This is a genomic window from Nannocystis pusilla (assembly GCF_020073745.1).
GTDB classification, from domain to species: domain Bacteria; phylum Myxococcota_A; class Polyangia; order Nannocystales; family Nannocystaceae; genus Nannocystis; species Nannocystis radixulma.
In genome coordinates this window covers 1-57,671 of record NZ_JAIRAU010000041.1, presented here as the reverse complement: position 1 = coordinate 57,671, position 57,671 = coordinate 1, and the positions used below count along the sequence as shown (strand labels likewise).

General features: G+C 73.6%; 42 protein-coding genes and 1 tRNA gene (1 of these 43 running past the window's edge). 17 read left to right on the top strand and 26 right to left on the bottom strand.

The features are described 5' to 3' along the window. Positions 1-360, top strand: partial view of a PAS domain-containing sensor histidine kinase gene (locus tag K7C98_RS29305; protein ID WP_224195097.1) — the final stretch only. The gene continues 1,455 nt to the left of window position 1, outside the view; only the last 360 of its 1,815 coding nucleotides appear in the window; its start codon lies beyond the left edge, outside the window; the stop codon is at positions 358-360. A gap of 66 nt (positions 361-426) precedes the next feature. Continuing rightward, on the top strand, positions 427-2,229 hold the full coding sequence (locus tag K7C98_RS29300; protein ID WP_224195096.1) for a sensor histidine kinase: 1,803 nt from the start codon (positions 427-429) through the stop codon (positions 2,227-2,229). A gap of 41 nt (positions 2,230-2,270) precedes the next feature. Here the strand turns inward: K7C98_RS29300 and K7C98_RS29295 are convergent, their stop codons facing one another. From K7C98_RS29295 to K7C98_RS29285, 3 genes are all read right to left on the bottom strand, one after another. Next, positions 2,271-2,693, bottom strand: coding sequence for a c-type cytochrome (locus K7C98_RS29295; protein WP_224195095.1), 423 nt, complete (start codon positions 2,691-2,693; stop codon positions 2,271-2,273). Between the two features lie 107 nt (positions 2,694-2,800). Next, a complete protein-coding gene (gene arfB, locus K7C98_RS29290) occupies positions 2,801-3,232 on the bottom strand; it encodes an alternative ribosome rescue aminoacyl-tRNA hydrolase ArfB (RefSeq protein WP_224195094.1) in 432 nt (143 codons plus the stop codon). Positions 3,233-3,643: 411 nt separating this feature from the next. Next, positions 3,644-6,097, bottom strand: a complete 2,454-nt coding sequence (locus tag K7C98_RS29285) for a protein kinase domain-containing protein (RefSeq protein WP_224195093.1) — start codon at positions 6,095-6,097, stop codon at positions 3,644-3,646. A gap of 64 nt (positions 6,098-6,161) precedes the next feature. On the opposite strand from K7C98_RS29285, the gene K7C98_RS29280 reads away from it, so the two are divergent. Together K7C98_RS29280 and K7C98_RS29275 are read left to right on the top strand one after the other, a co-directional pair. Then, a complete protein-coding gene (locus K7C98_RS29280) occupies positions 6,162-6,776 on the top strand; it encodes an RNA polymerase sigma factor (RefSeq protein ID WP_224195092.1) in 615 nt (204 codons plus the stop codon). Positions 6,777-7,186: 410 nt separating this feature from the next. Beyond that, positions 7,187-7,642: a helix-turn-helix transcriptional regulator gene (locus tag K7C98_RS29275; protein WP_224195102.1), complete on the top strand. Its 456-nt coding sequence runs from the start codon at positions 7,187-7,189 to the stop codon at positions 7,640-7,642. 158 nt (positions 7,643-7,800) lie between these two features. Here K7C98_RS29275 and K7C98_RS29270 read toward each other — a convergent pair whose 3' ends face one another. Then, complete coding sequence (locus K7C98_RS29270) at positions 7,801-9,711, bottom strand: DNA gyrase/topoisomerase IV subunit B (RefSeq protein WP_224195091.1); 1,911 nt, start codon at positions 9,709-9,711, stop codon at positions 7,801-7,803. Positions 9,712-9,729: 18 nt separating this feature from the next. After that, positions 9,730-12,153, bottom strand: coding sequence for a DNA gyrase/topoisomerase IV subunit A (locus tag K7C98_RS29265; protein WP_224195090.1), 2,424 nt, complete (start codon positions 12,151-12,153; stop codon positions 9,730-9,732). 263 nt (positions 12,154-12,416) lie between these two features. On the opposite strand from K7C98_RS29265, the gene cysC reads away from it, so the two are divergent. From cysC to K7C98_RS29240, 5 genes are all read left to right on the top strand, one after another. Continuing rightward, entirely contained in the window at positions 12,417-13,190 is a 774-nt protein-coding gene (gene cysC / locus K7C98_RS29260) for an adenylyl-sulfate kinase (protein ID WP_224195089.1), read from the top strand. A 176-nt stretch (positions 13,191-13,366) separates the two neighbouring features. Next, positions 13,367-13,585, top strand: a complete 219-nt coding sequence (infA, locus tag K7C98_RS29255; protein WP_096334112.1) for a translation initiation factor IF-1 — start codon at positions 13,367-13,369, stop codon at positions 13,583-13,585. Between the two features lie 185 nt (positions 13,586-13,770). Then, a complete protein-coding gene (locus K7C98_RS29250) occupies positions 13,771-15,138 on the top strand; it encodes a DUF4215 domain-containing protein (protein ID WP_224195088.1) in 1,368 nt (455 codons plus the stop codon). Between the two features lie 121 nt (positions 15,139-15,259). Further along, positions 15,260-15,979 carry a TerB family tellurite resistance protein gene (locus K7C98_RS29245; protein ID WP_224195087.1) on the top strand — a complete coding sequence of 240 codons (720 nt, stop codon included), beginning with the start codon at positions 15,260-15,262 and terminating at the stop codon, positions 15,977-15,979. Positions 15,980-16,029: 50 nt separating this feature from the next. Next, positions 16,030-16,416 (top strand): hypothetical protein, encoded by a 387-nt coding sequence (locus tag K7C98_RS29240; protein ID WP_224195086.1) that lies wholly within the window; start codon positions 16,030-16,032, stop codon positions 16,414-16,416. 56 nt (positions 16,417-16,472) lie between these two features. Here K7C98_RS29240 and K7C98_RS29235 read toward each other — a convergent pair whose 3' ends face one another. The 3 genes from K7C98_RS29235 to K7C98_RS29225 all read right to left on the bottom strand — a co-directional run bounded on the left by K7C98_RS29235 (position 16,473) and on the right by K7C98_RS29225 (position 19,844). Beyond that, positions 16,473-17,528 (bottom strand): D-alanine--D-alanine ligase family protein, encoded by a 1,056-nt coding sequence (locus K7C98_RS29235; protein ID WP_224195085.1) that lies wholly within the window; start codon positions 17,526-17,528, stop codon positions 16,473-16,475. Positions 17,529-17,824: 296 nt separating this feature from the next. After that, complete coding sequence (gene dacB / locus K7C98_RS29230) at positions 17,825-19,402, bottom strand: D-alanyl-D-alanine carboxypeptidase/D-alanyl-D-alanine endopeptidase (RefSeq protein ID WP_224195084.1); 1,578 nt, start codon at positions 19,400-19,402, stop codon at positions 17,825-17,827. Positions 19,403-19,658: 256 nt separating this feature from the next. After that, positions 19,659-19,844, bottom strand: coding sequence for a hypothetical protein (locus K7C98_RS29225; protein WP_224195083.1), 186 nt, complete (start codon positions 19,842-19,844; stop codon positions 19,659-19,661). 237 nt (positions 19,845-20,081) lie between these two features. On the opposite strand from K7C98_RS29225, the gene serS reads away from it, so the two are divergent. The 4 genes from serS to K7C98_RS29205 all read left to right on the top strand — a co-directional run bounded on the left by serS (position 20,082) and on the right by K7C98_RS29205 (position 24,563). Continuing rightward, a complete protein-coding gene (gene serS, locus K7C98_RS29220; protein WP_224195082.1) occupies positions 20,082-21,455 on the top strand; it encodes a serine--tRNA ligase in 1,374 nt (457 codons plus the stop codon). 66 nt (positions 21,456-21,521) lie between these two features. Next, positions 21,522-22,538, top strand: coding sequence for a tryptophan--tRNA ligase (trpS, locus tag K7C98_RS29215; protein ID WP_224195081.1), 1,017 nt, complete (start codon positions 21,522-21,524; stop codon positions 22,536-22,538). Positions 22,539-22,726: 188 nt separating this feature from the next. Continuing rightward, a complete protein-coding gene (locus K7C98_RS29210) occupies positions 22,727-23,650 on the top strand; it encodes a GNAT family N-acetyltransferase (RefSeq protein ID WP_224195080.1) in 924 nt (307 codons plus the stop codon). A gap of 28 nt (positions 23,651-23,678) precedes the next feature. After that, a complete protein-coding gene (locus K7C98_RS29205) occupies positions 23,679-24,563 on the top strand; it encodes a hypothetical protein (RefSeq protein WP_224195079.1) in 885 nt (294 codons plus the stop codon). 158 nt (positions 24,564-24,721) lie between these two features. Here K7C98_RS29205 and K7C98_RS45085 read toward each other — a convergent pair whose 3' ends face one another. The 6 genes from K7C98_RS45085 to K7C98_RS29175 form a co-directional block, all read right to left on the bottom strand. After that, positions 24,722-26,443: a proton-conducting transporter membrane subunit gene (locus K7C98_RS45085; RefSeq protein ID WP_224195078.1), complete on the bottom strand. Its 1,722-nt coding sequence runs from the start codon at positions 26,441-26,443 to the stop codon at positions 24,722-24,724. An 83-nt stretch (positions 26,444-26,526) separates the two neighbouring features. Continuing rightward, complete coding sequence (locus K7C98_RS29195) at positions 26,527-28,029, bottom strand: hypothetical protein (RefSeq protein ID WP_224195077.1); 1,503 nt, start codon at positions 28,027-28,029, stop codon at positions 26,527-26,529. Continuing rightward, complete coding sequence (locus K7C98_RS29190; RefSeq protein ID WP_224195076.1) at positions 28,026-30,350, bottom strand: hypothetical protein; 2,325 nt, start codon at positions 30,348-30,350, stop codon at positions 28,026-28,028. Before K7C98_RS29190 ends, K7C98_RS29195 begins: the two co-directional genes overlap by 4 nt. Further along, positions 30,350-30,610 carry a hypothetical protein gene (locus K7C98_RS29185; protein WP_224195075.1) on the bottom strand — a complete coding sequence of 87 codons (261 nt, stop codon included), beginning with the start codon at positions 30,608-30,610 and terminating at the stop codon, positions 30,350-30,352. Before K7C98_RS29185 ends, K7C98_RS29190 begins: the two co-directional genes overlap by 1 nt. A gap of 8 nt (positions 30,611-30,618) precedes the next feature. Next, positions 30,619-31,110: a hypothetical protein gene (locus K7C98_RS29180; RefSeq protein WP_224195074.1), complete on the bottom strand. Its 492-nt coding sequence runs from the start codon at positions 31,108-31,110 to the stop codon at positions 30,619-30,621. Further along, complete coding sequence (locus tag K7C98_RS29175) at positions 31,107-32,969, bottom strand: GNAT family N-acetyltransferase (protein WP_224195073.1); 1,863 nt, start codon at positions 32,967-32,969, stop codon at positions 31,107-31,109. Before K7C98_RS29175 ends, K7C98_RS29180 begins: the two co-directional genes overlap by 4 nt. A 163-nt stretch (positions 32,970-33,132) precedes the next feature. Between K7C98_RS29175 and K7C98_RS29170 the strand changes: the two genes are divergently transcribed. From K7C98_RS29170 to K7C98_RS29155, 4 genes are all read left to right on the top strand, one after another. Next, the gene (locus tag K7C98_RS29170; RefSeq protein ID WP_224195072.1) at positions 33,133-33,474 is read left to right on the top strand and encodes a PilZ domain-containing protein; all 342 of its coding nucleotides are present in this window, start codon (positions 33,133-33,135) and stop codon (positions 33,472-33,474) included. A gap of 17 nt (positions 33,475-33,491) precedes the next feature. Then, positions 33,492-34,040 (top strand): DUF2058 family protein, encoded by a 549-nt coding sequence (locus K7C98_RS29165; protein ID WP_224195071.1) that lies wholly within the window; start codon positions 33,492-33,494, stop codon positions 34,038-34,040. A 67-nt stretch (positions 34,041-34,107) separates the two neighbouring features. Next, positions 34,108-34,184: transfer RNA gene (locus tag K7C98_RS29160), tRNA-His, on the top strand. 296 nt (positions 34,185-34,480) lie between these two features. Next, complete coding sequence (locus K7C98_RS29155; RefSeq protein ID WP_224195070.1) at positions 34,481-36,061, top strand: hypothetical protein; 1,581 nt, start codon at positions 34,481-34,483, stop codon at positions 36,059-36,061. 75 nt (positions 36,062-36,136) lie between these two features. On the opposite strand, the gene K7C98_RS29150 is transcribed toward K7C98_RS29155, so the two are convergent. The 12 genes from K7C98_RS29150 to K7C98_RS29095 all read right to left on the bottom strand — a co-directional run bounded on the left by K7C98_RS29150 (position 36,137) and on the right by K7C98_RS29095 (position 57,496). After that, positions 36,137-39,619, bottom strand: coding sequence for a TonB-dependent receptor (locus tag K7C98_RS29150; RefSeq protein WP_224195069.1), 3,483 nt, complete (start codon positions 39,617-39,619; stop codon positions 36,137-36,139). Between the two features lie 240 nt (positions 39,620-39,859). Then, positions 39,860-41,497 carry an acyl-CoA dehydrogenase family protein gene (locus tag K7C98_RS29145; protein WP_224195068.1) on the bottom strand — a complete coding sequence of 546 codons (1,638 nt, stop codon included), beginning with the start codon at positions 41,495-41,497 and terminating at the stop codon, positions 39,860-39,862. 64 nt (positions 41,498-41,561) lie between these two features. Then, entirely contained in the window at positions 41,562-43,886 is a 2,325-nt protein-coding gene (locus K7C98_RS29140; protein ID WP_224195067.1) for a heavy metal translocating P-type ATPase, read from the bottom strand. A 155-nt stretch (positions 43,887-44,041) separates the two neighbouring features. Then, the gene (gene ltrA / locus K7C98_RS29135; RefSeq protein ID WP_224195101.1) at positions 44,042-45,103 is read right to left on the bottom strand and encodes a group II intron reverse transcriptase/maturase; all 1,062 of its coding nucleotides are present in this window, start codon (positions 45,101-45,103) and stop codon (positions 44,042-44,044) included. After that, the gene (locus tag K7C98_RS29130; protein ID WP_224195066.1) at positions 45,104-45,418 is read right to left on the bottom strand and encodes a hypothetical protein; all 315 of its coding nucleotides are present in this window, start codon (positions 45,416-45,418) and stop codon (positions 45,104-45,106) included. It abuts the gene before it with no gap. A gap of 561 nt (positions 45,419-45,979) precedes the next feature. Then, positions 45,980-46,732, bottom strand: a complete 753-nt coding sequence (locus K7C98_RS29125) for a hypothetical protein (RefSeq protein WP_224195065.1) — start codon at positions 46,730-46,732, stop codon at positions 45,980-45,982. A gap of 310 nt (positions 46,733-47,042) precedes the next feature. Then, a complete protein-coding gene (locus K7C98_RS29120; protein ID WP_224195064.1) occupies positions 47,043-48,515 on the bottom strand; it encodes an alkaline phosphatase family protein in 1,473 nt (490 codons plus the stop codon). A 209-nt stretch (positions 48,516-48,724) separates the two neighbouring features. Then, positions 48,725-49,447, bottom strand: coding sequence for a 16S rRNA (uracil(1498)-N(3))-methyltransferase (locus tag K7C98_RS29115; protein ID WP_224195063.1), 723 nt, complete (start codon positions 49,445-49,447; stop codon positions 48,725-48,727). Continuing rightward, the gene (locus K7C98_RS29110) at positions 49,444-50,448 is read right to left on the bottom strand and encodes a hypothetical protein (RefSeq protein ID WP_224195062.1); all 1,005 of its coding nucleotides are present in this window, start codon (positions 50,446-50,448) and stop codon (positions 49,444-49,446) included. Before K7C98_RS29110 ends, K7C98_RS29115 begins: the two co-directional genes overlap by 4 nt. 12 nt (positions 50,449-50,460) lie before the next feature. Next, positions 50,461-52,575, bottom strand: a complete 2,115-nt coding sequence (locus tag K7C98_RS29105; RefSeq protein ID WP_224195061.1) for a sulfatase-like hydrolase/transferase — start codon at positions 52,573-52,575, stop codon at positions 50,461-50,463. A gap of 638 nt (positions 52,576-53,213) precedes the next feature. Then, positions 53,214-56,765 carry a hypothetical protein gene (locus tag K7C98_RS29100; RefSeq protein WP_224195060.1) on the bottom strand — a complete coding sequence of 1,184 codons (3,552 nt, stop codon included), beginning with the start codon at positions 56,763-56,765 and terminating at the stop codon, positions 53,214-53,216. A 59-nt stretch (positions 56,766-56,824) separates the two neighbouring features. Continuing rightward, on the bottom strand, positions 56,825-57,496 hold the full coding sequence (locus K7C98_RS29095) for a tetratricopeptide repeat protein (protein WP_224195059.1): 672 nt from the start codon (positions 57,494-57,496) through the stop codon (positions 56,825-56,827). Positions 57,497-57,671 lie beyond the last annotated feature (175 nt).

Sequence of the window (57,671 nt, the reverse complement as noted above, 5' to 3'; positions counted from 1 at the left end):
ACCGGCATCGGCATGAGCCAGAAGCAGCTCGCGCAGTTGTTCCAGGCCTTCACCCAGGGCGACAGCGCCACCTCGCGCAAGTTCGGGGGCACCGGCCTCGGTCTGGCGATCTCCAGGGCGTTCAGCGAGATGCTCGGCGGCACCATCGAGGTCTCGTCGCAGCTCGGCGTCGGATCGGCGTTCACCGTGCGTCTGCCGTACATGGACCCGCGCGAGCTGTCGTCCAGCCGCCGCGGCGCGCTGGCCGACGTCGTCGCTGCGGCGCGGGCCGCCGCGCTGCGTGCGGGCCTCGTCGACGCTGCGAACGCTGACCTGCCCGATCAGTCATCCCCTGAGAATCTGCCTACACGCCGGACTTGAACCCCCGCGACGCGATGATCGTGCGCTTGACCGGGCCCGTGGCCCTGGTAGGTTGATTTTGAGCCGATGACGTCGAGCACGCTCACGCGGCTCCGCCGCCTGTTCGAGGGCCCGCGGTTCGCCGACGAGGAGACGACCCGGGTCGCCGGCATCGTCCACCTCGCGCTCGTCGTCGCCTCGACGATCGGGCTGGTCGGCGTGCTCGTCCAGATCGTGCTGTTCACCGCCGGCGCCGCCCTCTCGCCGCTCGACCTGCTGTTCCCGGCGCTCAGCCTCGGCCTGCTCGCGCTGCTCCACCGCGGCTTCGTCTACACCGCCGGCTACGCGATCATCGTCCTCTCGTGGGGCACCATGGTCGCGCACTCCGCCTACACCGGCGGCCTGCGCAGCTCGGCGCTGGGCGGTCTGATCCTCGTCGTCATCGTCGGCATGCTGCTGTTCGGCCGGCGCACCTTGCTCGGCCTGCTCGGCCTCTGCTTCCTCGCGCTGCTCGGCCTCTACTTCGCCGAGGTCGGCGGCATGTTGCCGGCCAACGCGCTCGAGGAGAGCGGCCCGCGGGCCTACCTCTCGCGCATGCTCCACCTCGCCGCCGCCGGCGTGTTCCTCTCGCTCGCCGTCCACAGCCTGCAGAACGCGCTGGCCCGGGCGCGCGCCGGCGAGGTGCGGGCCGAGCAGATCCTCGGCGAGGCCGAGCGCGCGCGGCGGTACGCCGACAACATCCTCGCCTCGATGGCCGAGTCGCTGGTGGTCGTCGACGCCGAGGGTCGGATCCAGACCGTCAACCGCGCCACCCTGAAGCTGCTCGACGCCATGCCCGATCAATTGCTCGGCCGTCCGTTCAGCGTGGTGCTGCCCGAGGCCGACGCCCCGCTGCCGCACGAGCCGCAGCAGGGCCTCGTCGAGCGCGTCTATCGGGCCCCGGGCGGCCGCGAGATCCCCGTGCTCTACGCCCGCTCCCCGCTGCGGGGCGATCACGGCGAGCAGATCGGCGCCGTCTGCGTCGCCTCCGACATCACCCACCTCAAGCGCGCCGAGGGCTCGCTGCGCGAGGCCAAGCAGATGGCCGAGGAGGCCAACCAGGCCAAGAGCCGCTTCCTCGCCAACATGTCGCACGAGCTGCGGACCCCGCTCAACGCCGTCATCGGCTACGCCGAGATGCTGATGGAGGAGGCCGACGAGCGCGGCCTCGAGGGCTCGCTCGACGAGCTGCGCAAGATCCAGTTCGCCGGCAAGCACCTGCTCGGCCTGATCTCCGACATCCTCGACCTGTCGAAGATCGAGGCCGGCCGCATGGACGTGCACCTCGAGACCTTCGACGTCGCCGACATGGTCGAGACGGTGCTCGGCACGATCCGCCCGCTCGCCGACCGCGGCAACAACCGGCTCGTCGTCGTCTGCCCGTCCAGCATCGGCTTCATCCACGCCGACCTCACCAAGACGCGGCAGATCCTGCTCAACCTCCTCAGCAACGCGGTCAAGTTCACCGACCACGGCGAGATCCGCCTGACCGCCAGCAAGACCCTGCGTGACGGCACGCCCGCGGTGCAGTTCATCGTCGCCGACTCCGGCATCGGCATGACGCAGCAACAGCTCGGCAAGCTGTTCCAGGCGTTCTCGCAGGGCGACAGCACCACCTCGCGGCGCTTCGGCGGCACCGGCCTCGGCCTCGCCATCTCGAAGGCCTTCTGCGACATCCTCGGCGGCACCATCGAGGTCAAGTCGCAGCTCGGCATCGGCACGGTCTTCACCGTCCGCCTGCCCTACACCGACCCGCACGAGCTGTCGCTGTCACGCCGCTCGGGCAGCTTCTCGCGCACCGTCGCCGAGGCCGCGCGGGTCGCCGCGGCCCGGGCCGCCCTCAAGGCCTGAGCCGCCCAGGCCGAGCGGTCCGGCCCTCGCGTCAGCCCGACTCATGGCGACGGCGCCGCGCGGGCGTTCTCACCTGCTCGTTCAGACATGCCCTTCGAATCCTGTCCCGGAGCGCAGGCGCGGACGAGCCGGATCAGCTCGCCGACCAGCACCGGGCTGCCCTCGAGGTCCGGGTTGGCCTGCATGTGCGCCGACAGCCCCACGGCCGCGCCGCCGCCGACGATGACCCGGCGCAGGCGGTCGTCGTCGACGCTCGCCTGCCAGGCCGGGTCGCCGAAGTCGCGCGGGCGCGGCGACAGACCGCGACCGGCTGGGCCGTCGCCGCGCCCGTGCGGGCCGTGGCAGTTGGCGCAGCGGGTGTCGAAGATCTGCCGGGCCGCGCGGACCAGCTCGGGATCGCCGGGCTTCAGCTCGACCCGCGGCTCGCAGGCCGCGACCAGCGCCAGGCCGAGGAGCGCCCCCACTGCCGCGGCGCGGATCTTCGAGAGCGCATCTCGGTCACCATGGAAGCGACGACGGCCAGCGTGGCGGAGAGCGAGCGAGGGCCGCTCGACATGACCCGGTCGCGACACTAGCCCTCGTCGGACCATCGGCGGCCCGCCTTGGTGTCGCCGCGGCGCTGCTTGGCGGCGAGGCGGCGCTCGACCGAGCCACGGGTCGGCCGGGTCGGCCGGCGCGGCCGCGGCTGGCGCTGGGCCGCCTCGAGCAGCACCCGCAGCTTGGCCAGCGCGTCGTCGAGGTTGCGGCCCTGGTCGCGGGTGCGCTCCGACGTGATCACCAGCTCGTCGGAGCCGACCAGCCGCGTCTTCGCCAGCGCGCGCAGGCGGGCGCCTGTCTGTTCGGTCAGCCCCTCGATGCACGCGATCGCCACCCGCAGCTCGACCTTGGACGCGACCTTGTTGACGTTCTGCCCGCCGGGCCCGCCCGAACGCACGGCTCGCCAGCGCAGCGCCCACACGGGCACTCGCAGCGCAGGCTCGGCGATGAGCGGGCCCTCGATCACGGGCGGAGGGTGAACGATCCCCGGGCCGCGCGCAAGGCCCGGGCGTGGCCGCCCACGCGCGGCGTCGAGCCCGGCAGGTCGAGCGGCGGGCCTGCGAATGACATGCTCCTTCGGACATGTCCGAATCGCCATCTCACCGTCCTCTCCCACCGCGCTCCTCCTCGGCTCCGCGTCCGCCGACGCCCATCTGCACTCGCGCCGCTCCGCCCCGCCGCGTCCCAGGCAGCGCGAGGGCCCGCACAACCTCCCTGCGTCCGCCGCCGGACCGGCGGCGACAGCCCCCGCCCTCGCCCCGCGCACGCGGCCCCAGCGTCGCCTCACGGGCTCTCGCGCGACGCTTCGGCCCGCTCCCCGGCGCCCCATCGCAAGCTCCCTCGCCGTCCCACGGCGAAGCGAGCCCCGCCTCGCCAGTCACACCGCGACGCGCAGCTCTTCGGCCCGCTCACGCAGCGCCAGCGCCACCACCTCGGGCGCCAGCGCGGCCGCGGCGAGCAGGCACTCGGCGGCCTCGGCCCCGCGCCCTGCGGCCGCCAGCGCATCGCCGGCGCGGGCCAGCGCGTCGCGGCGGCCGACGACGTCCTCGATCGGCAGCAGCGCCGCCGCGTCGCGATAGAGCTCCGCGGCGCGGCGCAGCGCCAGCGCCTCGACCGCGTGCTGGGCCGCCACGCGCGTCATCTCGGCCGCGCGCACGCGGTCGCCGGCGGCGCGGAGGTGGTCGGCGATGAGCTCCGGCGCGGCCCCGGCGCGGCCCAGCAGCTGCTCGGCGATCTGGCCGTGGATCGCCCGCGCCTGCTCGTCGCCCACCCCGGCCAGCACCGCCAGGCGGATCCTGTCGTGATACGCCTCGACCAGCTCGCCGCGCGGCGACTTGCTGACGCGCACCAGGTGGGCCGCGCGCAGCTGCTGCAGCTCGCGCCGGCCGCCTCCCGACAGCGTCGACGCGACCTCGAGCTCGAGCGGGCGCCCGGCGACGATCACCGCCGCCAGCATCGCCCGGGCCGCCGACGGCAGGTGGCCGACCCGCTCGGCCACCATCGCCTCGAGGCGGACCGGACCGAGACCTGTCCTTCCGACCATGGTCGTTCGGACATGATGCGCCAGCTCGCGGACGAACAGCGGCACCCCGCCGGCCTCGCTGGCGATCGCCGCCGCGCGCTCGTGCAGCTCGCCGGCCTCGAGCTCGCACGGTCCGCGGCGCAGCAGCGCCTCGGCCAGCGTCGTCGCCTCGCTCGGGCGCAGCGGCTCGAGCCCGAGCTCGAGCACCGGCCGCGACGTCCGCAGGCGTTCGACCAGCGCCGTCAGCTCCGCGCTCGGCAGCGCCCCGCCGTCGCTGGCGGCCAGCACGACCAGGCAGCGCGGCGCGTCGGGCCCGCGCAGCAGCTCGACCAGCAGCGACGCGCTGTCACTGTCGCCCCACTGCACGTCGTCGATGGCGATGACCAGCGGGATCCGGTCGGCGATCCTTCGGAACATGTCGCGAAGGACAGCCGACGCGCGGGGCAGCGAGCCGGCGTCGACCTCGCCCGGCGGGCCGGGCGGGCACGCCTCGGCGATCGAGGCCACGCGGCGCAGCACCGGGAACAGCCGCGCCGCCGCGGCGATGTCGGCGGGCACGAGCGCGGCCAGCTCGCTCGGCGCCACCCCGAGCAGCAGCCCCGTCAGCGCGTCGATGACGCTGTCGAACGCGTTGAACGGCACCTGTTCGCGCTCGTAGCAGCGACCCGCGAGCACCACCGCCGGCGTCGACAGCCCGGCCGCGCCGGCCTGCGCCGCCTCGGAGAACGCCCGCAGCAGCGCCGACTTGCCGAGGCCCGATCGTCCGCGGACCAGCGTGATCACCGGGCCGTTGCGGCTCTCGAGCAGCGCGGCGCCGACGGCCGCGAACGGCACCTCGCGGCCGATGAGGCCGTTGGGCGTGGTCATGGGCGCGTGGACGCGGGCGATCGGCGGCGCGAGCGCTCGCAGCGGGGTCGCGTCGTCGGGCTCGCCGAGCAGCGCAGCGATCTCCGCTCCGCCCGCGCGACGACCCGGCTCTCGCTCCAGGAGCGCCGCGCACAGCGCTGCCAGCGGCGGCTCTGCCGCGGCTCCGAGCGCCGGCGGCGCCGCGCGTTCGCACTTGTCGCGCAGGACCTCGTGCATCGGACCTGCGAACGGCAGCTCGCCGGTCAGCGCCTCGAACAACATCACCCCGACCGCGTACCAGTCGCACGCCGGTGTCGGCGTCGCCCCGCGCAATTGCTCCGGGGCCATGTAGGCCGGGGTTCCGACCACCTCGGCGCCGCGCCCCGCCGCGAGCTCGTGGACCAGCCCGAAGTCGAGGATCACGACCCGGCCTTCGTGGGTCACGAGGACGTTGGACGGTTTGATGTCGCGGTGCAGCTTGCCCGCCGCGTGCAGGGCGTCGAGGCCCGCGGCCAGTTGCGCGAGTGACGCTCGCAGGCGTTCGGGGTGCTGGCGCACGAACGACAGGAAGTCGACCCCGTCGACCAATTCCATCGTCAAGAACGCCTGGTCGCCGCGGACCACGAGGTGGTGGAGCAGCGACAGGTTGGGGTGCGAGATGTCGGCGAGGGCCCGGAATTCGAGCTTGAAACGGTAGAGAGCGGCCGGTTCGAAGCCGCGGAGCACCTTCATCGCCACCGTCTCGCCGTCGCGTCCGACGGCCTCGAACACCGCACCCATCCCGCCGCGGCCGATCATTCGCCGCAGCGTGTAGCCCCCGAGCGTCGGAGCGCCGTCGAAGGTCCCGAACAGGCGCGCGCGGACGCTGGACTTGATCTGCTGGATCTCCAGACCAGGCGCGAACACGCGAGCGGCTTGGATCTGCTCGCCCAGCGTGTCTGCGCCCGACCTACCCTGCTGCACGGCCCACCTTACCACGGCTTGGTACTCGGGCGGCGGCGGTGATAGAAATGATCACGTAGGCCACGTGGCGACAGATTTCGAGCTCCTCGATTCCTGGCGGGCCGGCGACCGCGAGGCCGGCAACGCGCTCTTCGAGCGTCACTTCGACGCGGTCTGTCGTTTCTTCGCCAACAAGGTCACGCACGGCGTCGACGACCTGATCCAGAAGACGTTTCTCGGGTGCGTCGAGGCGCGCGACCGCTTCCAGAAGCAGTCCAGCTTTCGCACCTATTTGTTCGCGGTGGCCCACAACATCTTGCGGGCGCACTTTCGGGAGCGGCGCCGCGAGGGGCTCGCCTCCGATCTGAGCGAGACGTCGACCGACGACCTCACGCCGTCGCCGAGCGCCGTGTTCGCGGCGCACGAGGAGCAGCGGCTGTTGCTCGAGGCGCTGCGGCGGATCCCGCTCGATTACCAGCTGGTGCTCGAGCTCTATTACTGGGAAGACATGGCCGCGCCCGAGCTCGCGCAGGTGCTGGCGATCCCCGAGGGCACGGTGCGAAGCCGGCTGCGCCGCGCCAAGGAGGCGCTGGCCGACAAGATGAGCAGCCTGGCGCGGACCCCCGAGCTGCTGCGGGCGACCTTCAGCGATCTGGACGGGTGGGTCCGGTCGTTGCGGGCGCAACTGTCCGGCGAGTGACCCGGGCGAGTGACCGGCGGAGGTTTTCGGCCCGCGCTCCGGGCTCCGCCGAGGCGGGTTCACGAGGCATGTTGGAGGTGGCAGCTTCGCCTCGCACCTCCGCGTGGGAGCAGGTCCACGCGTGTTGGCGAGGCATTTCGGCCAGATCTTCATCGTGAGGCGTTTTCAGAAGAAAATGGGATCGACCCCTACGCGGGCTGCACTACCGGGACCGATCGACGGGGCAGCGGGCCCCAAGCGCTCACGGCCTTCGGGCCTGAACTCCATCACCTTCGAGTCACTCACGCGGAACTGGTATGCAGCTCGATAGCACCCATCAAAGCACTGTGGACACCGCCGCGCGCGGCGCTGCCAACTCATGGTCCAAAGGCCAACCCGAGGTCGACGCCAAGGAGACGCGGTCCGTGTCCATGGTCTCGGTCCTGACCGAGTTGGTCCACGGCTACCGCCGTCCGGCGGTCGTGCTCACCGAACAGGGGGCCATCCTCTGTATGAACGCCCCGGCGATGCGCGCCCTCGATCGCAAGCCGGGCGACCCGGAGCCGGCCGCCCCGGCTGACCCGAAGGACTGGCCGCGGCGCGCCACCATCCAGGCCGAGGGTCAGGTGTACACGCTGGCGATCCCCGACACCGCGATGGAGACCCAGAGCGCCGCCCCCGAGCCGCAGCTCCCCCCGCGCCTCGCCAAGATCGCCCGCCTCGTCATCTCTGGTTGCACCGACAAGCAGATCGCGACCCGCACCGGCCTCTCGTTCAGCACCGTGCGGACCTACGTGCGCCAGATCTACCGCCGGATCGGCGTTCACAGCCGCGTCGAGCTGGTCCACGCCACCAACCCGCACAGCATGACTCGCGGCCTCGACTGACCGGGCGCGGCCCCGCGGGCCCCGCGGTCGCCTGGCCGCCGCGGCTCGCGCCGCGCCGTTTGCGTGAGCGAAGAAGCAAGCACCAAGGAACAGGAACGGAAGGGCATGTCCCTCCGTTCCTGTTCTTTTTTGTCTGTCCCGAGGGACAGACCGAGGCGTCACACGTCGAGCGCGTCGGCCTCGGCCGCGCGGTCCATGATGAACGAGTAGCGCGCGCCGGCGTCCTTGCCCATCAGGCTGCTGATCGTCTGGTCGGTCTGGAGCTCGTCGCGGATCTTGACCTGGACCAGCGCCCGCTTCTTCGGGTCGAGCGTCGTGTCGCGCAGCGTCTCGGGCATCATCTCGCCGAGGCCCTTGAAGCGCTGGATCTCGGGCTTGCCGCGGCCCTTGTCGGCCAGGATCCGCTGCAGGTGGGCGTCGTCGGCGGCCCACAGCGTCTCCTTGCCGATGTCGACGCGGTAGAGCGGCGGCTGGGCCAGGTACACGTGGCCGCTGCGGATCAGCTCGCGCATGTGGCGGTAGAAGAACGTCAGCAGCAGCGTGGCGATGTGGTGGCCGTCGGAGTCGGCGTCCATCAGCAGGATAACCTTGGCGTAGCGCAGGTTCTCGAGGTTTACGTCCTTGCCGACGCCGCAGCCGAGCACCTTGACGATGTTGCCGAGCTCCTCGTTCTCCAGCACCTTTGCCAGGCTGGCCTGCTCGGTGTTCAGCACCTTGCCGCGCAGCGGCAGGATCGCCTGCGTCTTGCGGTTGCGGCCCATCTTGGCCGAGCCGCCTGCGGAGTCGCCCTCGACGATGAACAGCTCGCACTTGGCCGCGTCGCGCTCGGAGCAGTCGGCCAGCTTGCCCGGCAGGCCGAGGCGGACCCCGCCGGGCCCCTTGCGCGAGACCTGCTGGCTGGCCGCGCGTGAGGCCGCCCGGGCGCGCGCCGACGCGATCACGCGGGCGACGATCGCCTCGGCGGTGCTGCGGTTCTCGTGCAGCCACTGCTCGAGCGCCGCCCGGATCGCGCCCTCGACCTGGCCCGCGACCTCCGGGTTGTTGAGGCGGTTCTTGGTCTGGCTCTGGAACTGGGGCTCGAGCACGTAGGTGCTGAGGATCGCGACCATGCCCTCGCGGATGTCGTCGAGGCCGATGCTGAGGCCCTTGGGCTCGAGCTTGTGCGTCTGCATGTACGCGCGGATGCCCTTGCCGAGCGCCGCCCGCAGGCCCTGCTCGTGGGTGCCGCCGTCGGGCGTCGGCACGCCGTTGACGAACGAGTACATCGCGTCGTCGGTGCCCTCGGTCCACACGAACGCGACCTCGAGCTTCGGCTCGTCCGCGCGATCGAGGTAGAAGATGCCCGGGTGGATCGCCGGCTTGGCGCGCACCTCGACCAGGCGCTTCAGGTACTCGGAGATGCCGTCGGCGTGGTGGAAGGTCTCGGTCTTACCCGCCGCCTCGTCGACGAACGTGATCTTGAGCCCCTTGTGCAGGTAGCTCTTGGCCTCGAGGCGGTCGCGGATCACGACCGCGTCGAAGGCGGTGGCCTTGCCGAAGATCTGCGGATCGGGCCGCAGATACACCGTTGTGCCCGATCCGCGGGCGTTGCCGAGCTTGCGCAGCTTGCCGTCGACGACCCCGCGTTCGAACCCGATCTCCCACATCGTGCCGTCGCGCCAGACCTTGGCGACGAGCTGCTCGGACAGCGCGTTGGCGACCGCCGCGCCGACGCCGTGGAGGCCGCCGGAGTGCTTGTAGCTCTGGCCGTCGAACTTGCCGCCGGCCCCGAGCTTGGTAAACACCGCGACGATCGCGGGCACCTTGAGCTGCGGGTGGAGGTCGACCGGGATGCTGCGGCCGTTGTCGGTCACGCTGGCGCCCTTGCCGTCCTTGTCGAGCTTGACCTCGATCTGGGTCGCGTGGCCGTTGATGACCTCGTCGACCGCGTTGTCGAGGATCTCCCACAGCAAGTGGTGCAGGCCTTCCTTGCTGACGCCGCCGATGTACATGCCCGGGCGCTTGCGGACGTGGTCCACGCCCTCGAGCACCTGGATCGCCGACGCGTCGTAACTGGTTGCCTTGGCCATCGCTTACGTCCTCCCCCGCTACGCCTTCTTGGTCTGCTTCTTCGCCTTGTCGGCCTCGGCCGCCTCGAGGTCGGGCAGCGTCGGCTCGGGCAGGACGACCCGCTTGACCGCCCCGCGCTTCCACAGCTCGGCCCCCTTGCCGCCGCGCGCCGTCGCCTTGACCGCGCGGGGGCCGATCTTCATCGACCCGCCGGTGGCCTTCTCGACCTCGACCGTCGCGCTGCCCGGGAACGCCGCCGCGACCTCGTCGCCGTCGTCGAGCTTGATCAGGATGACGCCCAGACCTGGCCCGGAGAGCAGGCTGACCTCCTGCGCCGTCGAGCACAGCAGCCGCCCCGACCGCGTCAGCGCGCACACCTCGTCCTCGGCGTAGACCTTGAACACCGCGACGAACTCGTCGCCCTCGCGCAGCTTGCCGAACATGCGCCCGCGCGTGGTGCTGACCTCGCGGTGCGGCCACAGCGTGAAGCGCAGCGCCATGCCGGTGCGCGTCACCGCCAGCATGTGCGGGTACGGCTCCTCGTACTCCTCGCCGAGCTCGGGCTTCGGCATGCCGAACTCCGGCATCACCCGCGCGTCGGTGCCGACGGCCGCGACCAGGCGCTCGCCGTCCTTGAACTTGAACAGCTGCTGCACCGGCGTGCCGTGGCCGGTCGACTGCGGCACGTCGTTGATCCGCACGTTGTAGGCCGAGCCCTTGTTGGTCAGCAGGATCACCGACTCGGTCGTGCTGCCGCCGACCAGCGCCAGCGCCTCGTCGCCCTCGCGCATGCGCGTGCTGGCGAGGTTGATCGTCCGCTGGCGCTTGATCCACCCGTCGCGGGTGACCAGCACGATCGCGTCCTCCTTGACGATGAAGCTCTCGGCCGTGAACTCCTCGGTCACGTCCTCGTCGGAGATCTTGGTGCGACGCGGCTCGGCGAACTCCTCGGCCAGCGCCCTGAGCTCGCCCTCGATCTCGGCCCACAGCTTCTCCGGGCTCTTGAGGATCGCCTCGATCTTGCGCGCCGCCTTGCGCTTCTCCTCGAGCTCCTCGCGGATCTTCAGGATCTCGAGCTTGGCCAGGCGATAGAGCCGCGTCTCGAGGATCGCGTCGGCCTGGATGTCGTCGAGCTGGAACGCCTTCATCAGCTTCTGCGCCGCGTCGGCGCGGCCGTCGCTGCGGCGGATGATCTTGATCGCCTCGTCGAGCGCGTCGAAGATCTTCTCGAAGCCCTCGAGGATGTGGATCCGCTCGCGCAGCTTGCGGAGGTCGTACTCGAAGCGGCGGCGGACCGTCTCCTGGCGGTACAGCAGGAACTGCTCGAGGATCGCCGCCAGCCCCAGGCGATCGGGGCGGCCGACGTCGCTGCCGGCGATCGGCACCAGGCAGGTGAAGTCGTACTTCACCGTGACCTGCAAGCGCGTGTGCTTGAACAGGTACGCCATGATGAGCTCGGGCTCGGCGCCGGTCTTGCGGTTCAGCTCGAGCTCGATGTGGACGTCGCGCGTGCTCAGGTCCTGCACGCCGACCAGCTGCGGCAGCTTCTTGGCGGCGATGATGTCGCCGATCTCCTCCACCAGCGCCGACTTCTCGATCCCGTACGGCACCGAGGTGATGACGATGAACGTGGACTTGTCCTCCTCGCGGACCTTCCACTCGCCCTGCAGCTTGCACGAGCCCTTGCCGTCCTCGTACAGCCCGGCCAGCTCCTTGCGGGTGGCGACCAGGCGGCCGCCGGTCGGGAAGTCGGGGCCCTTGATCGCCTTGAGCGCGTCCTTGAGCGCCGCCTTGCGCCGCTTCTCCCGCGCGGCCTCGTCCTCGCGCGCCGGCGGCAGGTGGGGGATGAGCGCGATCGCGGCGCGCACCACCTCGCCGAGGTTGTGCGGCGGCACGTTGGTCGCCATGCCGACGGCGATGCCCGTGCTGCCGTTGACGAGCAGGTGCGGGAACCGGGCCGGCAGCGTGATCGGCTCCTTGCCGGTGCCGTCGTAGGTCGGCCGGAATTCGACTGTCTCTCGGGTCAGCTCGGACAGCAGCTCGGACGCGACCTTGGTCAGCCGCGCCTCCGTGTAGCGGTAGGCCGCGGGCGAGTCGCCGTCGATCGAGCCGAAGTTGCCCATGCCGTCGACCAGCGGCGCGCGCATCACCCAGTCCTGCGCCAGGCGGACCATCGCCTCGTAGACCGCCGTGTCGCCGTGCGGGTGGTACTTGCCGATCACGTCGCCGACGACCTTCGCGCTCTTGCGGTGGCGGGCGTCGTGCGTGAGGCCGAGGTCGGCGAACATCGTGTAGATGATGCGCCGCTGCACCGGCTTGAGCCCGTCGCGGACATCGGGCAGCGCGCGCGCCGTGATCACGCTGAGCGCGTAGTTGAGGTACTTGCGCCGCGCCTCCTCGGCGAGGTCACCCGGCGTGATCGGCAGCGGGCCGCCGCCCTCGTCGTCGTCGTGCGTGCGCACCACCTTGCGGCGGCCACGGCTGGAGGGCCCTTCTTCGTCAGACGTCCGGACAGTCATCCTGCGCTCCCGAGGTTGGCCGCGCGGAAAACTGCTCCTGCGCGGCCTGCGATGCCTGTCTTGCCCGCTTCCGGGCCTCCCAGGCGCGGCCGAAGGTTACCCGTGGGGCGATCCGCGTCAAGTTCCCCGGCCCGCGTCCTTCGGCGCCACCCGCGGCCGATCGGGCCTGGGCGAGGCCCCTCCGGTGTGTCATAAGTGCAATTCGCTTGAACCAGGTCGCGACCAACGTTCGCTGGCATCACGCCACCATCGGCCCCGAGGAGCGCGCACGGCGGCTCGGCCAGCGCGGCGTCGTCGTCTGGCTCACCGGCCTCTCGGGCGCCGGCAAGAGCACGATCGCCGCGCGGGTCGACGCCCTGCTCCACGCCCGCGGCCACCACAGCTACATCCTCGACGGCGACAACCTCCGCTTCGGCCTGTGCCGAGATCTCGGCTTCTCGCCGGAGGATCGGGCCGAAAACGTGCGGCGCCTCGGCGAGGCCGCGCGCCTCCTGCAGGACGCCGGCCTCATCGTCCTCGTGGCCGCGATCAGCCCCTACCGCGAAGATCGGGCCCGCGTGCGCGAGCGCTTGCCCCCCGGCGGCTTCCTCGAGGTGTTCGTCGACGCCCCGCTCGCGGTCTGTGAGTCTCGAGATCCCAAGGGCCTCTACCGCCGCGCGCGCGCCGGCGAGATCGCCGGCTTCAGCGGCATCGACGCCCCCTACGAGCCGCCGGAAGCGCCGGATCTGCGTCTGACCTTGGTTCCTCACGCTCCTGGCGGCGCGCCTTCTTCTGCCGCGGCATCTCTCGCCGCGACTCCTGCCGGCGCGACCGCGACTTCGACCTCGCCGACGATCGACGTCACGGCGGACGCCAGCGACGGCGCGTCGATCCTCCGGGATCGCAGCGTCGCTGCCGGCGCCACGGCGGACGACCACGCGGCGGCGATCGTCGGGTTGCTCGCGGCTCGCGGCCTGCTCACGCCGCCTGCGGCCACTTGAGCCCGGCCGCGGGCCGTGTTTGCGGCCGCGGCGACATCGCGCGCAAACGCACGCATCAGCCTCGTCGCACGCGCGTGACGACGCCGAGGGTCGGCTCCGTGCGTGACGGGGCTCCGCTGAAATCCGGCTTCCCCCCTGTTGCGCGTCACGGGTGAGCCCCATACTCTCCCCCGCGAATGAGTAAGGACGATCTAATCGAGTTTGAGGGAACCGTCACCGAGGTTCTCACAGGCGGTTTGTTCAAGGTGGAGATCGATCCGGACCACCACGTCCTCGCCCACCTCGCCGGCAAGATGCGGCGCTTCCGCATCAAGGTCGTGCTCGGCGACCGCGTCACCGTCGGCGTGACGCCTTACGATCCGACGCGCGGCCGCATCGTGTATCGCGCGCGTTGATCGGCGACGATCGCAGCTGTCCTTCAGGACAGCCACACGCACGCGAGCGCGGCGCCGATGGTGGGTGAGACAGTCGTGAGACGGTGATGATCCGAGCGGACGAAGCGGCGCTTCGTTACGCTCGCTCCACATGCGCGAGCCCGGGCGCGGTTGCCGGCCCCCGGGATCGGTGGTAACTGGAAAATATGGATTGGCCCGGACGCGGCGGACTACGGGTGGGTTTGGTGGCGATCCTGGCGGGCGTTGTCGCGCCGATGTCGGGGTGTTCGAACGACACCGGACAGACCCCCGACACCCACGCCACCGGCACGTTCACCGGCGACAGCGACGGCACCGACGGCACCTCGACCGGGAGCACCGAGCCGACCACCGGCACCGAGCCGACCACCGGCCCCGTCCTGCAGTGCGGCAACGGTGAGGTCGACGCCGGCGAGACCTGCGACGACGGCAACCTCGATAACTCCGACGCCTGCCTCAACAGTTGCGTGCTCGCGACCTGCGGCGACGGCTTCGTCCAGCTCGGCGCCGAGGCCTGCGACGACGGCAACTCCGACAACTCCGACACGTGCACCGCGCTGTGCCAGGAGGCGGTGTGCGGCGACGGCTTCGTCCAGCTCGGCGTCGAGGCCTGCGACGACGGCAACTCGCAGGACGACGACGGCTGCACGACCGCCTGCGAGGTGGGCGCCGTCAATCTGTGCGGCAACGGCCAGCTCGACGACGGCGAGACCTGCGACGACGGCAACACGCTCGACGACGACAACTGCCTGTCGACCTGCGTCCCCTACTCCTGCGGCGACGGCTTCACCCACGCCGTGTTCGAGGAGTGCGACGACGCCGACGAGGACGTCGATGACGAGTGCGTCGAGTGCATCGCCGCCTACTGCGGCGACGGCTACACGTGGACGGGCATGGAGGCCTGCGACGACGGCAACCTCGACAACGCCGACGACTGCCTCGTCACCTGCGAGCAGGCCAGCTGCGGCGACGGCTACGTCCACAACACCGACGAGGTCTGCGACGACGGCGTCAACGACGGCAGCTACGGCGGCTGCGCCCCCGGCTGCGCCGCGCTCGGGCCCCACTGCGGCGACGGCGTGCTGACGATGGGCGTCGAGACCTGCGACGACGGCAACGTCGTCGCCGGCGACGGCTGCGACGACCACTGTCAAAAGGAGCTGCCGCCCGAGTGCCTCGGCTACGTCTCCTTCGCCGAGCCCGACCGCGCCGCCAGCTTCAACGACGGCCCCGGCAAGGTCACCAAGTGCGACGAGCAGCTCCTCGGCAAGTGGTACCGCCTCGAGGCCCCCGCCGGCACGATGATGCCGACCGCTCCGCTCGCGAAATTCGACTGCGGCACCGACGCGCCCGGCTGGATGGTCGGCGCGCATCCCCTCGTCGACGAAGGCATCGTCGATCGCCAGGTCTGCTTCGTCTGGGAGAGCGACTGCGAGTGGGAGACCTCGATCCAGGTGCGGAACTGCGGCGACTACTACGTCTACAACTTCGCCGACCCGCCCGAGGAGTGCCTCCGCTACTGCGCGACGCAGTGAGCGCGATTCTGCTCCCGCGTCCCACAGCGCCCCACCGGGGCAATTTCTGCCGGCTTTGCGCCTCGGTCTCGGTTGACCCCGACGCCCGCAATAAGTTGTACGCTGGTCGCGGAGACGCGCGATGCACCTGACCCCCGAGCAGGAGTGGATCCTCGTCGCGTGCGGCCTGATCGCCCACGCTGACGGCGAGCTCAAACCCGGCGAGCGCGACCTGATCCTGCAGATGCTCGACGATCACCTCGACGAACGCGAGAGCCGGCGCTATTTCGATATGCTCGGCGACCTCGACGCGCTCCACCGCACCTTCGAGGATCTGCCGCCGCCGCTGCCCGCCTTCACCGAGACCACGCTCGAGCGCGCCTGGGCCATGGCCCTCGCCGACGGAGAGGCGAGCGCCGCCGAGGTCGCGGTCATGGAGAAGATCGCCGCGCAGCTCGGCGTCACGCCCAACGAGCTGGCGCGCTGGCGCCGGCAATGGACCGAGCAGGCCGCCGATCTCGGCGAGCACATCGCCGCCTTCGCCGCCGTGATGATCCACCACGACGGCGTGCTCGACCCCGACGAGATCGATCAGTACCGCGCCCTCCTCGACCGCCAGCCGCTCACGCCCGGGCGCCGCGACGAGCTCGCGCGCGAGTACCTGGCCCGGCCTCCGCAGCTCGACCACGTCGGCGCCCGCCTCGCAGCCCTCCCGCGCGAGCGCCGCTACGCCGTCCTCCGCGCGATCGGTCCGCTCGTGTCCGCCTCGAGTCAGCCCGATCTCGGCCGCGACTTCTTCCTCGAGCTGGCCACGTTCGCCGCCGTCCCGCGCGACCAGGCGCTGCGGCTGTTGTTCACCTGAGTCGGCCGCCGCAACTTGCCCGGGCGTCACGGCGCGGGGACACTGTGGACATGCCGGATCACGAGCCCAGCGCCCCGTCCGCGTCCGACACCTTGCTGTGGCCGATCGACCGCGTGCTCTTGCTCGGCTTCGCCCCCGCCGGCCTGGCCACCGCCGCCACCCTGGTGGTCCTCGGCCTGCTCCATCGGACATGTCCCGATGCACACGAGGCTCTCGTGACCGCCCTGTTCGTCGGCCAGGGCGCGCTGTGGCTGGTGTTCGCCCCGGTCTACCTGCTCGGCTGGGTCCACCACCACCCGCGCCGCGCCGTCGCCGAGACCGGCTGGCTCGGCTCGGCCGCCCTCGCCGCGCTGATGTGGCTGCTCAACATTTTGATCTTCGCCGCCCTCATGGCCGCCTTCGGCTGGGGCGAGCGTGTCCCCTGGGCCATGCTCTGAAGCTCCTGTCCGCAAGGACAGGCTAAGACAGCCCGCGCGGCACGGCCTGCGCCGGCTCAGCGCGTCACGCTGAGCTTGCTGCGGGCCGCGTGGTGCGTCAGCGCCAGCTCGCACAGCTGGCCGATCAGCTCGGCGTACGGCACGCCCGCCCGTTCGATCAGCTTCGGGTACATGCTGATCGTCGTGAAGCCCGGCATCGTGTTGATCTCGTTGAGGTAGGGCTGGAGCGTCGCGCGGTCGACCAGGAAGTCGATGCGGGCCAGGCCCTTGCAGCCGGCGACCCGGAACGCGCGCAGCGCCAGGTCCTGCAGGCGCTGGGCGACGGCGTCGGGCAGGACCGCGGGGATCTGCAGGGACGCCGCGTCCTTGAGGTACTTGTTCTCGTAGTCGTACCACTCGCCCGAGGGCAGCCCGATCTCGCCGGGCGCGCTGACGAGCGTGTGCGCGTCGCCGTTGCCGAGCACTGCCAGCTCGATCTCGCGGGCGTCGATCCCCTTCTCCACCACCAGCTTGTCGTCGTAGCGGGCCGCCAGCGTCAGCGCGCGCCACAGCCCGGCCTCCTCGTCGACCCGGCTGATCCCGACCGAGCTGCCCTGGTTGGCCGGCTTGACGAAGCACGGGAACCCGATCTCCTCGACGATCGCGTCGCAGATCTCCTGCCGCTGCCCCGCCGTCCCGAGCCCGTGGGCGTCGACCTCGAGCCACGGCACGATCGGGATCGCCGGCGACTGCGTCCCGAGCACGTGCTTGAGCAGCGCCTTGTCCATGCACAGCGCCGACGCCAGCACCCCCGAACCGACGTAGGGCAGCCCGAGCACCTCGAGCAGCCCCTGGAACGTCCCGTCCTCGCCGTAGGGCCCGTGCAGCACCGGGAACACCAGATCGGGCGCCAGCTTGCGCACGTCCGACACCGGCTCGCCGCTCTCGATCACCGCCTCGAGCGACCCATCGGTCGGGCCGGTGTACCAGCCGCCGTCGCGGCGGATCCCGAGGAGGACCGGCGTGAACTGCTGGTGGTCGATGGCCTTGAGGATCTCGGTCGCGCTGCGGAGCGAGATCTCGTGCTCCGAGCTGCGACCGCCGAACACGATGAGGAGACGTCGGGCTGGCATGGGCGGGTGGACGCTACCACCGCGCGTGCGGTGGCGAAACGGCGGCGTGGGACGGACGCGCCGGCCCGGGCGCCGCATTCCCGGGATCACCGGCCGCGCCCGCCGTCCGATCTCCTGGCCGCCCGCCCCTCGCTCGAGCGCTGGAGCGGACCCGGGCGCAGCCCACCCTCGGGGCGGAGCCGGGTCGTCTCGACCATCACCTGTCGCCTCGAACAGGTCTCATCGCACCTGTCCAATCGGACCTGTCACAATGAACCTGTGTCATTCACCAGGAATCAAGGCACATGTCGGAGCGGTCAGCCGGCGTCGAGGTGGGCGAGCAGCGCCAGGACGATGCGGTCCTGCAGCCGGCGGCTGCGCGTCATCGCCAGGTTCTTGCCGTTGATCAGCACGCTGAAGCCGAGCGCGCGACGGCCGTCGGGCGTCGCCGCGATCCCGGACAGCGCGCTCACCCCCCCGATCGTCCCAGTCTTCCCGCGCACGCGTCCGCGACCGGCGGGCATCCGCAGGCGCAGCGTGCCCTCGCCGCCGGCCCCGGCCAGCGCCGGCACGATCGCCGCGGCCGCGGCCCCCTCGTCGCGGGCCAGCGCCAGCACGCGGACCAGCCCGCGCGCGCTGACCCGCCCGCGCAGGCTCAGGCCCGAGCCGTTCTCCGGCTGCAGCTCGCGCGGGTCGTTGCCGGCCGCGCGCCAGAACGCCATCAGCGCCGCGCGCCCGTTGTCCCACGAACCTGGCTCTCCGGACATCCGACGCCCGAGCGTGCGCAGCACCTGCTCGCTCGTGAAGTTGTTCGAGTACTTGAGCGCGCTGGCCAGGATCTGCGACAGCGGCGGCGACACCTGCGTCGCCACCTCGCGGGCGTGGGCCGACGCCGCCCCGCGCTCGACCGGCAGCAGCGGCCCCCCGAGCTCCTGCACCACCGCCGCGAACGCCTCGCCGGTGAACCGTCCGGGGTCGCAGATCCGGCGGCGCACCGTCGTCGCGCGTCGCGGTGCCGCGCCGGTCACCGTCAGCGTCGTCCGCCCGTCCTCGCACGTGCTCGTCACCTCGAGCTCGCGCCCGCGGCGGGCCTTGGCCCGGCTCACCACCGTCACGTGCCCGCTCGCCGGCGTCACCTCGACGTTCACCGCCGTGCCGTCGGCGCGGACCGTCGTCTCGACCGTGTTGAAGCTCAGCGACAGCGCCCCGCTCGGCGCCAGGTAGCTCGGCCCCGGCCCCGGCGGCTCCTCGTACCCCGGGCCGAAGCGCTCCGGCGAAAACGCTCGCTCGTCGATCACGATCCGCCGCACCCCCGCCAGCGCCCCGGCGGCCAGCGCCTTGCTGGCCAGCGCGTGCAGCCCCTGGATCTGCAGGCTCGGATCGCCGTCGCCGATCAGCACCAGCGCGTCGCCGTCGCGGACCAGCCGCGTCTCGAAGCGATAGTCGGGCCCGAGCAGCTCGAGCGCCGCGACCGCCGTCAACACCTTCTGGTTCGACGCCGGGTTCAGCCGCGCCGTCCCATTCTGGTCGAAGAGCCATGTCCCTTCGTCCAGGTCGGCCACATGGACCGCCACCCCTGAGCCCGCCCGGCGGACCAGGTCCGCCAGCTTGCGGCGCAGCGCCGCGTCCTGGCCCGGGTCGGCCGCCCACTCGCGCGCCTGCGCGCGCTGCGACACCTCGGCCAGGCGCGCCGCCACCCGCTGGGGCCAGGTCTGCGCCGCGAACGGCGCGCGCGCGCGCGGGGCCACCACCGGCGCGTCCGGCTCGACCACCCCACGGATCGACTGCGGCACCGGCTCCTGCCCGTGCGGACGCGGACCTGCCGTCGCCAGGCCCGCGTAGGCGGTGATCAGGGCGAGGGCGAAGCTTGCGAGCTGGGGGAAGGAGCGGGTCACGGCAGGTATCCCACCATGGCGCACCTGCCCCCCTGGGCTCAAGAATTCGGAATTTCCCGCCGCGCCCGGCTCATGCGCAGCCGCGAAGTCGACCGGAACCGCAGCACAACGCCGTTCCCGCGAGCTCTCCACTCGAACGGACCGGCCCGCGCGCGACGGCGGTTCGGACAACGCCGGCCGCTCGCACCGAACGGCCGACCCGCAATCCGCGCGGATTCGCGCAACCTGCCCATTCGGACAGGCTACGCCCCACCGACTAGCCCTTGTCGGTCTTCTTCTTCGTCTTCGCCTTCTTGCTGCCGGACTCGGCCTGGGCCTGCTGCTTGTTGGCCGCGCGGGTCGCCTTGACCTCGGCCGCCTTGCGCTTGAGGCGGGCGATCAGCTTGTTCCGGCTCCGGCGCTGGCGCATCTTCGGCGTGTGGCGGTTATCTCCGTATCCCATGGCGGCAAGGACCCCTTGTAGTGGCGGCGAAATTGGTGTGCGGGCCCGCAGAACGCCGCTGAGCGGGCCCGTAGCCGGCGTCGAGGCCGGCGCTTTGGAGGCGGCGTAGAATGCGTGAGCCGCCCCGCAGGGTCAAGCGCTGATTTCCGCCGCCCCCTCCCCGACCGCCACCGCGTCCCGTTCCCCCGCGCCCGGACCCCTTCCCCCGCGCACCGGGCCTGCTAATGTCCGCGCCCCATGCTCGACATTCACGTCCTCCGCGAAGACAGCGCCCGGATCGCCCAGAACCTGCGCGACCGCCACGCGCGCGTGTTCGAGGACCTCGCTCCCGGCAGCGCCGCCGATCCCGCGGGCGCCGACTGGGCCGCGCAGACGGTCGCCCGCCTCGTCGACCTCGACGCCGCCTACCTCGGCCTCCTGCGCCGCCAGGACGAGCTCCGGCAGCAACAGAACCAGACCAGCGCCGCCATGAAGTCGGTCGGTTCGCTGCCCAAGGAGCAGCAGGCGGCCGAACGGGCCCGCCTCATCGAACAGGGCAAACAGCTGCGGACCGACGAGAGATCTCTCGTCGACCAGACCGAGGCCGCCCTGCGCGCCCGTGACGAAGCCTGGGCCCGCGTCCCCAACCTCACCCACCCCGACACCCCGCGCGGCCGCACCGACGACGACCACCGCGAGCTGCGTCGCGTCGGCACCCCGCGCGACTTCGCGGCCGAGGGCGTCACCCCGCGCGACCACCTCGCCATCGCCGAGTCGCTCGAGCTGGTCGACTTCGACGCCGGGGCCAAGGTCGCCGGCCAAAAGTTCTACTACCTCAAGCACGAGGCCGTGCTCCTCGACCTCGCCCTGCAGCACTTCGCGCTCGCCGTCGCCGCCCGCCACGGCTTCACCCTGCACACCACCCCCGACCTCGCGCGCGACGAGATCCTGCGCGGCCTCGGCTTCCAGCCGCGCGGCGAGTCGACCCAGGTCTACAGCGTCGCCGACAGCGACCTCTGCCTGGTCGGCACCGCCGAGATCACGCTCGGCGGCATGCTCGCCGACGCCATCCTCGAGGAGGAGCAGCTCCCGCTGCTGCTCGCCGGCCTGTCGCACTGCTTCCGCACCGAGGCGGGCAGCGCGGGCCAGGAGTCGAAGGGCCTCTACCGCGTGCATCAGTTCACCAAGGTCGAGCTGTTCGCCTTCACCACCCCAGAGCAGAGCGAGGCCATGCACGAGCGCCTGCTCGCCATCGAGGAGGAGATCTTCCAGGCCCTGAAGATCCCCTACCGCGTCCTCGACATCGCCAGCGGCGACCTCGGCGGCCCCGCCTATCGCAAGTACGACCTCGAGGCGTGGATGCCCGGCCGCGGCGCCCACGGCGAGATCACCAGCACCTCGAACTGCACCGACTACCAGGCCCGCCGCCTGCGGATCCGCTACCGCCCGGCCGGCGACGGCAAGCCCAAGCCGCGCCACGTCCACATGCTGAACGGCACCGCCGTCGCCACCTCGCGCGCCCTCGTCGCCATCCTCGAGAACTACCAGCAGGCCGACGGCACCGTCGCCGTGCCCGAGGTCCTGCAGCCGCTGGTCGGCAAGCCCGTGATCGGCCCGCGCCGTCGCGCCTGAACTTTCTGACAGGTCCTCTCCGACAGGTCCTTTCCGCCAGGTCTCTCGCAACAGGTCCCCCGCGCCATGTCCGCAACGCCACCTCCCGCACCGCGCGTGCTGTCGGGCATCCAGCCCTCCGGCGCGCTCCACATCGGCAACTACTTCGGCGCGATCGTCCAGCACATCGCCCTGCAGGACCGCTACCCGGGCCAGGCGTACTACTTCATCGCCGACTACCACGCGCTCACCACCCTGCGCGACCCGGCCAGGCTGCGCGAGAACGTGTTCGAGGCGGCGGTCACCTACCTCTCGCTCGGCCTCGACCCGGCCAGGTCGCTGCTGTTCCGCCAGAGCGACATCCCCGAGGTCCACGAGCTCGCCTGGCTGCTCGCGTGCGTCACCGGCTTGGGCCTGATGGAGCGCGCCACCAGCTACAAGGACAAGATCGCCCAGGGCATCAAGCCGAGCGCCGGCCTGTTCAACTACCCGCTGCTGATGGCCGCCGACATCCTGATCTACGACGGCACGCTCGTCCCCGTCGGCAAGGATCAGCTGCAGCACGTCGAGTTCGCCCAGGACATGGCGACCTACCTCAACGAGGCCTACGCGGCCGGCGGCCCGCCGCTGCTCGTGCGGCCGGAGGCGCTCCTCGGCACGGCGCCGATCGTCCCCGGCTCCGACGGCCGCAAGATGTCCAAGAGCTACGGCAACCTCATCCCGCTGTTCGAGTCGGGCAAGAAGCTGCGCAAGCTGGTCGGCCAGATCGTCACCGACTCGACCCCGCTCGGCCAGCCGCTCCACCCCGACACCTGCAACGTGTACGCCCTGCTCAAGCTGTTCGCCGACGAGGCCGAGCAGGCGCAGATCGCCGGGTGGTACCGCGCCGGCGCGCGCGACGGCCAGCCGTTCGGCTACGGCCACGCCAAGGTGCTGCTCGCCGACAAGATCGACGCCCACTTCGCGCCCGCCCGCGCCCGCCGCGAGCACCTGCTGCAGCACCCCGACGAGGTCGAGGCCGTCCTGCGCGACTCGGCCGCCCGCGCCCGCCCGCTCGCCCGCGCCACCATCGACCGCTGCCGCCGCGCCGTCGGCCTCGCCTGAGCGCACGGCCGACGACCGGACCGTCGACCTCGCCTCGAGTCCGCGGCCCGTCGTCCGCCTCCCCTCGCCCGCGCCGCCGACGACCGCTGCGGCGCCCTCGGCCTCACCGGCGCACGCGACCCATCGTCTCGCCCCGGTACCCGGCTCGGCTCGCCGGACGGGTGCGCCTCTGCCAGACTCGCCGCGGCATGAGCTTCGAGCTCCGCAGCCTGCGCGGCGTCGGCGTCGAAGCGCTCACGCGCCTCGCCGAGGCCATCTTCGGCCGCGGCGACCGGGCGCCGGGGTGGTTCGCCCGCAAGCTCGCGCGCGAGGGCGTCGACCTCGACCTCTCGGTCCTGGCCGTCGCCGCCGGCGCTCCAGGACATGTCCCCGAGGACATGCTCTTTGGGTACTTACTCATCGGCCAGGACGCCGGCGACGTCCTGGCCCACTCGGCCGGCCTCGGCGTGATCGCGGCGCGGCGCGGCGGCGGCCTCGGACGGGCGCTCGTCGAGGCCGCCGCCGCGCGCCTCGCCTCGCGCGGCTGCGAGGCCTTGCGCGTGCTCGCCGAGCCCGAGCGCGAGGGCTTCTACGCCCGCCTCGGCCTCCGCGTGTCCGCTCGCCGCCTCACGCTCCTGGCGCATGGGACAGCCTCGATCTCGCAGGGCCACCTCGACCGTGAGCTCGCCGACCACGCCAAACAGCCGTGGTCCCCGGCCCCCACGCCGAGCGACGCGCTCGAGGTTTGCGCCTGGCGTGCGGGCGCGTGGGCTCGCACACCCCCCGCGGACGCGGCCACGCTGGAGCCGATGCCCGGCGTCTGGGCTCACGTCTCGCGCGAAGGTCGAGCGCTGCTGGTGCAGCGCCTGCTCGTCGCGCCCACCCTCGATCCGCTGACTGCGGTCGCGGCCCTGCTCGCGCGCACGCCCACGGGCATGCCGCTGCTCCTGTACGGACTCGACCCGGTGAGTTCGATCACCGCCGCGTTGCTGCGCCGCGACCTCGTCGACGTCGACGGCGACCCGCACACGCCGGTGCAGCGCCGCCGCGAGTTCCACGTCGCGCAGCGGTTCGCCGCCATGGATCTGCCGCTCGCACGGCGTCTGGACAACGTCCGCGGCTGCGATGGATGATGCGCGCGGACCGTTCCGGAGCTGCACAGTGACTCTCGCGCATAACCTCGCTACATCCGCCGCCTTCGTCCTCACCACCATGCTCGCCCTCACCGCCTGTCGCGGCGACGACCCTGCCGGCTCGGCGACCGACACCGAGTCGCCGACGTCGAGCTCCGGGGACACCACGACCGGGACGACCACCACCCCGACCACGAGCACCACCGAGCCCGGCACCACCGGCGACGAGAGCACCACCGACGACACGCCGACCACCACCAACATGTCGGCAGGCTTCATCACCACCCAGACGACCGCCGACACCACCGGCCCGGGCATGCCGCAGCAGAACGGTGGCATGTGCACGAGCGACGACGACTGCGTGTCGATGAACTGCTACACGAGCCCGCTGTTCCCCGACGGCGGCATCTGCTCGGAGTGCAACGAGGACTCCGACTGCGTCGAGGCGGGCACCGGCATCTCCTGCTCGCTCGGCCCGAGCGGGGCCACCTGCGCCGCCGGCGGCTACGGCAACCAGTGCATGTCGCAGGAGGCCTGCCAGGACGGCCTGATCTGCGGGCCCGCCGTCGACATCCCGATCCCCGGCATCATCCCCGACACCTGCGGCGAGTGCGAGTCCTCGGGCGACTGCGACATGGGCATGATCTGCACCCCCGAGCTCGACTTCGCCTCGTTCAGCGGCGCCAAGAAGTGCGTCGCCCCGGGCAGCGTCGAGAACGGCGCCCTGTGCCCGCTCGGCGAGGACGACGCCGACGACGCATGCGCCTCCGGCCAGTGCGCCGAGGTCGACGTCATGGGCTTCTTGACCCTCGGCGTGTGCGGCGAGTGCAAGACCGACGCCGACTGCATGAACGGCACCTGCACGCCCGGCTCGATCGGCCAGGGCGGCGTCGCGGGCAGCGTCTGCCAGTGACCCGCGGCCGCTGAGCCCCCCGAGGCCCGCTGGCGCCCGCGGGCCTCTCTCGCGCCCGCGACGGCCCTGTCCATTCGTACATGTCCCCATGACCATGCAGCGAGCGGCGCCCACGCCGCGGCCGCTGCAGCCTCACCAGCAGGGCCTAGCTGTACCCGTCACCGCTCGGCCCGCGACAGCCACTCGCGCCGGCTCTTGCTGCCCGGCTGGAACGCCACGCCCGCGGCTGCCTCTTCGAACATGCTCCATGCGCCCTGTGCGAAGAGCCCTGCCCCGACGAGCATGCTCGCGAGGACAGCCGCCACCACCAGCCCGCCCCGGCGCGGCCGCGGCTGCGCCGGCTCGCCGGCCGCGGGCGTCAGCGCGGCCAGCAGCGGGCGCAGGCAGGCCCACGCCACCAGCGCCGTCCCGAGCGCGGCCGCGGCCGCCATCGCCCGGACCAGCACGTTGCTGTTCTCGAGCACCGCCGTGAACAGCCACCAGCGCGCCGGCAGCCCGCCGGTCGGCGGCGCCCCGGCCAGCGCGAGCGCGCAGATCGCCAGCGAGATCGCCAGGACCGGGCTGCGCCGGACCGCGCCCGCCAGGTCGACCAGCCCGCGGCCGGCGTGGACCGAGCCGGCCGCCGCCATCGCCGCGCAGGCGGCCAGCACGAACACCGCGTGCCCGGCCACCGCGGCGACCACCGCCGCCTCCGCCGCGGCGTGGCCCCACGCGTAGTGGTCCGCCACCTCGAGCCCGCCCGCGCGCAGCCCCGCGTGGGCGACGAAGTTCGCCGCCGCGGCGACTGCCAGCAGCGTGAGCCCGACCTGCGCCGCCCCGGCCCACGCCAGCAGGCGCCGCAGATCGGAGGCGCGCGCCGCCCGGACCCCGCACACGACCACTGACAAGCCGCCGAGCACCGCCGCCGCGGTGCCCCAGCCGTACGGCGCATAGACCACGCGCGGGGCGTGCAGCGCCGCCACGAACACCCGGATCAGCGCCGCCACCGCGGCTGTCCGCAAGACCAGCTCGGTCGCCACCCAGCCGCACAGCCCCGCGCGTCCGGCCACCCGCGTGCGTCCGACCAGCAGCGGCACCACCCCCGCGCGCACCAGCAGGCCCGCCAGCACCAACAGCGCGCCCGGGATGAACAGGGCCGCCGGCGCCATGCCCTCGACCGCCGCGTCGCGGGCGTGGGCGATGAGCCCCGCCGGCATCGCCTCCTTCGCCTGCAGCACGTCGACCGCCGCCTGGGCCGTGTGCGCGCCCCAGCGCAGGAACACGGCGCCCACGCGCCCGCCGAGCTCGTACAGCCGCGTCGTCCCGGTCGCCGCGATCACCAGCCCGATCCCGAGCCACAAGATCGCCGCGCCCACGCCCTGTCCCATGAGCCAGGTCCGCGCCGACTCTCGCCCCGCCGCCTCCGCCGCCTCCGCCGTCTCGCCCTCGCGCCCCGCCGCCAGGCACAGCCCGCCGGCCAGCGTCGCCAGCTCGAGCCCGACGATCAGGCTCGCCCAGTCGCCGGCCCGCACCGCCAGCATCGCCCCCGCGCCGGCCAGCAGCAGCATCCCGCGCCCCCACGCCGCGCGCGGCTCGGCGCCGGGTCGCGGATCGGCGAGCACCGCCGCCAGCAGCACCGTCACGATCAGCGCGTCGAACAGCGCCGCCAGGCGATCGACCACGATCGCCCCGCGCGCCTGCAGCTCGCCGATCAGCTCCGGCGCCGTCAGCCCCGCCAGCGCGGCGGCCAGCGCCAGCGCCAGCCCGCCGGCCGGCACCACGCGTCCGAGCGCGACTCGCCCGAGCGCCGCGGGTTGTCCCGCCCGCGCCGCGAGCAGGCTCAGCACGCCCCACAGCCCGACGATCAGCGCCGAAGCGAACGGCACCAGCGCCTCAACCACCGTCCGGCCTCCTCTCGCGCGGCGAACCCAAGCGCGCCGACCAGCCCCGCACGCGCCTCGCGTCCTCTCGCGGCCGTCGCGTCTCAATCACCGCCCGGCCTCCTCTCGCGCGCGCTGGCCTGGGCCGCGCGCAGCCCCGCCAGCGGCGACTCGCAGCGCGTCGGGACCACGTCGGGCAGCAGCACCGGCACGATCCGCGGATCGACCACCACCAGGCAGCGCTGCAGCGCGCTCGCCCCGACCCACGCCTCGCCGGCCTCGGTCAGCCGCCCGAGCACCAGGCCCGGCCGCGCCACCGCGATCGCCAGCGCGAGCGCCAGGATCGCCGTCGACCAGCCGGTGAGGACATGTCCGTCCGACCCTGTCTCTCTGACCATGTCCCCGGCGACATGCTCCTTCGCACCTGTCCCACGGACCATCGCCGATCCGGCCAGCGCCAGCGCCAGCGCCGCCCCGCAGGCGCACCACGGCCCCAGCGCCCCGAGCGTCAGCTCGGCCGGGCGCAGCGCCGCGATCACGACCAGCGCCCCGGCCAGCGCCCCGGCCAGGCCGAACACCGCGCGCACGAGCGGCCCGCCGCGTACCAGCCCCGGCTGCCCGAGCCCGGCGATCGCCGCCAGCAGCAGCGCCCCGCACAGCCCCTCGTGGGCCAGCGTGGTGACCCCGACCGCCGCCAGGCTCCACGCCACCAGCGCGACGCGGGCCGCGCGGCGCTCGGGCTCCGCCTCCGCCCGCGCCGACAACCCGGCGTAGATCGCCCCGATCGTCGCGACTCCGGCCAGCCACGGCGCCGTCACTGCCGCCCCGAGCGGGGCCAGCGGCGCCCACACGCGGATCAGCGCGTCGAGCCCCAGCCAGCGCACCGGCCCGGCCAACAGGCGCGCCGCCCCGCGCGAGGCCACGGCTATCCCTTCGACCAGCCCCGCGTGCAGCGGCCACAGACCGAGCGCCAGCGCCCCCGCCAGCGCCAGCCCCGCCGCCAGCCCCGCCGCCGTCGCCTCCGGCACGCGCACCGTCGCCAGCTCGGCCAGTCCCGCGCTCCACGTGCCGCTGCTGCCCGCGCGGTAGGCCACCGTCAGCCCCGCCCCGGCCAGCAGCACGGCACCTGCCCCGACGGACAGGATCAGCGCCAGCGCCCGGCCGGCGATCCGGCCCTCGGCCTCGCTCGCGCGCGCCGCCAGCAGCCCGAGCACCAGCGCCGGCGTCAGCGCCCAGGCGGCCGCGAGCAGCAGCACGTCGTGCGCCAGCAGCCCGAGCAGCACGGCCCCCTGCAGCGCCAGCAGCCCGGCCAGGCGAGCGCGCCGGCGCGTCTCTTCCTCGAGCACCGCCAGCAGGCCGGCCACTGCCGTCACCACCAGCCCGATCAGCGACAGCGGCCCCGTCGCCAGGCGCAGCGCCACCCCGCGGCCGATCCAGGGCACCTCGATCGCCGGCGCCCCCGCCGAGCCGACCAGCACCGCTACCAGCACGATCGCCGTGGTCGCCAGAGCCACCGTTCGCGCGGCCCGCCGCGGCAGCACGAGGATCGCCAGCGCCGCCGCCCACGGCAGCCCCGCCACCAGCCGCAGGTCGGCCAGCGCGCTCACGGACGGCCTCCGTCGCCAGCCGACTTACCTGCCCCGTCGGGCATGTCCCCTGCGCCAGGACCATCTGCCCCTCCGGGCATGTCCCCTGCGCCAGCCGCGGAGCCACCCGAACCACCTGCCCCTCCGGGCATGTCCCTTACGCCAGCCTCAGGACCACCTGCCCCTCCGGGCATGTCCCCGACGCCAGCCGCGGGTCCACCCGAATCACCTGTCCCTCCGGGCATGTCCGCCGCGCCAGCCACCGCTCCGCCCGCCCCGCCTGCCCCGCCGGGCCTGTCGGAGGCACCAGCTCCGCGCCCCTCACCACCTGCACCTTCGGGCATGTCCGCCGCGCCAGCCGCAGCGCCGCTCACCGCCTCTGCACCACCTGCCTCTTCGAACAGACTCGACGCGCCGGCCGTCTCGCGGGGGGCGGGCGGCTCCCCGCGGGGTGCGGGGCCGCTCCCGCCCTCCTCCGGCTGCGGCGCCTGCCCGCGGACGCTGGTCCCGGCGCTCGCCTCGGCCGCGCCCCGCCGGACCCCTGCCATGGCGGCGTCGAGGCCGCCGAGGTCGACCGGGTGGACCCGCGTCGGCCCGAGCACGATCACGTCGGGGTTGCAGTACACCGAGCCGAGGATCGCCAGCGTCCCCACCACCGCGAGCAGCAGCGGCCCGCGCACGTCGAAGCGCCCCGGCGCGACCGCCAGCCGCTCGTCACCTGGCCACAAGGTCAGGCGCCCGACCAGCCGCTCGCCGAGCCGCAACAGCCGCGGGATCGTCGGCCCGGCCGCCCCGGCCGTGCGCGTGCGGATCTGCGACGGACGCGGAGCGATCCGCGGCGCCACCGCCAGGCCGACCGCGGCCGCCCCGGCCACCAGCGCCGCGCCCACACCTGCCCCGACGATCAGCGCGTCCGGTCGCGGCCCCAGGGCGTACTCGCCCTCGAACATGCGTCCCGCCACGAACAGCGGCCACATCCGCGGCGCCAGCGGCCACAGCCCCGCCACCGCGGCGGCGAGCGCCAGCGCGACCCCGACCCCGAGCAGCAGCGACGGCGCCTCCGCCGGGCTCCAGCCTGGCCCTTCGGTCCTGTCTGCAAGGACATGCCGCAGCCCGACCGCCAGCCCGCCGACGCCGACCAGCGCCAGCGCCGGCGCGACCGCATTGATCCCCGACGACCACGCGCTGAGGTCGTTCCACAGCGCCGCGATCGCGGCCCCCAGCGCCGCCACCAGCCCGACCGCCGCGATCGCCACGATCGCCGCCCGGACCCCCTTCGGCGCCGCCAGACCGACCAGCGCCGCCGCCCACGCCAGCCCCGTGACCCCCAGCAGCTGCGCCGCCGCGATCGGCTCGCCGATCGCGACCGTCGCCGCCGCGATCGCCAGCGTCGTCTGCGTCCCCGCCGCGATCACGCGCCCGCCCGCGTCCGCCCGCGCCGCCTGCAAGCCCGTCCACGCCGCCGCGCCCGCGGCCGCCAGCGTCAGCAGCGCCAGCGCCGTCGGAGCCAGCGCCATGGCCACCTGCGTGCGCAGCAGGATCACCCCCAGGGCGGGCGCCGCCACGCAGGTCGCCACCAGCGCCGGCGCCGGTCCCTCGGCCCACGCGCGCGCCAGCAGCCGCGGCCACGCCAGCAGCCAGGCCAGCGCGGCCGTGCCCGCGGCCGCCGTCGCCACCACCCCGGGCGCGAGCGCGAAGAACGGCCCGCCGATCCGCCCGCGCACCAGCTCCGAGCCGTCCTGCCCGAACGCCGCCCGCTCGATCCGCACCAGGTCGAGGTCGCCGGCGGCCGCCAGCCAGGCCAGCCCGGCGATCGCCAGGCCCGCCCCCGCCAGCCCGATCAGCCATGTCCGATCGGGCATGCTCTCGCGCACATGCTCCTGGGGCCATGCCCTCAAGGCCAGCACCATCGCGCCCAGCCCGATCGCCAGCTGCGCCAGCGTGCCGGCGCTGGCGAGCACCAGCCCGCCGCCGCCGGCGAGGGCGATCCGGGCGCCCGGGCGTCCGCCGCTGCCTGTCCCGAAGGCCATGTTGGCGACGACCCCGAGCACCAGCGCCGTCAGGGCGACCGCCGCCAGCGGCAGCCCGAGCGCGTCGATCTGGAGGACCCAGTCGATCGTCGTCGTGCGGCCGACGCGGAGCCACTCGAGCCGCTGCGCCAGCAGGTCGCGCTGGCTCGCCTGCCACAGCAGCAGGATCGCCAGCACCGCCGCCGCGAGCGCGGCCTGGGCCGTCGCCGCGCTGGCCGCGGCCGCGCCCCAGCGGCGCTCCACGGGCCCGACCAGCCCGACGAGCGCGAGCCCGACCGCGGCCGGGAGCAGCATCGCCGCCAGCGCCCCCATCACGACCCTTCCCGGTCGGGCGCCTGCAGCGTCGCCAGCACCACCGCGTAGGCGCCGGCGAGCGCGAACAGCAGCGCCGCGAGGGCGTGCACGTCGGCGAGCGCCCACGCGCGCGCGGCCCCGACCAGCAGCGACGCCGCGCCGATCAGCATCACCGCCAGCGACAGCGCGCGGCCCCAGCCGTCCCGACGCAGCAGCACCCCCGCGAGCCCGAGCAGCCACAAGCCGCTGGCCAGGTAGTAGGCGTGGGTGATGGGCACGCGCGGTCTTATATCCGATGCCGCGGCGGCCCGGCGCACGCGGCCGCCGCCACAACGATCACGAGCCCGATCCCGAGCAGGCCCGGCGCGCCGGCCAGGGCGCCGGCGAGCCGCGGCAGCTCGCCCCAGTCGCTGCCCGCCGGCAGCTCGCGCCCGGCCCACACGAACTGGCGCGCCCACGTGCCGACCAGCACGAACACCAGGCCCGCCAGCGCCGCCAGGGCCGCGGCGATCCGGCGCGCGCCGAGCGGAGCCGGGCTGTCCGCCGCGTCTGTCGGCGCGTCGGCGCGCCCCGGGCCGCGGACCACGCCCAGCACCAGCGCGGCGGCGCCCACCGCCGCGACCGCGACCAGCGCCAGGCCGGTCGCGGCGTACAGCAGCATCACCCCGGCGAGCGCCGGCGCGAGCAGCAGCAGCGCCGACGCGCTCCCGCGCCACACCGCCGCGCCACCGGCCACCAGCGCGGCCGCGGCGAGCGCCGCGAACACGGCGCTCGTCATGACCCTCGCTTGTAGCTCGGATCGATCTTCATGCACACCCCGCGGTCGCCGAGCACGAAGTTGGGGTCGCGGCGGATCTGCGGGTCGATCTCCTCGACCGACGCCGGCGTCGCGCCGAGCTTGCCGGCGAAGAAGTCGGTCGCGTCGGTGGTGACGAGGTAGACCTGCTGGACCCCGAGCATGCGCGCGCGCCGGAGGATCCCGTCGGCCAGCATCCAGCCGAGGCCCTCGCCGCGGCGCTCGCGGTCGATCGCCAGGTTGAACAGCAGCGCCTGCGCGCCGACCATCCGCAGCGACACGCAACCGACCACCGCGCCCTCGGGCTCGCGGATGATCAGCGTCTCGGTGGTGTCGCCGGGGATCGTCGGCGCCAGCCCGTACGACTGACACAGCGCGTGCACGGCCGGCAGGTCCTCCGGCGTGGCGAACATGACCGCGTCGCCGAGCGCCTTGAGGATCTTGTCGCCGAGCCCGCCGAACGAGCCCGACGTGAGCAGCAGGATCGTGTCGCCGGGTGCGGCCTCGGCGAGCACCGCCTGGGCCAGCTCGTCGACGTCGGTGTGGGCGGTCGCCTCGACGCCGTGGGCCGCGATCGCCTTCGCCAACTGATGTGGGTCGAGGCGCTGGTCGGGTGGGATCTTCTCCGGCCGGAACAGCGGGCCGACGAGCACGCGCGACGCCGCGGCGAAGCTCTCGGCGTAGCCCTCGGTGAACACGGCGCGCCGCGACGACGCCGAGCGCGGCTCGAAGCACACGTAGAGCGAGCCGTTGGGGAAGCGGCGGCGGATCGCCGTGGTCGTGAGGCGCACCGCCGTCGGGTGGTGGGCGAAGTCGGTGACGACGCGGATCCCGCTGGCGATGCCGAGCAGCTCCTGGCGGCGCTTGACGCCGAGGAAGCGGCGCACCGCGTCGTGCAGCGCCGCCACCGACGCGCCCTCCATGCGGGCCACGGCCAGCGCCGCGAGCACGTTGCCGAGGTTGTAGGTGCCGACCAGAGTGGTTTGGAATTCGCCGAGGCTGGCGCCGCGCTCGAACACCTCGAACACCATCATCCCGCGGCCGCGCTTGGGCTCGACGCGGCAGGTGTAGTCGGCCGAGCGCGGGTCGTCGTCGCCGCTGCCGCTGCCGTCGAGCACGCGGTAGGTCGTCACCTTGCAACGGGCCGCGCGCGCCACCTCCATCGCCCCCGCGTCGTCGGCGCAGACCACCAGGTCGCCCTCGGGCGGGATGAGCTCGACGAAGCGGACGAACGCCGCCTTGACCGCGTCGAGGTCGGCGAAGATGTCGGCGTGGTCGAACTCGACGCTGGTGACGATGGCGCGGAACGGCCGGTAGTGGAAGAACTTCGAGCCCTTGTCGAAGAACGCGGTATCGTACTCGTCGCCCTCGAGCACGATCGACGGCCCGCGGCCGAACAGGTAGCCGCGGCCGAGGTTGATCGGCACGCCGCCGACCAGCGCGCTCGGCTGCTGGCCCGCGACCTGCAGCATCCACGTCAGCAGCGAAGACGTCGTCGTCTTGCCGTGCGTCCCGGCGACCACCAGCGGGCGCCGCTCGGGCAGCACCACCTTCTCGAGGAGTGACGGGAAGCTCTCGAGCGCGAGCCCGCGCGCCTGGGCGCCGACGACCTCGACGTGTTCGCGGCCGCACACGTTGCCGACCACCACGAAGTCCGGCTCCCAGTCGAGGTTCTCCGCGGCGAAACCTTCGAAAACCGGAATTTTCGCGGCGGCGAGCTGGGTCGACATCGGCGGGAACAGCTGGGTGTCGGACCCGCGGACGTCGTGCCCGGCCTCCTGCAAAAGCCCCGCGAACGCACCCATACCGGTGCCGCCGATGCCGATGAGGTGGACCTTCAAAGCGGCGGCAAGGATGGACCTCTCCCGCGCGGACGGTCAAGCCGGCGCCTGGGTGCGACCGGACACACGCGCGGGCTGATTGCCTCTGGCGCGCCCCGCGATTCGAGACACAGAAGGTAGAGCGTCGCTGGTCGGCGCGCACTCGGGAGCCGGTGGCGATGCCATGGGAGATCTGACCGTCCATCCTGAGCGCCGTGCCTTCCCGCGCGTGCGCGTCCGCATCGAGTCGCTCGTCTCGACCCCGAACGGGCCGATCCGCGGGCAGACCATGGACCTCTCGGCCGGCGGCGCCTTCGTCACCACCGCCCGCGCCGTCGCCGTGGGCACGCCGGTGCGCCTGACGATGCACCGCGGCGCGGCCAAGAACCCGCTCGTGCTCGACGCCGAGGTCGTGCGGGTCGGCGGCACCCGCGAGGGCCGGTTCGCCGGCCTGGGCCTGCGCTTCGTCGGCCTGTCCCAACTCGAGGCCACGCTGCTGCAGGCCATGCTCGGCAGCGCAGCCTGAGCTATAGATTGCGCCCCATGCTCGACCTCAAGGCCAAGCTCGCCGCCGCGGGCCTCGTCACCCAGGAGCAAGTCGCCGCCGCCGAGCGGAAGAAGGCCGGCAAGCCCGCCGGATCGCCCGCGGGCCGGCCCGCCGCCAAACCGGCCCAGGCCCCCGCCAAGCCCAGGTCCGGCCTCGACGTCGCCGCGCTCAAGAAGGCCGGCAAGAGCGAGATCTACGACACCATCCGCCGCGTCGTCGATCGCACGCGCCTCGACCCGGTCGGCGGCTTGCCCTCGGAGCGCGCCGAGGCGTTCCACTTCCCCACCGCCCAGGGCTCGCTCGGCCGCCTCACCCTCGAGCCCGAGCTCCACGCCCAGATCACCGAGGGCCGGGCCGCGATCGTCGCGTACATGAGCCACCACGGCCTGGCCCACTGCGTCGTCCCGCGCGCCGTCGCCGACGACCTCGCCGAGGTCATGCCGCTGTGGCTCCGCGTCTGCAAGGACCACCCGGCCGCCGGACAGCTCGCGCCGCCCCCCGCGCCCCGCGAAGACCGCGGCGCAAAACCGACGCAATCGGGCTAGCCAACCCCAGCGGCTTGTGTTACACACCGCCTCCCCGGCCCGTCCGGGGACACAGTCCATCCACACGGCGATTATAGCTCAGTTGGTTAGAGCGCTCGGTTGTGGTCCGAGAGGTCATGGGTTCGAATCCCATTAATCGCCCCAAGTCTCGCGCCTCGAAGTCTCGCCCCGGCTCACGCCGGCCTTCGTCGCCAGCCCGATGACTCCGAGCCGCTGCTCCGCCTCCGCGTGAGCCCGGCGCCGGAGTCGGGCGCTTCCCTGGTTCTGCGCCGCGGCGTCGGTCCTCGACGGCTCGGCGCGCATGCCGACGCGTGCGTGCTCGCTCGCCCGGCGCAGCCGACCCGGCGGTCCGTGCCGGGGTCGTGGCGTGCTACCCTGCAGAGGTTCCACGCCCGGCAATTCGCCGCGTGTCTCGACCTCATGACGCCGCACAGAGTCGCGTGACACCCCGCACGCCAAAGACTCACGCCCTCGCTGCGGCTGCAGCCTTCGCCGGCATCCTCCAGCTCGTCGCCACGCTCGAGCTGTCGCTGTCGAGCGACTCGGCCGTCATGCGCGCCGCTCGCGAGGGCCCTGCCATCTACCTCGCCGCGGCCGCGGCCGTGGCGGTGTTCGGCGGCCTGTCCGCCTGGCAGCGCCACCGGCCCCTGCGCGTCTGCCTGGCGCTGGGCCTCCCCGGGCTGCTCGCCGCGATCCTGCTGGTCCGCCTCCGCGGCTCGACGCTCGGCCTCGCCTATCACGGCGAGCTGCTGCTGCATCACTTCCTCGCCGTCCTGTGCGCCGCCGCCTGCGTCTCGGTCGTGCTCGGGTGGGCCGCCGATCACTCGCTGGGCCGCCTGCGCATGGTCCCGGCGGCGCCCGCGGTCGCCGGCGCCGCGCTGCTGCTGGCCGAGCACCTCGGCCGCGCCGCCGACGAGCCCATCGGTCTTTCAGGACAGGTCGGAACGGTCAGCCTGCTGCTCGCCGCGCCGCTCGCCCTCGCCGCGCTGTGGCGCCACCTCCAGCCGCCCGCGCTGCGCCTGGCCGCGCTCGCCCTGCTGGCCCCGCTCGCCGTCCGCTGCGCGCTGGGCGGCTCGGCTGTCCTTACGGGCATGCCCCTCGGGACAGACGGGGCCGCGCCGGTGCTCGTCACCATCGGCGCCGCCGGGCTGCTCGGCGTCGGCCTCCTGCGCCCGCGAGCCGAGCGCGGCCTGCACGGCGCCGCCCTGGCGCTGGCGGCCGTCGCCTGCTTCTCGCTGCACCGCAGCTACACCCAGCGGTTCGGCGACCTCGAGGCGGCCGTCGGCCAGCTCGCGCGCTCGCTCCTCGGCTTCGAGCTGCCCTACCCCGGCTACCTGCCGGGCTGGCGGATCGTCGCCGCCATGCTGGCGCTGTTCGTCGTCCTCGCGCTGACCACCACCTCGCTGCTGTCGCGCCGCGATCACGTGCGCGGCCTCTGCCTGGTGATCCTCCTGTGCGCCGGCCTCGGCCTGTCGACCCCGCAGCTGGTGCTCATGACCGGCGCCGGCCTGCTGCTCGGGCTCGACACCCTCGCCGGCGCCCCCGCTCCCGCGCCGCGCGTCACCGCCCCCGCGCGCCCGCTCGAGCCGATCGTCGCCGAGGCCGCGGCGCTGCTCGGCCTCGCCGCGCCGACGGTGCTCGAGCAACAACGCGGGACGGTGATCGCCATGCGCGGCGAGGTCGAGCGCGTCGCCGTCGATCTGCGCGCCCGCCAGGACCGCGACGGCTGGCACGTCGTCCTGCAGGCCGGCGTGCTCGGCCGCGGCGCCCCCGACGTCGAGCTCGTCCCCGGGCGCGAAGGCGACGAGCCGCACCCGCTGGTCGCCGGCCACCGCGCCCGCGGCGACGCCCGCCGGCTCGAGCGCCTGCCCGAGTCGTTCCTGCTGGCCCTGACCCCGTTCCCCGACCATCGCACGCGCGTGTGGCCGGGCGGCTGCCAGATCGAGCTCGGCGCCCGCCTCGACGCGCTCGACGCCGCCGCGCTCGCGGCTGTCCTTCGCGGCATGTCCGAAGCGACCTAGCTTCAGGGGCATGTCCCGAGGGGCATGCCCTTGCGGACACTCCCCGCACGGCGCCCGCGGGGGCTGTCGCTGCGCTCAGAAGCGCAGCCGGACCTCGAACTGCGCGCCGACGGGCTGCTGGAACTGGGTCTGCACGCCGAAGTTGCCCTGCGCGGGCAGCACGTTGCGTTGGAAGAAGGCCGTGGGCGCGTTGGCGCTCTGGACTTTGGCGTGCTTGAGGTCGTCGAAGTCGCCGCCGGCGATCGCCCGGCTCTGCGAGAACGAGTAGGTCTCGTCGACCCGCAGCACCGCCTTCGAGTTGGTCAGGTTGACGAGGCGCGCCACCACCTCGAGCTCCATCTCGCCCGGCAGCGGGTACGCGTAGGAGATCCCGAGGTTGGCGAAGTAGTTGGGCTCGAGCCGACCGCCGGCCCCGCGCGGCAGCACGTACACCAGCGACAGCCCCTGGTAGCGGTTGTTGTCGGCGTAGACGCTGATCGGCGAGCCCGACTGGAAGCGGAGGTTGACCCCGAGCGTGAGCCGGCCGCCGCGGCGGAGGTCGAACGTGTAGTAGCCGTCGAGCTTGATCTGGTGCGGCCGGTTGTCCCACAGCGGCCCGTAGCTGTTGCGCACCAGCTCGGGGATGTCGTACGTCGTGCTCGCGCCGATGTTGATCGCGCCGGTGTTGCGGTCGACGAAGCCGTCGTAGTTGCCGATGAGCCGGCTGTAGATGTAGCTGCCCTGGAACACCCAGTTCCTGGCGAAGCGCTTGGTGATGTTGAACACCCACGCGTCGTAGTTGCGGATCGGGCGCGAGAACGTGCTGCCGACCTGGTGAAACGCCGAGGCCAGGAAGTTGCAGCGGCTCAGCTCGCGCAGCATGCTCTGCCGCTGGGGGTCGTCGGCGTCGGCCGCGTCGGCCGCGGCCTGCAGCTCGGTGCAGCGGGCCTCCTGGCGCGCGAGGTCGTTCGCCGACACCGACTCGCCCGGGTTGGCCAGCAGGAAGTTGAGCCCGCCGTTGGTCGACACGTCCTCGATCGCGCGGCCGAGGCCGTCGTGCTGCCAGCGCACGCCGACCAGCAGATCCTCGATCACCTCGTGCTCGTAGCCGGCGTTGAAGCGCTGGACGTACATGCCCTTGAGGTCAGGTACCACCGCGCCGAAGGTCAGGCCCGAGGTGCTCGTGTTGCCGTCGACGCACCACTCCGTCGGCCCGCCGTTCTCGAGCCGATCGCGCGCCACGCCGCCGATCGTCACCGGCGCCGCGCAGTCCGAGTTGCGGTAGCTGCGGGTGACGTTGACGAGCCCGCCGAAGATCCGGTTGCCCAGGATCGCCGGGATCTGGGCGTAGAACCACCCGTAGCTGACGTAGAGCCGGCTCTTGCCCTCGTCGGTCCAGTCGTAGACCAGGCTCGCGCGCGGGGCCACGTTGTCGGCGATGAGCAGGCCGCGCCGGCCGAACACGTCGCGCAGCTCCTGGATCTCCCAGCGCACCCCGCCCGAGACGTAGAGGTTCGACAGGATCGACCACTTGTCCTGCACGAACAGCGCGTAGTTCTGGCTCGACAGCGTCGACGCGTAGGCCGGCACCCGGACGCCCGCGCCGAGCGGGGTGGCGATCGCCCGCAGGTCGTCCTGCTCGTAGCGCACGCGCCCGAACCCGAGCGTCTGGCGCTGGTCCGGGTTGTCCGCCTGGACCACGATCGCGCGGTTGTTGTTGACCCGGTTGGTCGTGTTGATGTCGTACTCGCGGGTCACCGGGTCGTAGCAGTACTCGCCGCCGCCGATCTGTCCGCTGGGACAGTTGGCGTGGAAGTCGGGGTCGTTGCCGCCCGAGTAGGCCGAGCGCTGGCCGATCCGCGAGCCGTCCATCTCGAACCCGTACTTGAGCTGGTGGGCCCCGCCGCGGCGCGCCGACAGGAAGTGCGTCAGCGCCACGCCGCCGCCGATCCGGTCCTGCCTCGTCCCCGAGTACGAGCCGATGCCGCCCGACAGCCACACGCGCGTCGGACATGTCAGGCCCGGCAGGCTCGAGTCGTTGCACGCGTCACTGACCCCCTGGACCAGCCGCACCGCGTCGTCGCGGTCGAGCAGATCGTAGAGGTTGCGACCCTGCGTGTCGCGCTCCTGCATCAGCGGGAGCTGGCGCATCACCTCGTGGTCGAGCTTCCACGCCTGCTGGCTGCGCAGGCGGGTGTAGTAGAGGTAGCCGTCGAGCTCGAGCTTGTCGCCCAGCGTGCGGCCCTCGTACTCGAGGCCGACCCCGGTGCCGTTGCTGTAGTCGGTGCCGAAGCTGTCGTTGACCACGCCCGAGGCGACCCGCGAGGCGCCGCCGAGCGTCGCGTTCGGGTTGGTCCCGAACGCGTTGGGCTCGGCCCCCGGCGGCTGGCGGAAGCTGCGGCGGCGGAACGTCGGCCCCCCGCCGCCCGACAGGCGCAGGCGGTGGCGCGTGCTTATCTGCCAGTCGAGGCTCGCCGTCCAGCCGAGGTCGAAGCGCCCGGTGCGGAACTTCTGCTCGGCGAACTTGGTGGTGTCGATGTAGTTGCCGTTGGCCGCGCAGTCGTTGACGCCGTTGGCGTACGGACAGCCCTCGTAACCGCCCGACATGTCCTTGTCGCGGCGGCGGTAGAACGACTGCACCAGCGAGTTGTCGCTGCCGCCCGGCGCGACGCCGACGGCGAAGAACAGCTTGTCCTTCACGATCGGCCCGGACAGCGTCGCCACGCCCTGCATCTCGTAGTTGTAGATCTCGGCGACGCGCAGCGACTCGTCGGTCGCGTCGATGAAGCGCGGCGGGGCGATCCGCGGCGTGACGCGGAACAGCACCTGACCGCGCCAGCGGTTGCTGCCGCCGATCCGGCGCGCGCGCACCAGACCGCCGCTGGCCCCGCCGTTCTCGGCGTCGAACACCCCCTCGACCACCTCGACCTCGTCGACGAACTCCTGGACGATGCTGGCGCCGACGGTCCCGAACGCCGGGCTGGTCGAGTTCTGACTGTCGACGACGTACTTGCTCTCGGCACTGGTGGCGCTGCCGATCCGGATCCCGCCGGCGTCCCGGCCCGCCGTCGGCGCGAGGTCGACCACCGCCGTGTAGTCGCGGTTGGTGCCGCCGAGCGGGATCTTGCGCATGCGCTCGACGTCGACCTTGGTGACGTTGGCGCCGTCGGTGCGCACCGGCGCGGCGTCGACGACGATCGTCTCGACCCACCGCCCCTCCGGATCGAGCTGGAAGTCGATCCGCAACTTGGTCCCCGGCGCCAGCTCGGCGATCCGGGTCAGGTTGTTGTCGCGGTAGAGCGCCTGCACCGTGTAGAGGCCGGGCGGCAGGTCGCGGAAGGCGTACACGCCCTCGCTGTTGGTCTCGGCCTGGCGGGCGCCCTGCAAGCAGTTGCACTGCAGGAGCACGACCACGCCCGCGATCGGCTCGCCCGTGTGCTTGTCCTTCACCGCCCCGCTGAGCCCACCGTTCTCGGCGTGGACCGTCCGCGGCATGACGATCGCCAGCACCGGCGCGCCGACGAGCACGGCCGCCGTCAGCACGGCGCAGCGATGTCGGTGGCGGACGCGGGTGGACATGGACAGGACGAGCGTAGGCCAACTCGCCGCGCCGCGGTCCGCTCCCCGATCGGACCGTCCTGCAGCGAGCGGGACGCCCCTCCGCAGACGCGCTCACCCACCCCCGCGGTTTCACGCGACCGACGTGAGGAAGCCGGCCGGCAGCCCCGACTGCGACCGCGGACCTGGTCTTCGGAGCAGGTCCGGCCCCGGCGCGAAGCCGGGCCGCGCACAACATGTCCCGAAGACCAGACCTCTCGCTCAGCCCGCGAACGGCCCGCGCAGGCGGTGGGCGACGAAGCGGCCCAGGAGCTCGCCGGCGCGCGGCTCGGCGTCGGCGGCCTCGGCCAGCAGCAGCGCCTCGGTGAGGTAGCCGGTGCCGAGGGCGATCCGGCGGGCGCCGGCCTGCATCGCGGCTTCCCCGTGGGACATGTCCCTTTTGACCTGTCCGATGAGACCGCGGACGCCGGCGCGGATGGTCTCCAGGTCGGCGTCGGCGACGTTGGCGTACGAGCGCGCGGCCCGGGCCGCGAGGTCCTGGACCAGCGCCGTGAACGCGCCCTCGCGGGCCTCGGCGCGCAGGACGTCGAGCGACAGCACGTTGGTGGTGCCCTCCCAGATCGTCAGCACCTGGGCGTCGCGGAGCAGCCGCGGGACCCCGGTGTCCTCGATGTAGCCGGCGCCGCCGAAGCACTCGAGCGCCTCGGACGCGATCGACACCGCCTGCTTCGCGGTCGTCAGCTTGGCGATCGGGATCAGCGCGCGCAGGCGCCGGCGCTCGGCCTCGCTGGCGGTCCCGGCCTCGGCGCGGCCGAGCAGCGCCGCGCCCTCGAGCACCAGCGCGAGCACGGCCGCCGCCTCCGCGTCCATGTCGTCGAGCGTGGTCTGGTGCAGCGGCAGGTCGATGAGCCGGGCCCCGAACGCCGAGCGGCGGGTCGCGTAGTCGCGGGCCAGCGCGCACGCGCGCCGGATCCCCGACGCCGACGCGATCGCGTTGTAAAGCCGCGTCACGTTGAGCATCCCCGAGATGTTGGCCACCCCGCGCCCCGGCTCGCCGATCAGCGTCGCCTCGACGCCGTCGAGCGTCAGCTCCGCGGTCGGCAGCGCCTTGGTCCCCAGCTTGTCCTTGAGCCGGTTGACCTGGATGCCGGTCCAGCCGCGCCCCGGCTCGCGCCCGATCTCGACGCAGAACAGCGACAGCCCGCGTGAGCCCGGCGTCGTCCCGCCGTCGTCGATGCGCGCCAGCGTCAGCGCCATCTCCGACGTCGTCGCCGACGTGAACCACTTGACCCCGTGCAGCGTGTAGCGCCGCTCGTCGCCGACCACCCGCGACGGGCGCGCGATCGTCTCGCTGTTGCCGACGTCCGAGCCGCCTGTCCTTTCGGTCATCCACTGGCCCGAGGTGATGAACCGCTCCGGGTCGCGCGCGGTCAGGCCGGCGACCAGGCGGTCGCGCAGGGCCGAGGGCGCCAGGTCGAGCAGCACCCGCGTCGCCGCGTCGGTCATCGCCAGCGGGCACGAGTAGGTCGCAGATGTCCCCGAGAACAGGTACAAAAGAACAGCCTGGGCCACGCGCCGGTGCTCGCCGAGGCGCTCGTCGTAGCCGGTGGCGACCAGGCCGTGGCGCGCCGAGAACCTGCGCAGCTCCTCCCACGCGCCGGAGGTGCGGATCTCGTCGACGCGGCGGCCCCACGCGTCGTAGGGCACGTGCACCGGCGGCTCGGCCTCGGCGCGGATCATCCAGTCCCACAGCTCGCCCGTGGTCGCGCGGCCGATCGCCTCGTACTGCGGGCGGATCTCCTGCAGCACCGCGGGCGGGAGGCGCTGGCGCAGCAGCGCGTGCAGGGGTTCGTCGCTGGCGAACAGATCGGGGCGGCCCGGCGGCTCCTGGAAGAACATGCGCGATCCGTAGCACGGATCGCCGCGCGTTACGGAGCGGCGCGCATCGGGCCGACCGCCATCCTCACCGCTCGGCCGCGACCCGGCGCAGCGCCAGGCTGCTGACCACCACGGTCACGCTCGACAGCGCCATCGCGCCGGCCGCGAGCATCGGGTCGAGCGCGCGCAGCCAGCCCGGCAGCGCGCTCAGCGGGTACAGCGCGCCGGCCGCGATCGGGATCAGCACCAGGTTGTAGGCCGAGGCCCAGAACAGGTTGCGGCGGATCGTGCGGACCGTGGCGCGACCGATCGCCAGCGCGTCGAGCAGACCGCGCAGGTCGCTGCGCAGCAGCGTCACGTCGGCGGCGTCGACCGCGACGTCGGTGCCGCTGCCGATCGCCACCCCGACGTCCGCCTGGACCAGCGCCGGCGCGTCGTTGACCCCGTCGCCGACCATCGCCACCCGGCCCACGCGCTGCAGCGCCGCGACCGTGGCCGCCTTGTCGGCCGGCAGCACCTCGGCGTGGACCTCCGCCGCGTCGATGCCGACCGCCGCCCCGATCGCCTGCGCCGTGGCCCGCAGATCGCCCGTCAGCAGCGCCACCCGCAGCCCCTGCCCGCGCAGCGCCGCCACCACCGCGCGCGCCTCCGGCCGCGGCGCGTCGGCCAGCGCCAGGGAGCCGAGGTACCGCCCGTCCCGGGCGACGTGGACCCGCGTCCAGCCGGCCTGCTCACCGGTACTTTCGGACATGTCACGCGCGGCGCTCCGATCCCTGTCGGGCCCGTTAGACATGTCCGAAGAGACATTGCCACACGTCCCTTCAGACATGTCCTCGGAGACGCCCTGCGACGCCAGCCACGCGCGCGTCCCCAGCCACACCTCGGCCCCGTCGACCAGCGCCCGCAGGCCGCGGCCGCCGATCGCCCGCACCCCGGTCGGCGCGCGCAAGGCCAGCCCGCCGGCCTTCGCCGCCGCCACGATCGCCCGCCCGAGCGGGTGCTCGCTGCCCTGCTCGGCCGCGGCGGCCAGCGCCAGCAGCTCGTCCGCGGTCACGCCCGCCGCCGGCGCGACGAGCTGCAGCTGCGGGCGCCCGAGCGTCAGCGTGCCGGTCTTGTCGAACACGACCACCCGCACCCCCCGCAGCGCCTCGATCGCCGCGCTGTTCTTGAACAGCACCCCGCGGCGCGCCGCCGTCCCGGTGGCCACCACGATCGCCGTCGGCGTCGCCAGCCCGAGCGCGCACGGGCACGCGATCACCAGCACCGCCACCGCGCGCATCAACGCGTGCGCCGCCCCGTGCGACGACACCAGCAGCCATGTCCCGAAGGTCAGGAGCGCCAGCGCGATCACGATCGGCACGAACACCGCCGCGATCCGGTCGACCAGCGCCTGCACCGGCGCCTTGCTGGCCTGGGCCGCGCGGACGAGGCGGACGATCTGCGACAGCGCCGTGGCCGCGCCGACGCGGGTGGCGGTCAGGCGCAGCAGCCCGGGCCCGTTGATCGTCCCGCCGGCCACCGTGTCACCTGTCCCTTTGGTCACGGGCAAGCTCTCGCCGGTCAGCACGCTCTCGTCGACCGTCGACTCGCCCTCGATCACGCGGCCGTCGACCGGGATGGCCTCGCCCGGGCGCACCACCACGACGTCGCGGACCTTGACCGCCTCGGCCGGCAGCTCGACCTCGACCGCGTCGCGCACCACCCGGGCCCGCCGCGGTCGCAGGGCCAGCAGCGAGCGCAGCGCCTCGCCGGCCCGGCCGCGCGCGCGCGCCTCGAGCAGGCGCCCGAGCGCCACCAGCGTGACGATCGCCGCGGCTGTCTCGAAGTACAGGTGATGCCCGGCCGCGCCCGCGACCACCACCGGCGCGCTGGCGGCGAACGCCACCCCCGCCCCGAGCGCCACCAGCACGTCCATGTTGGCCCGCCCGGCCCGCAGCGCCCGCGCGGCGCCGACGAAGTGCGGCCGGCCGGTGTAGGCCAGCACCGGCAGCGCCAGCGCCAGCATCAGCCACGGCAGCCACGGCCGATCGGCCAGCGCCCCGAAGTCGCGCGCCATGCTGACGGCCATGAGCGGGGCCGTGCACGCCGCGCCGACGACGAAGCGGCGCCGGCTGGCCCGCAGCTCGGTCGCGCGCGCGGCTGTCTCTGCGGACAGGTCGGCCGCGTCCGCGCCGGCGATCACCCCGAAGCCCGCCGCCTCGACCGCCGCCACCAGCGCGCCGCGGCTGGCCGGCGCCGCGGCCGCGAGGCTCACCGAGGCCGTCTCGCTGGCGAAGTTGACCTGCGCCGCCGCCACCCCGGGCACCTTCGCCAGCGCGCGCTCGATCGCCTGGGCGCAGTTGGCACAGCGCATCCCGGTGAGCGCGAGCTCGACGGATCCGCTCGCGGCGGCGCTGACCGGGGCGTTCACGTGGCCGCGAGCATAGCCGAGCCGCGGGCGCGCGGCCGGTGACCTGGCTCTCGAGTCAGGTCATTGGTAGATCCTTTCTTATCAGACGCGGTCTCCCGCGCGAAGACAGACAGGACCCCCGTTCAAACCGTGCATGCGGATTTCCCGCACACGGCTTACCGGTGGTCTCTCGGGCCGTCGCATGACGCGGCCTCCGGGTACTGCACGGTCCCACGAAGTCGATGGAGACCGTGCTCGTGGAAGAAGTCGTGAGTCCATGGCAGAGCTTCTCCTGCCCGCAGATTCCGTCCTTTGCGCCTCAGCATGAAGCGCCGGAGTCGACTGCGGACATAGTCGTCGATCTGCACGAACTTCGCGTGGGCGTTCCCGGTGCGGAAGTAGTTGCCCCAGCCGCGTAGCACCGGGTTGATGTCGCGGATGATCACCCGCACATCCTTGACCCCGTTGCGATGACGGCCAGTCATCTCCTTCACGCGCTGCCGCACTCGCGTCATGCTGCGCGTCGACGGCCAGCGCTGGAGGAAGTACACCCTGCGGCGTTCCTTCTCCCAGATCGGCCCGGACATGCGTTTGCGCAGGTGGCAGCCGAGGAAGTCGAAACCTTGCCGTCCCCAGCTCAGCTCGACTCGCCTCGTCTTCTCGGGATGCAGCCCCAGCTTGAGACGGCGCAGGATCTCGCGGACCCTGGCCTCGGCCTCCTCGCACGCCTTCCTGGTCCTGCACAGGATCACGAAGTCGTCCGCGTAGCGCACGAGCTCGCCCAGATGAGCGTGTCGTCGCTGCCACAGCTTGTCGAGGACGCCGAGGTAGATGTTCGACAGCAGCGGTGAGATCACCCCGCCCTGGGGTGTCCCCGAGAGCATCGCCGTCACCTGGCCGTCTTCCATCACGCCGGCTTCGAGCCACTGCCGCACCAGCTTGAGGACCCTTCGATCCGAGATCCGCATCGCCACGAGCTTCATCAGCCGCTCGTGATCGATGCTGCCGAAGTAGTCGCGGATGTCGGCGTCGAGCACGTGATTTCCACCGCGCGCTCCCAGCACGCGCAGGCGCTCGAGCGCCTGCGTCGCGCTGCGCTTCGGCCGGAAGCCGTACGAGCACGGAAGGAAGTCCGCCTCGAAGATCGGCTCCAGCACCAGCTTCGCCGCCATCTGCACCACTCGGTCCCGGACTGTCGGGATCCCCAGCGGCCGCTTCTTCCCATCCGCCTTCGGGATCTACCGCCGCATGACCGCGCTCGGCCGGTATGTCCCCGCCTCGAGCTCTGCACCAATCGCTTCGAGGAAGCGATCGACGCCGAGCTCTTCCACCTCGGCCAGCGTCTGGGCGTCGACGCCCGCTGACCCCCTGTTCTTCTTGACCCGCTTCCACGCCTCCTTCAGGACGTCACGCCTGAAGATGCGGTCGTACAGCGCATGGAAGCGGCGACCCGGTTGCCGCTTGGCTGCGGCCCACAGTCGGCGTTGAAGTTCTCGCACTTTGTCACGCGGCCTGCGCCGCCTGGGGTTGTTGGGACCTGTCCTGCAGGCCATGCCCTCGCGCTTACCTTCTTCTCCGACACGACCACCCCAGGGGTCCTTCCCTCCGGCAGCGTTGTTCTGCGCCGCCCTCGCCGGTACTACGGCCCCCTCGGACTCCCGCTGCACAGCGCTCGACTTCGCCTTCGGCTTATACGAGCCGCCTCGCCCCGACACGGGCCGTGCAGACGGGCCTCTCCTGTTCCGCATCGCTCCTTGAACGCGTGCTACGCCCCATACCCCGGAGGGACCCATCGCGCTTTCTGATCCGGACTCGTGCGCGGTGGACGTGGCCTTCGCCGTGAAATGAGCGGCTCGGCTCCCCCATTGTTGATCTGACGAGGCTGCAGGCTTCACTTGATGTTGCGGCCCGCGTTCTTGCTCCCTCCGAAGAGGCTCTCGACGCCCCGCTCGGGCCACGACGATCTCTCGCCGTGCCTGGGGCCTGCTACCGGGCGCTCCGGCGCCTACCCGGACGGGACTCTCACCCGCTGGAACGGTGCAGCATGACGCGGCCTCGCCGCCCCCTTCAGGGCCGAGCCCGTCCGCGTCGTCAGGACGCACCACCGCGCGATCTCACCAGCAGTAGCTGCCCTGGGCGTTGGGCAGGTTGACGAGCTCGCAGGTCATGCCGGTCGGGCAGTCGGCGTCGCTCACGCACTGGAGGAAGCACGACTTCTGCGTCGCGTCGATGTTGAGGCACTTGGTGACCGCCGGGCTGTTCGGCTTGGGCACGCAGTCCGCCTCGGACTGGCACAGGTACGAGCAGAACCCGTCGAACGCCACCATGTTCTGGTCCTGCAGGTTGAGGCAGATGATGTCGCAGTTGTTGGTCGGGAAGCAGTTCGAGTAGAGCCCGGCCGCCGGCTGCGGGTCCTTCGGCGGCGGGTCCGTCGTCATCATCATCGTCGTCGAGCTCGACGACGAGCTCGAGTCGGTGGTCGTGGTCGTCGTGCTCGAGCTCGACGAGCTCGAGCTCGACGTCGTCTCGTCCTCGGTCGTCTCCGACTCGGTCGTCACCGGCGGCGGCTCGGTGGTCATCGTGGTCGGCGGCGGCATGGTGGTGCTCGTCGTCGGCGACGTCGTCGTCGGATCGACGGGCTCGGTCGTCTCGGGGTCGTTCGTGGTCTCGTTCGTGGTCTCGCTGGTGCCCGGCGTGGACCCGGGCGTCGTACCGGGCGTCGTCCCCGGCGTGGTCCCGGGCGTGCCCCCTGCCGACGGGTTGAAGCTGGAGAAGCCGCTGGTCCCGCCGTCGTCGTCGCTGCAGCCGACCGTCGCGGCGAGCAGCCCGCCCAACAGCACCACTCGCAAGCCACCATGGATAAGCATCGTCCTCAGTCCCTCCGCGCGCGACACCTGCCGCCCGCAGTTCAAGGCATCCCAAACCGCGCCAGGTGCGTCAAGCACGATCGCGCGGCCTCGAGGTCGACGACGCGGCGACCCAATTTCACGGCCCATGTGGCCATACGCCCCGAGCACTAGTGCCGCGACCGGGTCATTTCGAGTAGTCCTCGCGCCGGGCTCCGACAGGCTGGCAAGGCGCGAGGAGGGAGCATATCGGGCAATATGTGACCGACGAGCAACGCGGCCAGCGTGGCGGAGAACTAGCGAGGCTGCTCGAAATGGCCCGGTCGCGGCACTAGCGACGCGCCCGGGCCCGGGGCCGCACGTGCTGCACCAGCGGACGCAGAAGCCACGCGAGCGCCGCGCCCTCGGCGATGCTGCGGACCACCACGAACAGCACGCTGACCGTCGCGCTCCAGCGCGGCATCAGCGGCGGACCGGCCTCGCCGAGGCCGAGCCCGGGCAAGAGCCACACCTCCGGCGCGCGACACAGCACCAGCGCCGCGGCCAACAACCCCAGCGCAGGCACCAGCTGGGCCCGCGCCGAGTGACCGGCGAGCCCGAGCCCCAGCGCGAGCACGGCCGCGGGCACGCACGCCAGCCACAGCTGCAGCCCGCGCGGGGCGAACACCGGCGGATCCGACAGCGTCGGCCATCCGTGCATCACCGCCACCCCGGCGAGCGCCAGCAGCAGCGCCCACGGCAGCCCACGCCACCCGCGTGACCTGTCCGATCGCACACCCGGCACCAGCGCCAGCGCGACCAGCACCGCCGCGATCGCCACGCGCAGCGGCCCCGGACGCGGCAGCGTCGCGCCCGGCGCCGGATCGGCCAGCGCCTCGGTCCAGGCCCGGCCGCGGGCGTCGCTGGGGAGTTTCGCCCCCAGCGCGTCCGCGACGGCGCGCGCGAGGTCGACGAGGTGGATCGACGCGATCGACGTCGACGGTGCGATCCCCGGCCCCGCGACGCAGGCACGCACCACCCGGATCTCCGGCTCCTCGCCGCCGTGCCCGCCCGCGGGGCGATGCCCGTGGTCCGCGAGCACCACCCACAGCGCGTCCGCGGGCCCGACCGCCCGCATGCGCCCGAGCAGCTCGTCGGCGCCGCGGACCGCCTCGGCGTAGGCCGGCGAGGCCGCGCCCGACGCGTGCCCGGCCTCGTCGACGCGCAGCACGTGCACATGCACGAGCCGCGACGACGAGGCCACCGCCGCGATCGCCTGCGCCGGAAATTCGGCGCGCCACACCTCGGGGTCCTCGGGGTCGCGCGACGGATCGGGCCGCGTGCTGGCGAACCCGAACGAGCGCACGATCTCGGGGTGCGACTCGGCCAGCGCCACGCTGTCCGCGACCTGAGCCGGGCTCGCGCCGGCGGGCGGCGCCGCGAGCTGCGTCGCGCGGTACTGCAGGCCCGACTGCTGCTGCGTGCGCCCGGTCCACAGCGCGGCCTGGACCGGCAGCGAGACCGTCGGGAAGCCGACGTCGACCCGCAGCTCCTGCCCGGCCGCGCACACCCGCGACAGCGCCGGCAGCTCGCTCGCGGCCGCCGCTCCCAGGCCGTCGAGCACCACCACCCGCACGTGCTTCGCCTCGGGAAGGCCCGGCCCCGAAGATGTCCCGAAGAACATGTCCATCGGGACCTGTCCGTCGCGCCCGACGAGCGCGCGCACGAACGCCTTGCGGGCCGGGTTGGCGCCGAGCGCCAGGGTGGCCAGCACGACCGCGCCGGCGAGCCAGCGCGTCGCGGCGGTGCTGCGAGGACCGGTCACCCGCCTGGCACGCTAGACCGGCGCCCCGCGCCTGTCGAGTCGTCTCGACCACCGACCACGAGCCCCGTGAGCGCGCCGGACGGCGGCGTCGTTGAGTTGGTGATGACGCCGTCGCCCTCCGCGACTGGAGGGCGCCGTGTTGCTGTCGCCGCGCTGCCCTGGCGGCGTGGCGGCGCTCGCAACGTCCGCGACGCATGCGAATCCCTCGCTCACGGCGCCAGTCGGGCCAGCAGCGCCACCACCGCCGTCTCGACGCGCAAGATCCTCGGGCCGAGGTCGATCGCCCGGGCGACCTGCATCAGCAGCGCCACCTCGGCGGGGATGAAGCCGCCTTCGGGACCGACGATCAGCGTCGCGGGGCCGATCGACGCGCGCGGGCACGGCGTCGTCGCTCCCGGGTGAGCCACCAGCGGCGTGCGCCCCTCGCTCAGCGCCGGCAGGCGCTCGCGGACGAACCGTCCGAAGTGCTCCGGGTGGATCTCGACCGCCGGCACGATCGTGTCGCGGGCCTGCTCGAGCCCGAGGCGCAGGTCCTCGGCGAGCGCGTGCGCGTGCAGGCCGTGGCTCGAGAAGTAGCTCTTCTCGACCCGCTCGGCGCGGAACAACACGAAGCGCTTGACCCCGAGCGCGGTCGCCTGCTGCAGCACCTTGCGCAGCGTCGGCGGTCGCGGGAGCGCCAGCGCCAGCGTCACGTCGAGCGCGGGCGGCGGCGGCTCGCCGAGAGTCAGTTCGAGCGTCGCCGCGTGCTCGTCGAGCGCGACGATCGTCGCCCGACCGAGCTCGCCGCCCTCGACGCCGACGCCGACGGTGTCGCCGACGCTCGCCCGCAGGACCTCGCGCAGGTGCGCGAGCCGCCTGTCCGCGAGGACAGCCCGGTACGAGCCCGCGGCGACAGGCGCGAGCTCGTCCGGGCGCAGCAGGATCAGGTTCACTGCCCGACTTGCTGCTGCTGCTGGCGCGACAGGTAGGCGAACGTGCTGGCGATCTGGAACCCGAGCAGGCGGCCGATCCACGGCAGCGCCTCGGGCTCGGCGGCGGCGCGGATCTCCGCCGCCAGCACGCGGACCTTGGCCGCCTCGACGTCGTTGCCGGCGAGCCACAGCGTGATCGCGGCGTCGTCGAGCAGGTTGGCGACCTGCGCCTTGAGGTCGGCGCGCAGCGTCTCGTCGCCGCGGGCCCCCTCGAGCAGCGCGTCGTAGCGGGCGTCCTCGGGGCTCTGCTCGTTGAGCTCGGGGTGCTTCTCGTTGACGCGGCGCATCATCGGCTCGACGTCGATCACCGGCGGCCACACGTTCACGCGCGCGTTGGCGAGGACCATGATCACGTTGTCCTTGTCGGGCGCGAAGTCGACGGGGGGCAGCACGCCGTCGAGGAAGCTGGTCGGGCGGGACGCCGGCGCCTCGCCGAGGTGGACCAGCATGTCGTCGAGCTGGCGCGGCACCGCGAACCCGGACGACAGCGTCTGCTCGCGGGCCCAGCGGATGCGGGCGCGGGCCCAGTCGGCGGGGACGCGGCGATCGCCGGCGCCGCGGTTCCAGTCGCGGATCATCCGCGCGCGCTGGCCGTCGGTCTGCACGTAGGTGGCGAAGTCGACGATCTGATCGCGGCCGCTGATCGCCGCCACCCAGAGGTAGCTGCGCTCGTCCTGCGGGGCGCTGATCATCACGCGGCACAGGCCCGGCGTGCTCTCGGTGTCGACGACGGCGACGGCCTCGAGGTCGCCGCGGAGGTCGTTGAGATCGCCCGCGGACCAGCCGCGCGGCGCGTCGGCCTCGGGGATCGTCACGCCCTTGCTGCGCAGCGTGTGGATCGCCTTGCGCGCGGCCTTGCGGACCTGTTTGTCGTCGTGGTCCTGCAGGGCGACGAGCGCCGCGGCGTCACGAGCGGCGACGAGTTTGGGGATCGACTCGAGGAGCGAGGGGCCGGATGCCATGCGCGGCGATTACTACATCCCGTGGTCGAGCGCAAAGGCCGGCTTGAGGTCGGCGCCGGTGCCCCAGCGGCTCCGCTTCCACCGCCCGTCGGCGGCCGTCTCCCACGCCAGGGCCGTGCGGGTCAGCCGGAGCGCGATCCCCCCGTCGTCCTCGAGATCCCGCGTCTCCCCGGGATCGGCCGCGAGGTCGTACAGCCGCTGCGCGTCGCGGCCGCTGCCGACGATCAACTTGTAGTCGCCCAGGATCGCCGCGCGGGAGCCGTCCCCGAGGTACGCCACCACCAGCCGGGGCGGCGGCTGCGGGTCGTCGATCAGCGGCACCAGGCTGTCGCCCTGCCACTGGGCCGGGAACGGCAGCCCCAGCAGGTCGGCCAGCGTCGGCGCCAGGTCGAGCAGGTCGACCGGCGCGGTCACCCGGCCCGGGGCCAGCAGGGCCGGCGCGCGGATGACGAGCGGCACCCGCAGGCTCTCCTCGTGCAGCGAGAACCCGTGCAGCGCCCCGCCGTGCTCGAAGAACTCCTCGCCGTGCAGCCCGACCAGCACCAGCGCCGCCTCGTCGAGCCCGCCCTGCTCCTCCAGCGCCGCCATCAGGTCGGCGAGCGCCGCGTCGACCACCTGCAGCTCGCCGCGGTACAGCCGGCGCACGTAGTCGCGCTGCGCCGGCTCGGCCACCACCCGGCCCGCGCGCACGCGTCCGAGCCACAGGTGCGTCAGGTGCGGCAGCGGCGCGCCGGGCGGCGGCGGCCCGCCGACGTGCCCGCGCGGCGGATCGTAGGGCGCCTGCGGATCGGTCACGTCGGCGTACACGAACCGCGGCGCCGGCCGCCCGGCGATCGCCTCCAGCGCCGCGCGCACGACCGACCGCGCGTCCTTCCCCGCGCCTGTCCCTTGGGTCATGTTACGCACGAGGTCGAGGCCCTGCACCAGCCCGCGCTCGGCGTTGAAGTCGGCGTTGGCCGCGACCCCGGCCCCGTAATAACCTGCCCGATCGAGCAGCTCGGGCAGCAGCACCTGGCCGTCGGCGACGAAGGTGCCGCGCACCGTCGCGTGGCCCGGCGGCGGCACCGACGACAGCAGCGCCGCGTGGGTCGGCACCGCCCACGGCGACACCGCGTAGGCGCGCTCGAACACCAGCGACTCGGCCGCCAGCCGCTCGACCGCCGGGAAGCGCGGCCCGCCGAGCAGCGCCCCGAGCAGGTCGTCGGCGCGCGCCCCCTCGACCGCCAGCACGATCAGGTCGCGCGGCTTGCGTTCGCGGCGATCGACCGGCCGCGAGCGACCCGCGACCAGCTGCAGCACCCGCAGCGTCGCCCCCTCGCCGCCCGCCGGCGTGCGCACCTCGATCCGCAGCGGCTGCCCCCCGTAGCCCGAGAGGTCGAGGTCGCGGCCCGCCGGCCCCAGCGCCCCGTCGAGCAGCAGCGCCGGCGCCCGGCCCTCGCGGTGCTCGGCGTCGGTGCTGACCAGCACAGCCAGCTCGCCGCGCCCCTCGACGCGCAGCCGGCCGCGCCGCGGCGCCAGCGCGTAGAACGCCAGAGATGTCCCCTGGGACAGCTCGATCGAGACCTCGTCGCCGTCGCCGGAGTGCACGCGGTAGCCGCCCGCCTGCGCCGGCGGCCCGGCCACGATCGCCGCCCGCGGCCCGACCTCGACCCGCTGCACCGCCGCGCTCGGCTGGCCGCCGCGAGCCTGGCGCGAGAAGTGCAGCCGCAGCCGGTTCTCGCCCGCCCGCACCAGCGCCGGCGGCAGCGAGAACGTGCGCCGCTCCCAACCTTCCCCGAGGGACAGGTGCGCCAGCGGCTGCTCGTTCCACAGCGCCGTGACCGCCTGCCCCGGCACCATCGAGCGCAGCGTCACCGCCATCGCCAGCCCCGGCTGCCCCTCGCTGTCCGGGTGGAGCCTCGGCGCCAGCTCGCCGTCGAGCGGCAGCGCCAGCGTGACGCCGGCACCGACCACCAGCGCCCCCCGCTCCTCGCCCAGCTCCTCGGCCAGACGGACCCCCGCCCCCGTGCCGAGGTCGAGGTTGGCCCGCGCCTGCACCCGCCCGAGCTCGACGACCAGTCGCCCGTCGACCAGCGTCAGCGCGCCGGGCCGCTGGGCGATGAGGTCCTGCCACAGATCGGCCGTCACGATCCTCGCCACCGGCGCGGGCGCGGCCGGGCGCGGCGCCGCGGGCGACGGCGCGGGCTCGGTCCTGGCGGCCTCACAGGCAGGCCCGAAGAGACATGTCACAAGCGCCAGGCTCCCAAAAACATGTCGTTTCAAACATGCCCCTGAGAACATGCCCATCAAGACATCCTTGATCGCGCGCCCTACCGGCGCTCCGCCCGCTCCGGCGGGCCGCCGCCCCTGCACACCGCCCGACTCGCCCCCACCGGCGCTGCCGCGAATTCCCGTCCGGGTCGCCGCCAGACCTGCCCACCCTGAAGCCTGGTCATGGTACCCGCACCGCGGACCCTGCACGGCGACGGTCGAGTCCTCCGTCTCGCCCCCTCCGACCCTGCCGCGCGCGCTTGTCCCGGTCATGCTGCTGCGCGGGTCTCTCCACCCGGAAGCCCGGTCGGCGTACCCGCAGCACCGCCGGCCCTGCACCGCCGACGCAGCCGTGTCTTCCGGCCCGCTCTCTCCGACCCCGCCGCGCTTCCCCTCGATCGCCCGGCCCGCCGAAGCCGGGGAATCCGCCGAGGCTGCCGGTGGCGCCTCGTGCTCTCGTCGTCGATCCATGGTCGAGCGTCCTGCTCCGATCTACACCAGCGGCGGCGGCGCGCTCACCCGTCCTGCCCCTTGATCTCGCGCGGCCGGCGAGCGGGGTCGCGGACCAGCCCGAACACGACCGCAAGCAGGTCCTCGTCGCCCACCACCATCGGTGCGGCCTGCCGCCCCGGAACGGCGGCCAGCCCGGCGATCACCACGTCGAGCACGGCTTCGATGCGGGCCGGCTCGAGCCCCGCCACCAATTGTTGCAGCGCCCGCCTGCGGACCGCCGGGTCCCCGGTCACCGCCAGCGCCGCAGCCGCCCGCAGCCGCGCCGCCCCGCTCAGCCCGCGCAACGCCGCCAGCCTCGCCGGCTGCATCGCCTCGACCGAGCAGAACGCCTCGGCCTCGACCGGCAGCGGTCGCGCTGCCCCCGCGGGATCGCTCGGCCGCGAAGCACCTGCTCCTCCAGACATGTCCTTCGCACCAGCTCTGGCCGTGCCGCCCGAACCGCCCGTCGCGCCCTGCCCGGTCGAGGTCCCCGAACCTGGCTCACCGGACATGTCCCCCCCGGCCCCGGACACCCCAGCGCCGATCGTGCCTGCCCTTCCGGACATGTCCTTGCCGCCCGGTGCCGAAGAACCTGTCTTTTCCGCCGTGTCCTTCGCGCCAGGCGCCGACGGATCGCCGAGCGGCGTCACCGGAGCCAGCTCGGCGGCCAGCTGCGCGGGCGCCAGCGCCGGCGCGACCACGCCGGGCACGTCGCCGCCGAAAGCCCGCTCGAGCCGGCGGAACGCGGCCGGGTGCGTGAGCACCACCGCGAGCTCGGGCCACACGGCCGCGCGGACCAGCGCAGCCGCCTCTTCGTCGGTCCACGCGTATTCGGCGAGCGCCAGCGCCAGCTCCTCGCGCGCGTGCCAGCGGCGCGCCGGCGGGACCTCGGCGAAGTAGCTCTCGACCCCGCGGATCAGCGCCTCGCGTCCGGCCTCGGAGTGGCGGGGCGCCCACGCGTCGTTGCCGTCGCGCACCGCCCGTACCGCCAGCCGTAGCCGCACCTCGTCGGCCTCGTCGCCGTCGACCCCGTGCAGCAGCTGCTGGCGCAGCGCCAGCAGCTCGTAGTGCCGAGCGTCGATCCACTGCGCCATCCTCGTCGCCCGCCGCCACACCGCGCGCGGCTCCGCGGCCGCCGCGGCCGCCGCCTGCACCAACTGGTCGGCGTGATCGCGGCGTCCGAGCACCAGCGCCAGCTCCGACTGCAGCGCCAGCTGCCCCGCCGCGATCTCCTGGGGCACGTGCGCCAGGCTGTCGACCAGCGCCTCCGCGGCGATCCGCGTGTCGGCGGCGTACATCAGCGGCACCGCCACCCGTCCGGCGCAATCGAGCGTCAGATCGGCCTCGATCGTCCCGCGCAGCGCGTCGCCCAGCCCCGGCGCGCCGAGCCCCTCCTTCCGGGCCAGCCGCAGCGCCTGCGCCAGCGACCCGCTCGCGTCGGGCGCCAGCGACTCGGCCAGCAGCGGACAGGCGGCCCCGCGCGGAGCCGCCGGCGCGCGCGCGAACGCCGACTCGGTCGCGCGCCGCTCCTGCTCCAAAAGCCAGGTCTCTCCGAAGATCTGCAGCACCGCCGCGCGATCGTCGGCGTCGCCGCAGCGCTCGCCGCAGGCCGCCCGCTCGAGCACGATCGCCGACCCGGCCGCGCGCACGACATCGTCCGTGGGCGCCCCCCGGACCACCGTCGCCAGGGCCAACGCCGCCCACGGCCGTCCTGCCCCGAGCTCGTGACGCGCCTCGGCCGCCGCCAGCTCGGCGATCGCCGCCAATCCGCGGGCTTGCCCCTCGGCCAGCCCCCACGCCGCGATCGCCACCGCCTGGTCGCGGCGACCCGCCGCTCCGCGCAGCCGCGCCAGCTGCAACAGCCGCGGCAGCGTCCCGGCGTCGACCGTTACGCGCGCCGACCACAGCCCCGGCGGGGGGACCGCTCGCTGCGCCGGCCCGCCCGCGGCGGCCGGGGGATCTGACCCGCGGGCCATGTCACCGGGAGCGCTCGCACCGGTCCCGCCGGACACGCTCGTAGCGGCCGGCTTGCTCGCCTTGCCGACTGCCGCGGAACCTGTCCTCACGGACATGTTATCCCCACTCGCCCCCGCCGGGTCACCTGTCCCCGCGGACACCTTGGCCCCGCCCGCCGGCTCGCCAGACCCTCCGGCGCCCCTGCTCCCCGCCGGGTCACCTGTCCCCGCGGACACCTTGCCCCCGCTCGTCTCGTCGGACCCTCCGGCGCCCCTGCTCCTCGCCGGGTCTCCTGTCCCCGCGGACACCTTGCCCCCGCTCGCCGCCTCGCCCCTGCTGCCCGCCGGCTCACCTGTCCCTGCGGACACCTCGCCCCCGGTCGCCGGCTCGCCGGACCCTCCGGCGCCCCTGCTCCCCGCCGGGCTACCTGTCCTCGCGGACACCTTGCCCCCGCCGGCCAGACCACCTGTCCCTGCGGACACTTTCCCACCCGCGCGCTTCGTCCCGCGCGGCGGCGACTCGCCGGTCATCTCGCGGGCCAGATCGTCGGCCACCGCCGCCGCGCGCCCCGGCGTCGTACGACCGCCCAGGCTGCCCGTCAGCGCCATCTCGGCGCTCGGCAGATCGCCGAGCAGCACGAACACCCGCCAGCCCATCGCCGCCGCGCCGGGATCGTCGTCCGCGGCGTCGAGCAGGCGGATCACCGTGCTCGCCGTCGACCGCGCCGCGTCGTCGCCGGGCAGCTCGTAGCCGGGGCCCAGCTGGGCCAGCCGCAGCCGCACGTAGTCGCGCGCGAGGGCCGACACCCGGCTGTCGGCCGCCGCGACGACGTCGGCCGCCGCCGACTCCCCGATCCATCCGCGCAGCTCGTCGAGGTCGACCAGATCGAGGCCGAGCTCGCCGCGCAGCTCCGCCGCCAGGAGTTCGGCCACGTCGCTCGGCTCGAGCTGCACCCGGAGCCGCACCGCCGCCTCGCGCAGCGCCGCAGGACCGGCCGCCCGCGCCTGCTCGAGCGCCTGGGCCAGCGCCTGCGCGCGCGCGTCCAGCGTCGGCGGCCGACAGCGCTCGCCCTCGCAGCCGCCGAGCGTCCGCTGGGCCCGCGCCTGGATCTTCGCCGCAGCCACCACCTGCTCGTGCAGCGCGCGATCGGCCCGCCACTGCGCCTCGTCGGTGGTCTTCTTGCCCCTGGGACAGATCATCGCCACGCGCCGGAGGTCGAGGTCCGCCGCCAGCGCCTCACCCTCGGCGAAGAAGCGGGCCGCGCGGCGGCGGAACAGCTCGCACACGTCGCGCCGGCCCGCCAGCGGATCGGTCTCGAGGCTGGCCGCGCGGGCGTAGTGCGCCGCCGCCAGCCCGAGCCGGCCTTCGGTCGCCTCGAGATCGGCCAGGGCGATCAGCGACGGCAGCTCGGCGTGCTTGCGGAAGTCGCGGAGCAGCACCGCGCGGGCCTCGTCGGCGCGCCCGAGGGCCACCAGCGAGCGCGCCCACGCCCGCGCCGCCTTTCCGCGCGGCAGGATCCGGGCCCGCCCCGCGCGCGCCACCACCTCCTCGTGGCGGCCCTGCTCGGACAGCCGCGGCAGCCGCGAGTGGCAGGCCGGCGAACCTGTCCCGAGGAACATGGCCAAAGCGACCAGCGCTTTCCGCCATGTCCGATCGGACCGGCGCGAGCCGCCTGCGGTCATTCTCCGGCCCCGCCGACCGGGGCCGGGCAGGCCAGCGCCTCGGCGCCGCCGGCCTCCTCGATCAGCTTGGCCAGCAGCCGGCGATCGCCCGCGCCGAGTCGGTCCTCCGCGCCCTTGGCGGCGCACAGCGGCTCCTTGGCCGAGTCCTGATCGCCGAGCGTGATGTAGCCGCTGGCGAGCCGCAGCTGGGCGACCACGCGGCCGGGGTGCGCCTCGACCTCTTGCTCGAGCAGCTCGATCCCCGTCTCCGAGTCGCCGTGCTTCAGCAGCCGCGACGGCGCCGCGACGTACAGCGAGCCGAGCAGCTGCGTCGCCGCGCCCTCGCGGAAGTCCGGCTCCTTCTCGCGGGCCTTGCGGGCGTACGCCTCGGCCTCGGTCACGAGGCCGCCGGCCTGGGCCCCGCGGTTCTCCGCCAGCCGGCCGGCGATGGCCGCGCGGGCGAACGCGTAGGCCGCCGTATCCTCCTCCCACGAGGTGATCAGCGCGTACGCGTCCTCGCGGTCCTGCTTGGTCGCGGTCCCGGCGTCGATCTGGGCCTCGAGCGCCTCGTAGACGGCGAGCGGGTCGCGCCCCTCGGCCGCCGCCGCGAATTTCGGGTTGGCGGCGTTGCCGTGCGGGCGGCAAGCGGCGAGCGCGAGGAGAGCGGCGGCGAGGAGCGAGCTGCGCATCGCCGGCACAAATACCACGGCGCTCGCCACGCGGTCACTTGTCGTAGGCCGACGTGACGCTGGCGTAGTCGGCCGCGCTCGCGCTCTTGAACGCCGACAGGCCGGCCTCGCGGCACGCGGCCTTGCCGTCGCCGGCGCAGATCTTCCCGAGGCTGGCCTGGAACGCCTTGCGCTC

Coding starts and splice junctions, on each gene's coding strand:
- K7C98_RS29190 (WP_224195076.1), bottom strand. CDS start 30,350: ATGGGGGCGCTGGCGGCGATGCTGCTCCCGGCCGCGGTCGGGCTCGCG.
- K7C98_RS29130 (WP_224195066.1), bottom strand. CDS start 45,418: ATGGCCTGCAGGACAGGTCCCAACAACCCCAGGCGGCGCAGGCCGCGT.
- K7C98_RS29245 (WP_224195087.1), top strand. CDS start 15,260: ATGCACCTGACCCCCGAGCAGGAGTGGATCCTCGTCGCGTGCGGCCTG.
- K7C98_RS29110 (WP_224195062.1), bottom strand. CDS start 50,448: ATGGCATCCGGCCCCTCGCTCCTCGAGTCGATCCCCAAACTCGTCGCC.
- K7C98_RS29125 (WP_224195065.1), bottom strand. CDS start 46,732: ATGCTTATCCATGGTGGCTTGCGAGTGGTGCTGTTGGGCGGGCTGCTC.
- K7C98_RS29240 (WP_224195086.1), top strand. CDS start 16,030: ATGCCGGATCACGAGCCCAGCGCCCCGTCCGCGTCCGACACCTTGCTG.
- K7C98_RS29275 (WP_224195102.1), top strand. CDS start 7,187: ATGGTCTCGGTCCTGACCGAGTTGGTCCACGGCTACCGCCGTCCGGCG.
- K7C98_RS29170 (WP_224195072.1), top strand. CDS start 33,133: ATGGGAGATCTGACCGTCCATCCTGAGCGCCGTGCCTTCCCGCGCGTG.
- K7C98_RS29145 (WP_224195068.1), bottom strand. CDS start 41,497: ATGTTCTTCCAGGAGCCGCCGGGCCGCCCCGATCTGTTCGCCAGCGAC.
- K7C98_RS29100 (WP_224195060.1), bottom strand. CDS start 56,765: ATGTTCCTCGGGACAGGTTCGCCGGCCTGCCACTCGCGGCTGCCGCGG.
- K7C98_RS29225 (WP_224195083.1), bottom strand. CDS start 19,844: ATGGGATACGGAGATAACCGCCACACGCCGAAGATGCGCCAGCGCCGG.
- K7C98_RS29270 (WP_224195091.1), bottom strand. CDS start 9,711: ATGGCCAAGGCAACCAGTTACGACGCGTCGGCGATCCAGGTGCTCGAG.
- serS (WP_224195082.1), top strand. CDS start 20,082: ATGCTCGACATTCACGTCCTCCGCGAAGACAGCGCCCGGATCGCCCAG.
- K7C98_RS29250 (WP_224195088.1), top strand. CDS start 13,771: ATGGATTGGCCCGGACGCGGCGGACTACGGGTGGGTTTGGTGGCGATC.
- K7C98_RS29210 (WP_224195080.1), top strand. CDS start 22,727: ATGAGCTTCGAGCTCCGCAGCCTGCGCGGCGTCGGCGTCGAAGCGCTC.
- K7C98_RS29300 (WP_224195096.1), top strand. CDS start 427: ATGACGTCGAGCACGCTCACGCGGCTCCGCCGCCTGTTCGAGGGCCCG.
- trpS (WP_224195081.1), top strand. CDS start 21,522: ATGTCCGCAACGCCACCTCCCGCACCGCGCGTGCTGTCGGGCATCCAG.
- K7C98_RS29165 (WP_224195071.1), top strand. CDS start 33,492: ATGCTCGACCTCAAGGCCAAGCTCGCCGCCGCGGGCCTCGTCACCCAG.
- K7C98_RS29150 (WP_224195069.1), bottom strand. CDS start 39,619: ATGTCCACCCGCGTCCGCCACCGACATCGCTGCGCCGTGCTGACGGCG.
- infA (WP_096334112.1), top strand. CDS start 13,367: ATGAGTAAGGACGATCTAATCGAGTTTGAGGGAACCGTCACCGAGGTT.
- K7C98_RS29180 (WP_224195074.1), bottom strand. CDS start 31,110: ATGACGAGCGCCGTGTTCGCGGCGCTCGCCGCGGCCGCGCTGGTGGCC.
- K7C98_RS29095 (WP_224195059.1), bottom strand. CDS start 57,496: ATGCGCAGCTCGCTCCTCGCCGCCGCTCTCCTCGCGCTCGCCGCTTGC.
- K7C98_RS29235 (WP_224195085.1), bottom strand. CDS start 17,528: ATGCCAGCCCGACGTCTCCTCATCGTGTTCGGCGGTCGCAGCTCGGAG.